The organism is Galactobacillus timonensis, assembly GCF_900240265.1.
Taxonomy (GTDB): domain Bacteria; phylum Bacillota_I; class Bacilli_A; order Erysipelotrichales; family Erysipelotrichaceae; genus Bulleidia; species Bulleidia timonensis.
Genome location: NZ_LT964739.1, coordinates 1,337,784 through 1,395,454 on the forward strand (window position 1 = coordinate 1,337,784; position 57,671 = coordinate 1,395,454).

Annotated in this window: 53 protein-coding genes, 1 tRNA gene and 1 riboswitch (1 of these 55 only partly in view); of the genes, 31 read left to right on the forward strand and 23 right to left on the reverse strand. The window is 51.2% G+C overall.

The features are described from left to right. The 3 genes from C1714_RS06315 to C1714_RS06325 form a co-directional block, all read right to left on the reverse strand. Window positions 1-310, reverse strand: the 5' end (the start) of a protein-coding gene (locus C1714_RS06315; protein WP_245305064.1) for a nitroreductase family protein. The gene continues 338 nt to the left of window position 1, outside the view; only the first 310 of its 648 coding nucleotides appear in the window; it begins with the start codon at window positions 308-310; its stop codon lies beyond the left edge, outside the window. Window positions 311-419: 109 nt separating this feature from the next. Beyond that, entirely contained in the window at window positions 420-992 is a 573-nt protein-coding gene (locus C1714_RS06320; protein ID WP_102342389.1) for a ferritin family protein, read from the reverse strand. A 1-nt stretch (window position 993) separates the two neighbouring features. Then, complete coding sequence (locus tag C1714_RS06325) at window positions 994-1,404, reverse strand: Fur family transcriptional regulator (RefSeq protein ID WP_102342390.1); 411 nt, start codon at window positions 1,402-1,404, stop codon at window positions 994-996. A gap of 212 nt (window positions 1,405-1,616) precedes the next feature. On the opposite strand from C1714_RS06325, the gene C1714_RS06330 reads away from it, so the two are divergent. The 3 genes from C1714_RS06330 to C1714_RS06340 are packed head-to-tail and all read left to right on the forward strand — an operon-like array spanning window position 1,617 to window position 6,720. Further along, window positions 1,617-3,227 (forward strand): spermidine synthase, encoded by a 1,611-nt coding sequence (locus C1714_RS06330; RefSeq protein WP_210115265.1) that lies wholly within the window; start codon window positions 1,617-1,619, stop codon window positions 3,225-3,227. Window positions 3,228-3,238: 11 nt separating this feature from the next. Continuing rightward, a complete protein-coding gene (locus tag C1714_RS06335; protein ID WP_245305065.1) occupies window positions 3,239-4,582 on the forward strand; it encodes an MATE family efflux transporter in 1,344 nt (447 codons plus the stop codon). 17 nt (window positions 4,583-4,599) lie between these two features. Beyond that, complete coding sequence (locus tag C1714_RS06340; RefSeq protein WP_102342391.1) at window positions 4,600-6,720, forward strand: DEAD/DEAH box helicase; 2,121 nt, start codon at window positions 4,600-4,602, stop codon at window positions 6,718-6,720. 126 nt (window positions 6,721-6,846) lie between these two features. Here the strand turns inward: C1714_RS06340 and C1714_RS06345 are convergent, their stop codons facing one another. From C1714_RS06345 to C1714_RS06360, 4 genes are read right to left on the reverse strand one after another with little or no spacing between them, the layout of a single operon-like run. Continuing rightward, entirely contained in the window at window positions 6,847-8,403 is a 1,557-nt protein-coding gene (locus C1714_RS06345; protein ID WP_102342392.1) for a glycosyltransferase family protein, read from the reverse strand. Next, on the reverse strand, window positions 8,400-10,661 hold the full coding sequence (locus tag C1714_RS06350; protein WP_102342393.1) for a YfhO family protein: 2,262 nt from the start codon (window positions 10,659-10,661) through the stop codon (window positions 8,400-8,402). The genes C1714_RS06345 and C1714_RS06350 overlap by 4 nt, the downstream gene beginning before the upstream one ends. After that, window positions 10,658-12,970, reverse strand: coding sequence for a YfhO family protein (locus tag C1714_RS06355; protein WP_102342394.1), 2,313 nt, complete (start codon window positions 12,968-12,970; stop codon window positions 10,658-10,660). Before C1714_RS06355 ends, C1714_RS06350 begins: the two co-directional genes overlap by 4 nt. Before the next feature lie 2 nt (window positions 12,971-12,972). Then, complete coding sequence (locus C1714_RS06360) at window positions 12,973-13,566, reverse strand: TetR/AcrR family transcriptional regulator (protein WP_102342395.1); 594 nt, start codon at window positions 13,564-13,566, stop codon at window positions 12,973-12,975. Between the two features lie 156 nt (window positions 13,567-13,722). On the opposite strand from C1714_RS06360, the gene C1714_RS06365 reads away from it, so the two are divergent. From C1714_RS06365 to C1714_RS06390, 6 genes are all read left to right on the forward strand, one after another. Next, on the forward strand, window positions 13,723-15,441 hold the full coding sequence (locus C1714_RS06365) for an NAD(P)/FAD-dependent oxidoreductase (RefSeq protein WP_102342396.1): 1,719 nt from the start codon (window positions 13,723-13,725) through the stop codon (window positions 15,439-15,441). Beyond that, window positions 15,438-16,709: an NAD(P)/FAD-dependent oxidoreductase gene (locus tag C1714_RS06370; RefSeq protein WP_102342397.1), complete on the forward strand. Its 1,272-nt coding sequence runs from the start codon at window positions 15,438-15,440 to the stop codon at window positions 16,707-16,709. Before C1714_RS06365 ends, C1714_RS06370 begins: the two co-directional genes overlap by 4 nt. Next, window positions 16,706-17,068, forward strand: coding sequence for a DUF1667 domain-containing protein (locus C1714_RS06375; RefSeq protein ID WP_102342398.1), 363 nt, complete (start codon window positions 16,706-16,708; stop codon window positions 17,066-17,068). The genes C1714_RS06370 and C1714_RS06375 overlap by 4 nt, the downstream gene beginning before the upstream one ends. 3 nt (window positions 17,069-17,071) lie before the next feature. Then, complete coding sequence (locus C1714_RS06380) at window positions 17,072-18,832, forward strand: FAD-binding oxidoreductase (RefSeq protein ID WP_102342399.1); 1,761 nt, start codon at window positions 17,072-17,074, stop codon at window positions 18,830-18,832. Next, window positions 18,816-20,384 carry an FGGY-family carbohydrate kinase gene (locus tag C1714_RS06385; protein WP_102342400.1) on the forward strand — a complete coding sequence of 523 codons (1,569 nt, stop codon included), beginning with the start codon at window positions 18,816-18,818 and terminating at the stop codon, window positions 20,382-20,384. Before C1714_RS06380 ends, C1714_RS06385 begins: the two co-directional genes overlap by 17 nt. Window positions 20,385-20,583: 199 nt before the next feature. Then, window positions 20,584-21,084: a hypothetical protein gene (locus C1714_RS06390; RefSeq protein ID WP_102342401.1), complete on the forward strand. Its 501-nt coding sequence runs from the start codon at window positions 20,584-20,586 to the stop codon at window positions 21,082-21,084. On the opposite strand, the gene C1714_RS06395 is transcribed toward C1714_RS06390, so the two are convergent. Genes C1714_RS06395 through C1714_RS06405 form a run of 3 tightly spaced genes read right to left on the reverse strand, consistent with a single transcriptional unit; the run spans window position 21,016 to window position 23,274 of the window. Beyond that, entirely contained in the window at window positions 21,016-21,876 is an 861-nt protein-coding gene (locus C1714_RS06395) for a DMT family transporter (RefSeq protein WP_102342402.1), read from the reverse strand. The two genes, C1714_RS06390 and C1714_RS06395, sit on opposite strands and share 69 nt — an antisense overlap. Window positions 21,877-21,880: 4 nt before the next feature. Then, window positions 21,881-22,456 (reverse strand): DNA-3-methyladenine glycosylase I, encoded by a 576-nt coding sequence (locus C1714_RS06400; RefSeq protein WP_102342403.1) that lies wholly within the window; start codon window positions 22,454-22,456, stop codon window positions 21,881-21,883. Then, window positions 22,453-23,274, reverse strand: a complete 822-nt coding sequence (locus C1714_RS06405; protein ID WP_102342404.1) for a SagB/ThcOx family dehydrogenase — start codon at window positions 23,272-23,274, stop codon at window positions 22,453-22,455. Before C1714_RS06405 ends, C1714_RS06400 begins: the two co-directional genes overlap by 4 nt. A 185-nt stretch (window positions 23,275-23,459) precedes the next feature. Between C1714_RS06405 and C1714_RS06410 the strand changes: the two genes are divergently transcribed. Beyond that, window positions 23,460-23,993, forward strand: coding sequence for a YgjV family protein (locus C1714_RS06410; RefSeq protein ID WP_102342405.1), 534 nt, complete (start codon window positions 23,460-23,462; stop codon window positions 23,991-23,993). Here C1714_RS06410 and C1714_RS06415 read toward each other — a convergent pair. The 3 genes from C1714_RS06415 to C1714_RS06425 form a co-directional block, all read right to left on the reverse strand. Continuing rightward, window positions 23,987-24,400, reverse strand: coding sequence for a DUF3842 family protein (locus tag C1714_RS06415; protein ID WP_102342406.1), 414 nt, complete (start codon window positions 24,398-24,400; stop codon window positions 23,987-23,989). The two genes, C1714_RS06410 and C1714_RS06415, sit on opposite strands and share 7 nt — an antisense overlap. Window positions 24,401-24,492: 92 nt before the next feature. Beyond that, window positions 24,493-26,268, reverse strand: a complete 1,776-nt coding sequence (ade, locus tag C1714_RS06420; RefSeq protein WP_102342407.1) for an adenine deaminase — start codon at window positions 26,266-26,268, stop codon at window positions 24,493-24,495. Between the two features lie 22 nt (window positions 26,269-26,290). Continuing rightward, window positions 26,291-27,565: an NCS2 family permease gene (locus C1714_RS06425; protein WP_245305066.1), complete on the reverse strand. Its 1,275-nt coding sequence runs from the start codon at window positions 27,563-27,565 to the stop codon at window positions 26,291-26,293. A gap of 105 nt (window positions 27,566-27,670) precedes the next feature. Continuing rightward, window positions 27,671-27,768, reverse strand: a riboswitch (purine riboswitch). 128 nt (window positions 27,769-27,896) lie between these two features. Between C1714_RS06425 and C1714_RS06430 the strand changes: the two genes are divergently transcribed. Beyond that, entirely contained in the window at window positions 27,897-28,769 is an 873-nt protein-coding gene (locus C1714_RS06430) for a YitT family protein (RefSeq protein ID WP_102342409.1), read from the forward strand. 45 nt (window positions 28,770-28,814) lie between these two features. Here C1714_RS06430 and C1714_RS06435 read toward each other — a convergent pair whose 3' ends face one another. Genes C1714_RS06435 through C1714_RS06445 form a run of 3 tightly spaced genes read right to left on the reverse strand, consistent with a single transcriptional unit; the run spans window position 28,815 to window position 32,840 of the window. Further along, window positions 28,815-30,653 carry an ABC transporter ATP-binding protein gene (locus C1714_RS06435; RefSeq protein ID WP_102342410.1) on the reverse strand — a complete coding sequence of 613 codons (1,839 nt, stop codon included), beginning with the start codon at window positions 30,651-30,653 and terminating at the stop codon, window positions 28,815-28,817. A gap of 1 nt (window position 30,654) precedes the next feature. Further along, window positions 30,655-32,391 carry an ABC transporter ATP-binding protein gene (locus tag C1714_RS06440; RefSeq protein WP_102342411.1) on the reverse strand — a complete coding sequence of 579 codons (1,737 nt, stop codon included), beginning with the start codon at window positions 32,389-32,391 and terminating at the stop codon, window positions 30,655-30,657. 2 nt (window positions 32,392-32,393) lie between these two features. Next, window positions 32,394-32,840, reverse strand: a complete 447-nt coding sequence (locus C1714_RS06445; RefSeq protein WP_167849952.1) for a MarR family winged helix-turn-helix transcriptional regulator — start codon at window positions 32,838-32,840, stop codon at window positions 32,394-32,396. 189 nt (window positions 32,841-33,029) lie between these two features. On the opposite strand from C1714_RS06445, the gene C1714_RS06450 reads away from it, so the two are divergent. The 4 genes from C1714_RS06450 to C1714_RS06465 all read left to right on the forward strand — a co-directional run bounded on the left by C1714_RS06450 (window position 33,030) and on the right by C1714_RS06465 (window position 38,174). Beyond that, entirely contained in the window at window positions 33,030-34,136 is a 1,107-nt protein-coding gene (locus C1714_RS06450) for an MBL fold metallo-hydrolase (protein WP_102342413.1), read from the forward strand. A 67-nt stretch (window positions 34,137-34,203) separates the two neighbouring features. Next, window positions 34,204-34,911 (forward strand): hypothetical protein, encoded by a 708-nt coding sequence (locus C1714_RS06455; RefSeq protein ID WP_102342414.1) that lies wholly within the window; start codon window positions 34,204-34,206, stop codon window positions 34,909-34,911. A gap of 139 nt (window positions 34,912-35,050) precedes the next feature. Then, window positions 35,051-35,356: a metal-sensing transcriptional repressor gene (locus C1714_RS06460; RefSeq protein ID WP_245305067.1), complete on the forward strand. Its 306-nt coding sequence runs from the start codon at window positions 35,051-35,053 to the stop codon at window positions 35,354-35,356. Between the two features lie 13 nt (window positions 35,357-35,369). Further along, on the forward strand, window positions 35,370-38,174 hold the full coding sequence (locus C1714_RS06465) for a heavy metal translocating P-type ATPase (RefSeq protein ID WP_102342415.1): 2,805 nt from the start codon (window positions 35,370-35,372) through the stop codon (window positions 38,172-38,174). A 160-nt stretch (window positions 38,175-38,334) separates the two neighbouring features. Here C1714_RS06465 and C1714_RS06470 read toward each other — a convergent pair whose 3' ends face one another. Continuing rightward, a complete protein-coding gene (locus C1714_RS06470; RefSeq protein WP_102341307.1) occupies window positions 38,335-39,726 on the reverse strand; it encodes an ISL3 family transposase in 1,392 nt (463 codons plus the stop codon). 218 nt (window positions 39,727-39,944) lie between these two features. Continuing rightward, window positions 39,945-40,487, reverse strand: a complete 543-nt coding sequence (locus C1714_RS06475; protein WP_102341306.1) for a hypothetical protein — start codon at window positions 40,485-40,487, stop codon at window positions 39,945-39,947. Between the two features lie 494 nt (window positions 40,488-40,981). On the opposite strand from C1714_RS06475, the gene C1714_RS06480 reads away from it, so the two are divergent. From C1714_RS06480 to C1714_RS06530, 11 genes are all read left to right on the forward strand, one after another. Further along, on the forward strand, window positions 40,982-41,602 hold the full coding sequence (locus tag C1714_RS06480) for a thioredoxin family protein (RefSeq protein WP_135567902.1): 621 nt from the start codon (window positions 40,982-40,984) through the stop codon (window positions 41,600-41,602). Between the two features lie 63 nt (window positions 41,603-41,665). Then, window positions 41,666-42,595 carry an SPFH domain-containing protein gene (locus tag C1714_RS06485; protein ID WP_102342417.1) on the forward strand — a complete coding sequence of 310 codons (930 nt, stop codon included), beginning with the start codon at window positions 41,666-41,668 and terminating at the stop codon, window positions 42,593-42,595. Between the two features lie 15 nt (window positions 42,596-42,610). Further along, window positions 42,611-42,925: a hypothetical protein gene (locus tag C1714_RS06490; protein ID WP_210115266.1), complete on the forward strand. Its 315-nt coding sequence runs from the start codon at window positions 42,611-42,613 to the stop codon at window positions 42,923-42,925. 58 nt (window positions 42,926-42,983) lie between these two features. After that, the gene (locus tag C1714_RS06495; protein WP_102342419.1) at window positions 42,984-43,805 is read left to right on the forward strand and encodes an HAD family hydrolase; all 822 of its coding nucleotides are present in this window, start codon (window positions 42,984-42,986) and stop codon (window positions 43,803-43,805) included. Between the two features lie 14 nt (window positions 43,806-43,819). Further along, a tRNA-Gln gene (locus C1714_RS06500) sits at window positions 43,820-43,894 on the forward strand. 112 nt (window positions 43,895-44,006) lie between these two features. Then, the gene (locus C1714_RS06505; protein WP_135567903.1) at window positions 44,007-44,354 is read left to right on the forward strand and encodes a hypothetical protein; all 348 of its coding nucleotides are present in this window, start codon (window positions 44,007-44,009) and stop codon (window positions 44,352-44,354) included. A 299-nt stretch (window positions 44,355-44,653) separates the two neighbouring features. Then, entirely contained in the window at window positions 44,654-45,844 is a 1,191-nt protein-coding gene (locus C1714_RS06510) for a replication initiator protein A (RefSeq protein ID WP_167849953.1), read from the forward strand. An 82-nt stretch (window positions 45,845-45,926) separates the two neighbouring features. Further along, window positions 45,927-46,688, forward strand: coding sequence for a ParA family protein (locus C1714_RS06515; protein WP_102342422.1), 762 nt, complete (start codon window positions 45,927-45,929; stop codon window positions 46,686-46,688). Window position 46,689: 1 nt separating this feature from the next. Further along, complete coding sequence (locus tag C1714_RS06520; RefSeq protein ID WP_102342423.1) at window positions 46,690-47,499, forward strand: ParB N-terminal domain-containing protein; 810 nt, start codon at window positions 46,690-46,692, stop codon at window positions 47,497-47,499. A gap of 64 nt (window positions 47,500-47,563) precedes the next feature. Continuing rightward, window positions 47,564-47,947: a hypothetical protein gene (locus C1714_RS06525; protein ID WP_102342424.1), complete on the forward strand. Its 384-nt coding sequence runs from the start codon at window positions 47,564-47,566 to the stop codon at window positions 47,945-47,947. Further along, on the forward strand, window positions 47,944-48,525 hold the full coding sequence (locus C1714_RS06530; RefSeq protein ID WP_102342425.1) for a hypothetical protein: 582 nt from the start codon (window positions 47,944-47,946) through the stop codon (window positions 48,523-48,525). The genes C1714_RS06525 and C1714_RS06530 overlap by 4 nt, the downstream gene beginning before the upstream one ends. 490 nt (window positions 48,526-49,015) lie before the next feature. On the opposite strand, the gene C1714_RS14000 is transcribed toward C1714_RS06530, so the two are convergent. The 5 genes from C1714_RS14000 to C1714_RS06550 form a co-directional block, all read right to left on the reverse strand. After that, complete coding sequence (locus tag C1714_RS14000) at window positions 49,016-49,186, reverse strand: hypothetical protein (RefSeq protein ID WP_167849954.1); 171 nt, start codon at window positions 49,184-49,186, stop codon at window positions 49,016-49,018. Then, window positions 49,152-49,991 carry an ExeA family protein gene (locus C1714_RS06535; RefSeq protein ID WP_167849955.1) on the reverse strand — a complete coding sequence of 280 codons (840 nt, stop codon included), beginning with the start codon at window positions 49,989-49,991 and terminating at the stop codon, window positions 49,152-49,154. The genes C1714_RS14000 and C1714_RS06535 overlap by 35 nt, the downstream gene beginning before the upstream one ends. Beyond that, a complete protein-coding gene (locus C1714_RS06540) occupies window positions 49,984-51,591 on the reverse strand; it encodes an ISL3 family transposase (protein WP_102342427.1) in 1,608 nt (535 codons plus the stop codon). The genes C1714_RS06535 and C1714_RS06540 overlap by 8 nt, the downstream gene beginning before the upstream one ends. Before the next feature lie 164 nt (window positions 51,592-51,755). Next, the gene (locus tag C1714_RS06545; protein WP_102342428.1) at window positions 51,756-52,340 is read right to left on the reverse strand and encodes a hypothetical protein; all 585 of its coding nucleotides are present in this window, start codon (window positions 52,338-52,340) and stop codon (window positions 51,756-51,758) included. A 329-nt stretch (window positions 52,341-52,669) separates the two neighbouring features. After that, window positions 52,670-53,395: a GntR family transcriptional regulator gene (locus tag C1714_RS06550; protein WP_167849956.1), complete on the reverse strand. Its 726-nt coding sequence runs from the start codon at window positions 53,393-53,395 to the stop codon at window positions 52,670-52,672. 252 nt (window positions 53,396-53,647) lie between these two features. Between C1714_RS06550 and C1714_RS06555 the strand changes: the two genes are divergently transcribed. The 5 genes from C1714_RS06555 to C1714_RS06575 are packed head-to-tail and all read left to right on the forward strand — an operon-like array spanning window position 53,648 to window position 57,250. Further along, a complete protein-coding gene (locus C1714_RS06555; protein ID WP_102342430.1) occupies window positions 53,648-54,106 on the forward strand; it encodes a PTS sugar transporter subunit IIA in 459 nt (152 codons plus the stop codon). Window positions 54,107-54,117: 11 nt separating this feature from the next. After that, window positions 54,118-54,582, forward strand: a complete 465-nt coding sequence (locus C1714_RS06560; RefSeq protein ID WP_102342431.1) for a PTS sugar transporter subunit IIB — start codon at window positions 54,118-54,120, stop codon at window positions 54,580-54,582. Window positions 54,583-54,595: 13 nt separating this feature from the next. Next, window positions 54,596-55,369, forward strand: a complete 774-nt coding sequence (locus C1714_RS06565) for a PTS mannose/fructose/sorbose/N-acetylgalactosamine transporter subunit IIC (protein WP_245305068.1) — start codon at window positions 54,596-54,598, stop codon at window positions 55,367-55,369. Next, on the forward strand, window positions 55,359-56,177 hold the full coding sequence (locus C1714_RS06570) for a PTS system mannose/fructose/sorbose family transporter subunit IID (protein ID WP_102343167.1): 819 nt from the start codon (window positions 55,359-55,361) through the stop codon (window positions 56,175-56,177). The genes C1714_RS06565 and C1714_RS06570 overlap by 11 nt, the downstream gene beginning before the upstream one ends. A gap of 11 nt (window positions 56,178-56,188) precedes the next feature. Continuing rightward, the gene (locus tag C1714_RS06575; RefSeq protein WP_167849957.1) at window positions 56,189-57,250 is read left to right on the forward strand and encodes an SIS domain-containing protein; all 1,062 of its coding nucleotides are present in this window, start codon (window positions 56,189-56,191) and stop codon (window positions 57,248-57,250) included. Window positions 57,251-57,671: the final 421 nt, after the last annotated feature.

The window sequence follows — 57,671 nt, forward strand, 5'->3', positions numbered from 1 at the left end:
CCCAGCAGGTGTTGAGACCGATTTCCTGCGCCTTGAGTACGAGCTGTTCGCCATAGTAGCCGCCCTGTTCTTCGGCTTCCTTGCCTTTGGGGCCGACGATGGCAATGTAATTGTTGACGTTGGTGAATTTGCCATAGTGGGCAAGTGCGGTATTGAAGCAGTCCGGTTCGTCATAGCAGATCTGAATATGGAGACCGGATTGTTCGTTGATTGATGCAGCAAGCTGATCAAGCACATCCCGCTTATAGGCTTCAATCGGCTTAATCAGATATTGGCGCACACTGTGGCGCAGTTCGATCAGAGCATTCATATACAGTATCCATCCTTTACCGCAGACTATACCATGCGTTAACGCAGAAGGACTAAACAAAAAGCAGGATCTGTTTTCAACAGACCCTGCATTCGGATGAAAGTACAGCTTACTCGCCGAAATAACGCTTCAGCAGGCCTTCAAATGCCTTGCCATGGCGTGCTTCGTCACGGGCCATCTCATGAACCGTGTCATGGATTGCATCGAGGTTGAGAGCCTTGGCACGCTTGGCAAGATCCGTCTTGCCTTCGGTAGCACCATATTCGGCTTCAACACGCATCTCAAGATTCTTCTTGGTCGAATCCGTTACAACTTCACCAAGCAGCTCAGCGAAGCGGGCAGCGTGGTTGGCCTCCTCGTAGGCGGCCTTCTCATAATACATGCCGATTTCAGCATAGCCTTCGCGGAAAGCGACGCGGCTCATAGCCAGATACATGCCGACTTCGGAGCACTCACCTTCAAAGTTTGCACGCAGATCATTCTTGATGTCTTCCGGAACGTCCTTCGCTACGCCCAGAACGTGTTCAGCAGCCCATTCCTTCTTGGATTCATCAACCGGAACGAACTTGGACTTCGGCTGCTTGCAGGTCGGGCATACCCATGTATCAGGCAGATCTGCAAACTTCACGCCTTCTTTTTCTTCATCGTAAATGTGACCGCAAACTGTGCATCTGTACTTCATATCAATTCTTCTCCTTTGACCCTTCAGGGTCTTCCTTCATGAGACAATCCTTGCATATTCCTTCGTAAGTCGTGGAATGGAACTCGATCTTTCCGCCGGTGAATTCCTCGGCAGCGCGATCCATCGCCGCATCATAGGGGGCTCTGTAATCAAAGATCCTCCCGCAGCAGCGGCAGTGCAGATGATCGTGGGGCTTGGGGTTGCCGTCATAGTAGCTCCAGCCTTCGCCCGAGATCTTCTGAATCCTTCCTTCCTGAACAAAGAGGTTCAGATTGCGATACACCGTTGCCAGACCGATGCCCCGGTCCGTCTTTTGAACTTCTGCCAGCACTTCGTCTGCGGTGCGATGGCAGCCCGGACCTTCAATGGCACTGAGTATTAAATCTTTCTGGTGCGTGTGTCTGCGTTTCATTTCCGCTCCTTACTGAGAACAAATATCATTATGGTCATTTTTTCCTGGAATGCAAGATAAATGAATCAATTTGATATTCTTTTTTCTTCTTTTTCGCTTTGCATTACGATTGCCCGGATTTGTTAGCGGAAGAGGGGAATTTCCTATCTTTGTGCCCCTCAATCAGAGTATCCTAAATAGATAGCGAAATTTCAACGAAACGAGGTGGGGCGATGAATCAATCGAACAGAAAGCTGCTGCAGAATCATTTGTTTCTGTATCTGACAGAGTTTTTCAGCGGTATGTCCGTGATGGCGGTAGAACTCGGGGCCAGCCGTCTGCTTGCACCGTATTTCAGTTCTTCCCAGATTGTGTGGACGATCATTATCGGAACCATCATGATTGCGATGGCGCTTGGAAATGTATACGGCGGAAAGAGCGCGGACAAGAATCCGGATCCGGACCGCCTCTATCGCCGCATTCTGATTGCGGCAGTCTGGATTGTGCTGATCCCTCTCTTTGGAAAGTATATCATTACGGCTCTTGCCGGCCTTGTGATCTTTACGATTTCCTCCAACTATCTCGTGTGGTCTGCCTTTGCGGCATGTCTGGTTCTGTTCGTGTTTCCGCTGTTTCTTCTGGGAACAGTGACGCCGTCGCTTGCCAAATATTCGGTTGATAGTCTGGAAGACAGCGGCCGCGTCGTCGGTACGCTTGGTGCCTTCAATACGATCGGCAGTATCATCGGCACCTTTACTCCGACCTTCATTACCATTCCTTCGGTTGGTACGTCGGTGACGTTTCTGATCTTCGGCGGTATTCTGCTGGCGCTTGCCCTTGTCTATTTCATTGCGGCACATACGCAGAAGGTGCTGTGCATTGTTTCCAGCATTCTCTTCGGCGTAAGCTGCGTCTTTGGTTCCTCCGACAGCTTTGCCTTCTGGGACAGGAGTCTCGCCTATGAGGGGGAATCGATCTACAACTATCTGCAGGTACGGGATACGGACAGTGCGGTCTACTTTTCGACCAATGTTCTGTTCGGCGTGCAGTCGGTCTATATGAAGGATGCGCAGCTGACAGGTCTTTACTATGACTATGCGATGGCGGCGCCGTTATTTACGGACAAGGACAGTCCCGGTGATGCCAGTACACTGATCCTGGGGATGGGGACAGGTACCTACGCGGTGCAGTGTGAGCGCTTCTATGGTTCAACGAACATTACCGGCGTTGAGATCGATCAGCGGATCACGGATCTTGCGCATCAGTACTTCGATCTTCCGCAGAACATTCCGGTCGTGACACAGGACGGCCGTGCATTCATCAACCAGGATCCAGCGTCCTATGACGTCATTCTCGTCGATGCCTATCAGGATATTACGATTCCGTTTTCGATGTCTTCAAGCGAGTTCTTTGAACGGGTGAAGAATCATCTGAACGACGGCGGTGTCATGGTCGTCAATATGAATATGCGCAGCGATGGCGAAGAGGGAATCAATCAGTATCTGGCCGATACGATCGCCTCCGTGTTTCCATACGTCTACACCGTTGACGTGCCCGGCAATACGAACCGTGAGCTGTTTGCCTTTACGGATCCGAAGGCGCTCGAGCATCTTTCCTCGAATGTGCAGAAACTTTCAAACGCGCAGCTCAAGACAATGATGCAGAGTGTTGAGACAAATCTGACACCGTACAGGACAGGCAATCACGTAATGACAGACGATCAGGCGCCGGTGGAGCTGCTTGGAATGCGGGCGCTCGATCAGATTATCGGCGATGAGACAGATTATTACCGTCAGGTGTTCCGGGAAAAGGGGATCAGAGGATTGATTGAAATGCTTGGCTGAAAGGGGACGGAATGAAGAAGCGGATGTTTTCCAATGCCCAGCTGCGGCGGCTGATTTTTCCGCTGCTGATTGAGCAGCTGCTGGCGATGCTTGTTGGAATGGTGGATACGGTAATGGTATCCAGTGCTGGTGAAGCGGCCATTTCCGGTGTCTCCATCGTCAACGATCTGAATAATCTTGTGATCGCGCTGCTGTCGGCGCTGGCGGGCGGCGGAGCGGTCATCGTTTCGCAGTATCTTGGCCATGGGGACAGGGAGCTGACACGCAAAGCGGCGAGTCAGCTGGTGATGATCGCCTTTGTGATTTCGACGGTGCTCGGTTTGTTCTGCGTCGCTTTTCATACGGGTATTCTGCAGGTGCTGTATGGCTCTGTAGAGGCAGACGTGATGACGTCGGCGAAGGAATACTTCTGGATTACGGCCCTTTCCTTTTCCTTCCTTGGTGTCTATAACAGTGCGGCGGCACTCTTTCGTTCCATGAATGAGACACGGTCAACGATGAATGTGTCGATCCTGATGAATGTGATCAATGTCATCGGCAACTACATCGGCGTCTATGTGCTGCATCTTGGGGCGGCAGGCGTCGCGTGGCCGACGCTGATTTCCCGAATCGTGGCGGCGGTCGTGATGGTGGGTATGGCGTTCAATCCCCGTCGCGCCATTTCCATTGCCTGGAATGATATTCTTGCATGGAACAGAGAGCTGATCCGGAAGATTCTTTCGATCGCAGTCCCTAATGGCATCGAGAATGGTCTGTTTCAGCTGGGAAAGGTCATTGTTTCGATCTTTGTGGCGACCTACGGTACGTCACAGATTGCGGCCAACGGCGTTTCCAACTCCCTGTCGACACTGTGCTATGTGAGTGAGATGGCGATCCAGCTGGCATCGGTAACGGTCATCGGTCAGTGTGTCGGTGCCAATGATTATGAGCAGGCGGAATACTATGTGCATAAGCTGATCAGGATTGCCTGGATCATGGCTGCCGTCAATAATCTGCTTGTCTATCTTGCCATGCCGTATGCTCTGTCGCTGTATTCTCTCTCCAGCGAGACGCTGAAAATTGCGGAGACAATTCTGACGATGGAATGCATCGCGGTTACGACGATTCATGCGCCGGCTTTCGTCCTTCCTACGTGCATACGTGCGGCAGGCGACGCAAAGTATACGATGTACGTCGGTGTTGGTTCGATGTTTGGTGCACGTGTTCTCAGCGCATATCTTCTTGGCACCGTGCTGGGGATGGGCGTTGTCGGTACACGGATCGGCATGTATATTGACTGGGGAGTACGTATTATTTTCTTTGTCTATCGCTGGCGCTCGGGAAAGTGGAAACTGTACCGTCTTGTCAGTGACTGAGCGGGACGGAGTTCACTATGAGTTATGATCGTGCGGAAGTAAAAAACCTTCTGTCTGCCTTTCAGCAGTACAGCGCTTTTGAACATGGCCTTGAAGAGGAACGGAAGTCACTTTCATCGAAGGTTAAAAGCGAGGCGGACCGGCTTCAGAAAACACAGCTTCTTGAGCTGCTGGAACAAGTGAAGATCGAGGATCTGGATCTAAGAAGTGCGCCGCTGCTGAAGGCGGGATACAGGACGCTGAAGGATCTGTATGGTGTTTCAGGTGCACAGCTGGCGGCCGTTGACGGCATTGGAACGGCGTCCGCCGGCGCAATCGTAAAGAGAGCCGATGAAGCAGTCAGCGATCTACGGCAGTCGGTGCCGCTTTTGCTTGGAAGCAGGGAATGTGCAGAACTTCTGGAGGCGGCCGTACGCTGCTGGAACGTATCCGCGATCCTGAGCAGGCTGAACGGTCTGATGGAAGATCCGAAGATGCAGGCGGACATGGAATGTCTTGAGCAGTCGCTTTCTTCTTCCTTTGTGAAGCGTTTTTTTATTTCCTCAAAGCAGAAACAGGAAGAAGAGGAGGCTGCCCAGTATCTTGCACGGAAAAAGCAGGAGCTTTCTGCCGGAATTGGAACGCTGAAAAACGAATATCAGGCACTGAAAACCGCAGACTGGAAAGCAGTCTACCGCAGTCATCCGTCAGAGATTGAACACGTTGTTGAAACGCTGGTGCCAGGTGCACTGAAGACAAAAGATACGAACGGGGATCTTGATCCGGAAACGGCGGAAGCCATCACGAAACAGGCCGCAACGCTTTCCGGCCTGCACTGTACCCTGCGGCCGTATCAGGAATATGCATTGAAATACATTCTGCATCAGAAGCGGGTGCTGCTTGGCGATGAGATGGGCCTGGGCAAGACCGTGGAAGCGATTGCGACGATGGTGGCACTGAAGGAGTCGGGTCAGACTCATTTTCTGGTCGTCTGCCCGGCCAGCGTCCTGGTCAACTGGTGCCGTGAGACAGAAAAGATGAGTGATCTTTCCGTGATCCGTCTTCATGGGAAAGACCTGCAGGCATGTTTCGAACGGTGGTACCGTGAGGGCGGCGTTGGCGTTACGACGTATGAGACAACGGGGCGGCTGTCGCTTCCTTCTTCGTTTCATTTCGGCGAACTGATCGTTGATGAGGCACATTACATCAAGCATGCCAGTGCGCAGCGCTCGAATAATGTGAAACGTCTGTGCGGCTATACGGACCGCATTCTGCTGATGACCGGAACAGCGCTGGAAAATAATGTTGAAGAGATGATTTCGCTTGTTCAGATTCTGAGCCCTGAGACGGCATTCCTGCTGAAAAGCCGGAAGTGGAAAGTGACAGCGGATGCCTTCTGCCGGACAGCTGCGTCGGTATACCTCAGGCGGAAGCGGGTTGATGTGCTGAGTGAACTGCCGGATCTTACGATCAAGAAAGAATGGTGTCAGCTGTCTGAGGAGGAGAAGAAAATCTACCGTCAGACGCTGCGTCAGCGCAATTATGCAGCGATCCGCAGAGTTTCCTGGAACGTGCCGGATCTTTCGAAGTCGACGAAAGCGAACCGGATGCTCGAACTGATTGATGAAGCTGCCAGTGAAGAACGGAAGGTAATTGTATTTTCATTTTTCCTTGATACTTTGAAAAGTGTTGTTGACCTTCTTGGCAGCAGGTGCATCGGACCGCTTGACGGTTCCGTGGCGGTGAATCAGCGGCAGAAGATGATCGACGCATTCACGCAGGCAGAAGCCGGTACGGTTCTGGCCGCCCAGATCCAGTCGGGCGGAACAGGTCTGAACATTCAGTCGGCATCAGTCATTATCCTTTGCGAACCGCAGCTGAAGCCGAGTACAGAAAATCAGGCGTTTTCCCGCGCCTACCGGATGGGGCAGAACCGCAATGTTCTTGTGTACCGTCTTCTGGCCGAGAATACGGTGGATGAGGAACTGATGAGCATCATCGAATCAAAGCAGGATGTCTTCGACACCTTTGCAGATCCTTCCAGAGCTGCGGAAGCAGGAGAGAAGGAGATTCGTCAGGAAGGCTTCCATGCCCTGGTCGAAAAGGAAATTGCCCGGATCGAAAAGCAGGATGGCGAAAACGATGAAGGAAAAGACTAAGGCCGCCGCACTGCGTGCCGCGGTAGGCAGGGGAATATGATGCGGTAACGGCTGTACAGAAAAAATGCGGGAGAATTTCTCCCGCAGAATAGTTAATACTGCCGCGCCGGACAGGACACGGAAATATCAGGATCTTTGAGCGTATCCTTCGATCCGCAGCGAAAGAAAGCGGAAGAAGGATTTCAGACCGATCGCTGCCAGCGGCAGACCGTAGATCAGATACGGCAGAATGTAGCGGGCTTTCGCTTCCCATAACATGCTGAAGAGAAAGCCGCCGAAGATCGTATATGCAAGGACGGACAGGATGCCGTCCTTTTTACGAAGCTGCCAGGTTCCGGATACCAGTGCCGCATAGTAGAACACCTGAAAACCCTTCATGAACGACTGCACCAGTCGACGCAGAACACCATTCTGCAGTGATGTGACAATCGCATTTTTTCCACCTGCTGTATAGAGAACCATCTCCAGACACTCATAGACAGGCGCATTCCATTGCGACTGGAACTTGAAGTCAACGAACGTGCGGAAGGTTTCAGGATCGGCTTTCCATGCGGCAATGGAACTTTCGATGGCCGTAACGCACTTTTCATGCATGACCGCAGCATCTGCGCCGCTTGACCAGTAGAGCTCGGCATTGAACCCGTTGAAGCCGCCTCCCCTTCCCTGCATGCCCATGGCAATATAGGCAAGGGAAGGAATTGAAGGAATGCCGCTCAGATACGCATGATACGGCAGCCGGGACAGAACGTTCATCCCATAGACGATACCGATCAGCAGCACGATCTGCAGCACCTTGTTCTTCCTGTTCCCGTTTCTTTGAAACAGGATCACAAGGATCATTGCAATCGCAGGGATCAGAGCGTTGCTGCGAAGGACGACCGCAAATCCGATGATCAGATCCGAAAGGACCACCCGTTTCCATGACTTCGCCATTCCTTTGCTGTCTCCTTCATCCACAGCGAACAGGCAGAAGGCAATCATTACCAGCGATGTTGAAATCAGATCGTTGTAAAGATAAGGAACGTAGATGATCAGCGGCAGACACGTCAGAATGAGACTTTCATACACTGGAAGCACCCGTTCATCCTCTGCGGCGTGCAGCGTCATCTTTGTTCCGCACCAGCAGATTCCGATGCATGCAAGCACAGCGTTGAAGATCTGAAAGGAAAGATAATTGTGATCGCCGAAGAGGGCGTAGAAGACCCGCAGCAGATTGACTAATCCGATCTGATTCTGATGCGCAATCAGATAGCCGTAATCACTGAGCAGCAGACTGGTGTCATTGCCTGCGTTCAATTGTGAAGCACAATCCGAGACCAGAATCTGATCCGCAACCGGAACATACTGAAACACAAACACAGCAGCTATCGCCAGCGCAAAGAATACAAGGCATACGGCAATCCGTGTCCGCTTTGCTCCGGTTTTCTTCTGCACAGCCTTCAGAATCAGATACACCACTGCAAAGCCGATCACAAACAGAGCCAGTGACTTAACAAAGGAACCGGGTGTTTCACTGATCAGCTCGACACCCTGCTCCTTCAGGTCACCGAAGTTGACCGCCGTCGATCGCAGCGCATTGAACAGACAGACAGCAAAGAAGACGGCAATCACGGTAAGAATGAAACGCACGATTCCGTAAGGACGATCGTTGTCCCTGTCACGCATGGTTTTCGTTTCTTTCATACAGATTCCTTTCCAGTACGTTTGTGATCCAGCCAGACCGTCACCACCAGCAGAACAAAACCGGCCAGCGAAGAGACGGTTGCGGCCTTCAGACCCTCCGGCATGAAGTGCATCGTAATCGTATGATCGCCAGGCTTCAGAACAATGCCCATCATGCCGCCCTGAACCTTCAGCGCTTCAACGGCTTCACCGTTGTCACGAATGGACCAGCCGCGATCGTAGGGGATGGACAGGAAGAGAATCTGTTCCCTGTCAACAGAGATGAAAAGAGAAAGATCATTGTCTTCCGCAAAGGATGTGACCTGTGCGTCAACCGATGCCCCGTCCTCGATTTCATTCTTCAGACGCTGATAGTCGTCGTCCGAAAGAATCAGTTCATTGTTCCAGTCGATGATCGCCTTGCCGTCACTGCCTGTTTGGACGGATGAGAGGGGACGAAGTCTGGAATAGGTAAAGGCAAGCGGCCGGCACGAATCGAGACGGTAGATCTGGTACTCGTTGTTGTTCAGAACATAGGTGAAGGAATAGCCGCCCGGAAGATCATCCGCCGAGCGCACGCACCAGTATTCCGCAGCCAGCATACGAAGCACCTCGGGGTCTTCAATCACCTTGAGGTTGCTGGTCTGCTGGATCCAGGTCAGAAATTGCGACAGACTTCCGGCGGTAGTCGTGTCATAGGCAGATACGCCGCGGTAATCATCGATGAGGCTTTCATTCAGATGCATCGGACTTGCCGGCTGCAGCTGCGAATTGTCAACGTAGATGCGATAGAACTTCTGCGAATCCGTATCCTGAAGATAGCGGAAGATCCCGGCATCCAGCGACGGCGTCGTAAAGTCATAATTCATGTTATGGACACAGGAATAAAGAACGCAGCCTGTCCATACTTCAATGACCGAAAGGACCAGCGCCGTCTTCTTTCTGCGGCTTTTGATCAACAAGCCATAGACAACCAGCCACCCCAGTCCCGTCGCCATCAGAATCACATGGAACGGATGATCGCTCCAGGTGATGATGCCGCTCAGGAAACAGACCGCTGCGGCCGCGGCGTAGAGCACCAGATACAGGCGCAATCCTGACCTGAGCATTGCATAGTTCTCTTCAAAGCGGCTGAAGACCATCGCAAAGATCAGGCAGTTGAAAAACATCAGAAGAAACGTGAAACGGAAGCTCGGCTCACTGAATCCATGCAGAATCGAATTGACTGAGGGCAGAAGCAGCACCGGAAGAAAGATCAGCTCTGCAATGAACATTGCCCTGATCCGACGGTCTTCCTTTGCCCGCCTGTACAGCCCGAACAGAGCAGGAACGACAAGTGCGCCGCAATAGATGATGACGCCAAGATGCGACGTTGATGTGTAGTGAAACGGATAGTTGAACGAAGATCCAACATCGGCCGGCTGAATGGCGAAGGACATCAGGAACGACAGATAGATCCGCGGATCAAAGAAGAGCGATACCGTATCGTGGCTGCCGACCCGTGGGTTCTGCACAATGTTGAGTGCCGCCGGCACCATCAGGATCCCTGCCAGCAGCAGACCGGAAAGATAGGTAACTACCAGCCGGCCAAGCAATTTCAGGAACGCTCTGCTTCTCAGCTTTGTTCCGTGATAGTAATAGGTAAAGGGAACATAGAGCAGAAGAAACTCGGACACCATGAAAGCATAGTAGTAAAGATTCAGAAACTGCACCGCACTGACCAGCAGAAACGGCGCCGCCTTTCCCCTGGTGCGGAAGTGCTCCACAGCAAGGAACACCAGCGGAACCAAAACATATGCACGCATGAACATGTACTGGCCGATGGAAAGGGCGCTTGTACCGGAGAATGCATAGAGAAGTGAGGCGCAGAGATATACCTTCGGATCCCCGTCCGGATCAAATGCATACAGAAACAGCCAGAAGAAATATCCCGCCAGAATGATCAGCAGCCAGCCTTCAATCCATAAAAGCCCTGTTTCAACATCCGGAAACAGTGCCACCAGCGGCATCAGTATGTCGCCGGTCACATAGTAGGCCTTGGAGGAAAACCAGTCATTGCCCAGAAAGCTGGAAAAGGAATAGAACGGCAGGATGCGGCGGTTCAGAAAATCGCTGAGCATCCGCTTCCAGGTCGTATAGAAGGCATTGTACTGATGAACCTGGTCGCCCAGAAGAATGAACGGCCGCCTGCCGCTGAGATAGGGAAACAGCAGCGCCGTCGCCAGCAGCGTCAGCAGGCCGAGAACGATCAGATGATCCCGCAGTGTGCGCCGTTTCATGCATGTACCTTCTTTCTGCGACGGTCCAGAACAATGATGCCAAGCACCAGCAGCACACCAATGCCGCTCACCACGATGCCTTTCTTCAGACCCTTCGGTGTAAATGTCATCTGGATTTCGGCACCACCGGCCGGGACGGCAATGCCGCTCAGGCCGCCATTGACCTCATAGATCCTGGCCGGCTGTCCGTTGACGGTCGCCGACCATCCTTCATCGTAAGGGACGGAAAGAACCGCAAAGCCGTTTTCCGTTGTCGAAAGCCATGCATAGACTTTGCGTCCGTCGGCCTCTGCCGTATCGCAGACAACCTCTTCCTTCCCCAGCAGACTGCGGATTTCTCCGGCATCTTCCGCGTGGCAGATAACCTTCGCTGTTACATCAGCGGACTTCGAGGGATCATAGTCATCCCACGTCTCAAGATCCGTAGAGGTCTTTCCAAGATTGATGTAATCAAGGTTTTCCCAGATGTTCCAGGTGTCCATATAGGTCGTAACGAGGCGGCCGTTCTTGAACGGGCAGGCGGTATTGAGACCGGTCACCCCGTATTTGACCGACACGAGATCAAGGACATCCTGGTTTTCAATGTCGAAGGACCAGGACCAGTGTCCATAGATATGATCCGGATCCAGCTGCACAAGTTCGTCGGAACTGGCAAGATAGGTGGAATCATAGGTGGTAACGCCGCGGATATTTCCATCCAAAGCGTGATTCATGCCGAGATTTTCCCAGAACACATCTTCCAGATTGATGTAGGTGCGATAGAACGAGGACCAGTTCTTCTCATCGAGACTGAGTGTAAAGCTGTTGTACGCATCCTTTTCGCCGAGCGCCGTATAAAGTGCCCTGGCTTCGGGAATGGTCAGGCTGCGCATGGCCGGATTGCCATAGAACGAGAAATAGCTGACCATGGCAAGCTCCGCAAGCGCCGCCGCAGCGACGGTTTTTCTTTTTCCTGCAAGCAGGGCCCATGCGATCAGGACAAACAGCACATCATCCACCAGCAGCCAGCGGTATTCCGTGACGATTTCCGAAAGCGCAACCCTGTTAACGGCGGCACAGACGAATGGTGATACGGCAATCAGAATCACAAATGCCACCGCTGACTTCTTCAGCAGATTCCGGTCGATTCTTCCAGCATCGTTCAACAGCGGCAGCACCATCGCCAGCAGAAGAAAGGTCAGATTTGAGGTCCAGCGGAACGACGGTTCCGAAAAGCCGTGCATCACGGAGCTGAAGATCGGAATGAACGACAACAGAGCACAGACGGCGAAGCACCACAGCGTCATTGGTCTCCGGTTCTTTTTTGTAAACAGCTGCGGAACCAGCAGCGTCATCAGCGCACCCGCCCAGATGTTGTACACCAGCGGCTCCTTCTCTCCGCGCAGCCACATGTACAGCGTTGACGCCGGCGTGCTGCGGTAGGCAAGCATGGAAGCCGGCGTATACAGTCCGTTGACTATATCAAGATACGGCGTCGGATTGCCATACGACCAGATCAGATCCCGGACTCCGAGGCGGCTGTTGCCGAGAATGTTGAGGATCTCCGGCACAACGAAGAAACCGGCACAGCTGAAGCCGACAAGGTAGAAGCCGATCAGACGGACGGCCGGTTTCATCACATCGTGCAGTGTTCCATATTCCTTCTCATGGCGCCACAGATAATACAGGATCGTAAACAGCGACGTCATGTAGAACAGGTAGTAATTGTTGAAGAACATGAAGAACACCATGAAGATGAAGAATCCGTGCTTTTTCTCAACGATGTAGCGATCGACCGAAAGGAAGTACAGCGGAAGAAAGGCGGTGAAGGTTGCGAAGAAGGGGTCGCGCATCACCTGCAGCATGTATGAGCTGAAGGCCCAGAACAGTGACGCAAGAATGGAGACACGGTGTCCTGCATGGTTGTAGCGGGCATAGGCATAGAAGCTGAAGGCGCCGGAAAGAAAGCGGAGATACGTCATCCAGAGAATGGCGGTCGTATAGGGAAGATCGCCCAGAGCGAACAGATATTCCCAGAGATCGTTGAAATAGAACAGCTTGCTCGAATAGAAGTCATTGCCCAGAAAATTGCTCCAGTTCCAGAAGGGGAGGGATCCGTTCTGCCGCCACTGCGCAAGCATGGTTCTCAGTCCTTCAAAGTTGCTGGAATAGATCGTACGCATGTCGAGGCCCAGGATGAAGGCCTGATCATTGACGATATAGGGAGTGAAGATGACGGCACAAAGAAGCGAGACGAGCGCGAAGAGAACGAGCAGATCCCGCCATGTTTTCTCATCCTTGAAGACAGGTTTGCATATTGCGTGTTTCATGATTATTTCTTTGCCTCGCTGTTCTGCTCTTCTTTGAAGATCTGACGGATGTACTGTTCGGTTTCAGCGATGAACCGGTCGGCGTCGAGCTGATCATTGCCCAGAGTCTTCTGAATGATCAAGCCGTCCGATACCATCAGCGCAAGCCAGCTGAGATAGTCGCTGTCGACGTTATCCTGGCGCTCCTGAATCTTTGCGGCAATTTCCTTTTCAAACTTCAGATAGCGTTCCATCAGCTTCTGGCGCAGTACTTCATTGCCATCGGCAGCTTCGAAGATGAAATGGAGACGGATGCCGGTCTTGTCGATGTCGCGGGCAAGCACATACTTGATCAGACGCGGCAGACGGGTATCCTTGGCGGTATTGGAGGTCCAGTCATTGAGCTGTTTCCACTGATCGGCAAGATAGTGGTCAAAGATCGCGAAGAGAATGTCCTCCTTGTTCTTGAAGTAGTAATAGACAGTTCCCTTGGCGACATTGGCGTGGTCAGCGATCTGAGCAAGGGTAACTTCCTTCAAAGACTTCTGCGCCAGCAGATCTTCTGCCGCATCGAGAATCATCTTCTGAACATCATCATTCATGCGTGGAGCAGCCATACGATTTTCTCCTGATTGACAAAGCTGACAGCCGAGAATAGACTGAATCTAGAGTCGGTTGATTGGCCGACATGGAAGGAACCTTCCATGTGCTGCCAAAATTTTATCAGCTAATTGCCATAACAGTATGTGTTCTGTACAAAGGAGAGAAGCAGTATGCGTGTTGAAGATCTGCAGAAGAAGCTTGATGCGCGCTTCGGCGAAGGTCTGACGGTGCGAAGAGAGGATCGCACCATCATTGTGTCGGGCGAAATGGACAACTGGCACGATATCGTCACTGCCTGTTCCATGTGCGTCAGCCGTGAAAAAGGTGTTCACGTCGTCAATGACATTCATCTGGCCGGTGTTGAGATGCCGAAGATGCGGATGCCCGGGATTCATGATCAGGCGATCGACGGAAAACATCCGGATGTTCTGATCATCGGCGGCGGTATTTCAGGCTGCAGTATTGCCAGAGAACTGATGCGCAGCCGCCTGAGCGTTCTTGTGATTGACAAGGAGGCGGATGTCGCCATCCAGGCTTCGGGTCGAAATGACGGCGAGGTGCACCCCGGCGTCGATCTCAACAAGGGTAGTCTGAAACAGAGCTACGTTGTCCGCGGAAACCGCATGTACGACCGCATCTGCAGGGAGCTCGATGTGCCGTTTGAACGCTGCGGCCAGTATGTCGGCTTCTTTGATCCAAAACTCCGTCCGATTGTTGAAGCCTACGCATGGCAGCGCAGGCACATCTGCGGCGTCGATGATACGCGTGTTATTTCACGGGATGAACTTGTCCATGGTGAGAAACACCTGAATCCGGAATTTGCCTTTGCCCTGTTCAATCCGATGGCCGGTGTCGTGTCGCCCTATCAGCTGACGATCGCCTATGCCGAAAATGCCATCGCCAACGGCGCGGAGTTTTCTCTGAACACGGCCGCCACTGCTATGGAAGTTAAGGACGGCCGTATCGTAAGCGTTACGACCAACCGAGGCACCGTTTATCCCAAGGTAGTCATCAATGCGGCAGGCGTCTTTGCGGATGATGTGGCAGGGATGGCGCGGGACCGCTTCTATTCGATCCATCCCCGGCGCGGGACAGATCTCATCATGGACCGCAAAGCCGGGGCCCTGGTTCGCTCGGTGGCCTCCTGGAAAGATCTGAAGAGATCAGCGTCCCATTCCAAAGGCGGCGGAATCATTCATACACCGAGCGGCAACCTTCTGATCGGACCGGACGCTGTTGAAACCTACGAAAAGGAAAACTACGCAACGAACCGTTCCTCTGTAGATGCGATCATGACCAAACAGAAGCGGACAGCTCCTGCCCTGGACGGCCGCGATATCATTACCTACTTCACGGGTGTACGGGCCGCGGACTTTGAAGAAGACTTCATCATCGAACCCGGCCGCAGGACGAACAATCTCATTCACGTCGCCGGGATCCAGTCACCTGGTCTTACCACGGCACCGGCGGTTGCGGAAGATGTGTCGGCGATGGCCGTGGATCTGCTGCAGAAAATGGGCAATCCGGTGGAACGCAATCTGTCCTTCAATCCCATCCGCAAAGGCATTCCGCGTCTCAAGGACATGGACCCGGTACAGCGCAATGCCATGATTCAGAACAATCCGGACTATGGCGTCATCGTGTGCCGCTGCGAAGAGGTGTCAAAGGGCGAGATCATCGATGCTATCCATAATCCGCTTGGCGTTGCGACGGTTGACTCCATCAAGCGCCGCGTACGGCCGGGCATGGGACGCTGTCAGGGAGGCTTCTGCAGTCCTCTGGTTGTGCAGCTCATAGCACAAGAGACCCGCATCCCGATGGAAGATGTCATGAAGAGCGGCGAAGGCTCCTGGATCAACTGCGGTGAAACAAAGGAGGCTGACGAATGAAAAACGCATACGATGTGATCGTCATCGGCGGCGGGCCGGGCGGACTGGCGGCTGCGATTGAAGCGAAGAAGGCCGGCGCAGACGTTCTGCTCATTGAGCGCGAAGCAAGGCTTGGCGGCATTCTGAAGCAGTGCATTCATGATGGCTTCGGTCTGGTGCGCTTCAAGGAGAAGCTTTCGGGTCCGGAGTATGTCGGCCGCTTCATTGATGAGTTTCATGCGCTGCAGATTGACAGCAGTCTGCTCACATTTGTTACAAAGATTGATCGCCATGGCGATGGAAGTTTCACTCTTTCCTGTGTGACACAGAAAGGCATTGAGAAAGTCACTTCACGTTCCATTGTTCTGGCAACCGGATGCCGCGAGCGTACCGCCAAGCAGGTAGCGATCCACGGCACCCGGCCGGCCGGCGTCTTCACGGCCGGCACGGCCCAGCACTTTGTCAATATTCTCGGTCTGATGCCGACGAAACGCTGTGTCATTCTTGGATCGGGCGATATCGGTCTCATCATGGCGCGGCGGCTGACGCTGGAAGGAGCGGAAGTGGTCGGGGTTTATGAAGCCAAGCCGACACCATCGGGTCTTACCCGCAATATTGTTCAGTGTCTCGAGGATTTCAACATTCCGCTGCACCTTTCTACAACCGTGACCCGGGTCTTCGGTCAGGAGCGTCTTGAGGCGGTTGAAATTTCCAGAGTCGATGAAACGATGAAGCCGATCAGCGGAACCGAGGAAATCATTGCCTGCGATGCGCTGATTCTCTCGGTCGGCCTGATTCCGGAAAATGAAGTGGCGCAAAGCCTTGGCAGCCTGATGGATCCGCATACCAAAGGCCCTGTCGCCGACAGTCGATTCATGACATCGGTGCCCGGCGTCTTCGTCTGCGGCAATGCGCTTCATGTCAATGATCTTGCCGATTATGTCAGCGAAAGCGGCGAACTTGCCGGCAGGGCGGCAGCCATGCACGCAAAGAACAGAGATTCTGACAGCGGGCAGGAGATCACAATAGCCACGGACCGCACGCTTCAATATCTTGTGCCGCAGAAAATCTGCCGCGAAGATGCCGGAGGTCTGATGACGGTTTATTTCCGTACCGCGAAGGAAAGGGCATCTGCCACGCTTGTGATCCGCAACGGGGATACGGTGGTCTACAGCCGCAGCTTCACGGACCTTCGTCCGCCGGAGATGCAGCGGATCGTTCTGCCGCTGATGAAGATGAATCTGCGTGATGCCGTGGAACTGAAGGCATCGCTGGAGGAGGGATCATGAAGAATCTGACCTGTATCGTCTGTCCGAATGGCTGTCATCTGCAGGTAGAAGAGGTGGATGGACAGTTGATCGTCCATGGCAACCGCTGCCCGCGGGGCGAAGCGTTTGGAAAACAGGAAATGATTTCGCCGATGCGCACCATCACTTCCACCGTACGTACTGTATTCCCTGATGTGCCGGTTGTGCCGGTACGTGTTTCCGGGGAAATACCGAAGGATCGCTTCTTCGATGTGATGCATGAAATCAACCGGGTACGTCTGGATCAGAGGCTTACAACCGGTGATCCTGTAATCAAAAATGTACTTGGACTTGGCGTCGATATCATTGTTACGAGCAATATCCTGAAGGAGGGAAACTGAATCATGGCCAACAAACCGTATCAGGGATTTGAACCCAAATGGGTCAAGGAACCGGCACCGAAAGACAGCTGGCGTTCCATCTTCCGCTGGGGCGATCCTGACTTTGTCAAATACCCCAAGGAATCTCTGTATAAACTGATCAAATCCACCTTCCATATGACCGATGAAGACTTCTCCCACTATGACGGCGACATCGGCATGGAGAAGGTCGTACTCAATGCGCCCTGCCATCTGGAAGAGAAACATCTTGAGGCACTGCGGCGGATCGTTGGCGACGACTATGTGACGACGGAAGATTATCCGCGCCTTGCGGTGGCCTATGGCAAGACGGGCTTTGATACGCTGCGTCTTCGTCAGCACACGGTTGATTCGCTTCCGGATGCGGTCGTCTATCCCGATACGACGAAGCAGGTGGAAGAGATCGTTGCCTACTGCTGTGCGAATAAGATTCCGCTCTATGTCTATGGCGGCGGCTCCTCGGTCACGATGGGCGTTGAACCGACTAAAGGCGGCATCTCCCTGGATATGCGCAAGCGCTTTAACAAGGTGCTCGATTTCAATGAAGTCGATCAGACGATCACGGTGCAGGCAGGCATGTCGGGGCCGGATCTGGAAAAGAACCTGAACGAGGCCGTCAAACGCTTCGGCGCAGCCCGTGCCTATACCTGCGGCCACTTCCCGCAGTCCTTTGAATACAGCAGCGTCGGTGGCTGGACCGTTACCCGTGGCGCCGGGCAGAACAGCACTTACTATGGCTGTATTACGGACATTGTGCTGTTACAGAAATATGCGACTCCGATCGGAACGGTGCAGACAAGCCATTATCCACGCCAGGCGACGGGACCGGATCTGAACCAGATCATGATGGGCAGCGAAGGAACGTTCGGCGTCCTGACCGAAGTGACGCTGAAGGTACATCGCTACATGCCCGAAAACCGCAAGCGCTTCTCCTACATCTTCAAAGACTGGCCGACGGCAATGGCGGCAGCCCGTGAGATGATGCAGTGCGAAGCGGGCTTTGCCAGCGTCTTCCGCCTCTCGGACCCGGAGGAAACCAACCTCATGTTAAGGCTGTACAACGTCGATGAGACGCCGCTGTGGAACCTGTTGAACCATCGCGGGTACAAGGACATGGAACGGTGTCTGTTTCTTGGCTATACGGACGGGGAAAAGGGATACAGCGAAAATGTCGCCAGGAATATTGCCCGCATCGCCCGCTCGTTCGGCGGTATGAGTCTGACATCGTTTGTGACCAAGAGCTGGGAAAAGGGTAGATTCAACGACCCGTATCTGCGTGATACTCTTTTGGATTTCGGTATCATGACCGACACGCTGGAATGCACTGTCAACTGGTCGAATATGGAAAAGGTGCACCGCGAAGTGCGCAAGGTGTGCCACGCTCTGCCCGATACAATTGTGACGACACATATGTCGCACTGCTATCCGCAGGGAGCCAATCTCTATTTCATCTTCATTACGCGCATGGACAATGCGCAGGAGTTCCGTCGCTACCATTCGAGCATCCTCGACGCGATTCAGAAGTCGGGTGCCGCCATGAGTCATCACCATGGCATCGGCAAGATGTTCGGACCGTGGCTCGAAGGCAGCCTCGGCCATACGGAATACGGCGTCATTCGTACGCTGCGCGATTACTTTGATCCGGATCATCTGATGAATCCGGGCGGTACGCTGGGCCTGGATACGCCGGAGAGCGAGAAGCACTATACGCGGGAGGATATTCGTCCCAATGACAGCAGCGAGTGATCCTCTGGTCCTGGTTTTCGATGTCGGCACCCAGTCGGCACGGACACTGATCATTGACAGCCATGGCGACATTCTCGCCAAAAAGAAACACCCCTATGAGAAACCCTATATTTCTCCGCAGACGGACTGGGCGGAGCAGGATCCGGATATGTATTACCGCACCATCTGTGATACCTGCCGCAGCGTAAAGGAGGCGTCGCCAGATCTGTTTGCCCGTGTACAGGCAGTCACCATTACAACGATCCGCGACACGGTCGTCTGTGTCGATCAGGAAGGAAAGCCATTGCGGCCGGCGATTCTATGGCTCGATAAGCGGATGGCAGACGGAAAGCCGCAAATGCCGGTAACGCGCAAAGCTGTATTCCGCGCTGCCGGAGCGTCGTCAATCGTTGATCTGCAGTATGCCAAGAGTCACTGTAACTGGATCCGGGAAAATGAGGCGGAAATATGGAAGAAGACGTACAAATATCTACTGCTGAGCGGGTATCTGCTGTACCGGATGACCGGCCGCATGGTCGATTCCAAGGCTTCTATGATCGGTCACATTCCTTTCGATAACAAGCACCGCAAGTGGTATTCTTCCTCTGCGCTGACGTATCCTGTTTATCCGGTTGAGCCTGAGAAGCTGTGCGAACTTGCGGAAGCCGGTGAAGTCTGCGGAAACATCAGTGCATCATTTTCCAAAGACAGCGGATTATCCGTTGGCTTGCCGGTATATGCGTCGGGATCGGACAAGGCATGCGAACTGATCGGTCTGGGCTGCGTCAGCAGTAACCGGGGAGCCATCGGCCTGGGAACAACGGCGACCTTTACCTATATGTCCGATGAATATACGGAACCGGAGCGCTTTGTGCCAGCATATGCGGCCCTGATTCCGGGAAAATACAATCCGGAGTTTGAAATCTACCGGGGATACTGGCTGATCTCCTGGTTCAAAAAAGAATTTGCCCAGAAGGAAGTACAGCAGGCAAAACAGCTGGGCATCTCGGCAGAGCAGCTGCTGGATGAGAAGCTCGCCGGTATTCCGGCGGGATGCGACGGCCTGTTTCTGCAGCCGTACTTTACGCCCAATGTGACGATGCCGTATGCCAAAGGCGCGATCGTCGGCTTCAGTGATGTGCATACGCGCATCCATATTTACCGCGCCATCGTGGAAGGGATCAACTTTGCGCTGATTGACGGGATCCGCGGGATTCAGAAGCGTTCGGGTCAGAATTTCGATGCGATTGCGGTCGGCGGCGGCGGATCCCAGAGTGATGAGATCTGTCAGATTTCTGCGGACATGTATGGTGTCCCGGTGATCCGTACCCAGTCCTATGAGGCGACCGGCATCGGGGCCGCTATCAGCACCTTTGTGGGCATGAAGGTTTTCCCTGATTTTGAAACGGCGGTTTCTGCCTGCGTACGTACGCAGAAACAGTTTGATCCACGGCCCCCGGTACATGCGATTTATCAGCGTCTGTACGAGGAAGTGTACCGAGATATTTTCCCGCGTCTCAAGCCGGTGTACCGCCATCTGGATCAGGTTTACAAAGACGTTCTGCTGCGCTGATCCGGCGATTTCTGCTATGATTTTTTTCAGATAAGCCCGTATGATGAACCTGAAGGATGATCCGCGCACGGAGCGCCCGGCTGATCTGCTTTACCAAGGGTTGCTGCGTGCTCTGCAGGAATAGGATTTTGACAGGATTACGGTAAGTGATATTTCCAAAAGGTCGACCTTTTACCATAACTTTGACGAAGTTGCGGATTTGCTGAGATGGAAGTGTGACCGGCAGTTCAAGGAGGTACTGTCGGGTTTCTGCGAAAGCAATCCGCCTTTGAAGCAGGACGGGGAATTCATTTGTTATGTGTTTCGCTACTGGATGGATCCGAAGAATCTGGAGGTGCTGGAAATCATATTCAAGGCTCATCGGGTTGATCTAGTGTATGCGGCCTTTACCAACTACGGACCGATCCTGGTTGCGTATATGAAGAGGCGCGGCCTGAATCTGCAGGATGCTGATTCGCGCAATGTGATTGCGATCCGTGCCGGCTATTTCCTGGGCATCATGGCCGCATGGATGGAAGGCGTAAAAAAGGAGACGCCGGAGGAAGCGACGGCTTACGTCGTTCGCCAGCATCCCGATACGTTTCATGCAAGAATGGTATTCCTGGCGTCGGAAGACAGCATCTTCCGGCGTTTATTTTGCGCTGAGCAGGACGCCGAGAATGACGATGACGCCGCCGGCTGCACTGGCGGGCGTGATTGATTCATTCAGGATGATTGCGGAAAGCAGTAATCCGAAGACCGGCATCAGATTCATGATGGCCGCGGCTGCCGAGGGTGAAATGCCGCGCAGAGAGAAGTTGTACAGCAGATAGGCAAGGACGGAGCAGCCAACCGCCAGATACAAGAGGGCCCAGATCGCAGAAGGGGTAATGGTCATCGATGCGTGTCCTTCCAGAAACAGGCCCGGAATCAGAAACGGCAGCGCCAGCAGTGTCTGGTAATAGGTGATGGAAAGAACGGAATAGGCGGGACGGATGTGCGGGATCAGAAAGTTATAGAACGCCCAGAGAAATCCGTCGAAGATTAAGATGGCATTACCCAGCCGTACGTTGGAGCCTGAAAAGCTGCCTCCGGACGTCAGAATGACGATGCCGGCCATTGCCAGTGCAATGCCTGCCGCCTGTTTTTTGGTTACGTGGACATGGTAGACCAGGGCACCGATCAAAGCGGTGATCGCCGGATAGGCGCCGGAAATCAGGGATGCGGCCGACGCCGATGTCAGCGTCAGCGCATAATTTTCGCAGGCGTAATAAACGGAAATGCCCAGCAGTCCGGTCGCCAGCAGAACCGGTACATCTTGCTTTTCAAGCTTCTTGTTGTCTTTGCGGATGATCCGCACAAGTTTGAGAATCAGCAGCGACAGTGCGAAGCGCAGAAAGCACACGGTCAGAGGACCGAAGGAGGCGTAAGCCAGCTTTGTTGCGACAAAGGAGCTGCCCCAGAAGAAGATGGCCGCAACGGCACTGAGATAATAGCGGGATTTCGTATTCATGACTCTATTTTACCGGATGATCATGGAAGGGACAGGTGATCAGATGATCGTTGATGACGCCGATCGCCTGCAGATAAGAATAGGTGATTACGGGGCCTGTAAAGCGGAATCCGCGCCGCTTCAGATCTGTACTTACAGATTGGGAAAGGGCATCTTTGGCCGGCATATCCTGAGGATGAACCAGCCGGTGATCGATTACGTTTCCGTCTGTGAAGTGCCAGATGTAGGCGTCAAAGGAACCCCATTCTTTCCGGACACGAAGAAAGGCGATGGCATTGGTAACCATGGCGTGGATCTTTGCTTTGGAGCGGATCATGCGAGGATCTTTGCACAGGCGCTCCTCATCTTCCTGCGTGTAGCGGGCAATGGTTTCGGGATTCAGATTGTCCGTCAGGCTGCGGATTCCTTCTTCGCGCTTTAATATGAGCTGCCAGGACAATCCTGCCTGCAATCCTTCCAGAATAAGCATGGCAAACAGTTCCTGATCTTCATGAACAGGAACGCACCAGCGCTCATCATGGTAGGCAAGGGAATACGGGTCGGTTTCGGCCCAGGGGCAGCGTTCTGCTTTTTCTGTCATAGACCCTGTTCCTTTACGAAGGCATAGATATCATCTTCGTGGTATTCCGTTTCCCGGGAAATCCTTCCCATGGTAAAGCCGTAAATCGTAAATTCATCTTTCCCGTCGAGACCAAGAAGCCGATCGCAGAAACCACCGTCAACGGCACCGATCGCGCAGCCGCCAAGATGGATGCTTTCGGCGGCGAGATACATGTTTTCACTGATGTGTCCAACGTCGGCCATGATCATGCGGGCGGCATCGATGCCATAGCGCCATTCGGCCCGATAGCAGACATAGCTGTAGAGAAAGACAACATTGGCTTTGGCTGCCCAGGTCTGCTCATCCAGCGCCGCTGCCATGACCGTACTGACAGGATCCTTTGTGCCAAGAAACTCCAGGGCGTGGTACCAGGGAAGATAGTGATAGAAACCGTCCTGCAGGCTTTCTACATTTCTCAAAATCATATAGCATTCGAATTCGTGGCGGGCGCCTCCGCACGGTACGGTGCGCATCGTTGCGTAGCTTTTGCCGCGGATGGACTGAATGCCCTGTGTACACCAGAGAAGATAGCTGAGCGACAGTAGTGACATGCTTTCTTCTGTATAGATACGATGGCTGCGGCGGCCGTTGATGATCTTCAGAAAGTCATGCTCTATGGGCAGTGCGTCAAAATTGTTCGGCAGTTCAATCCGCTCATTCCGCATGGGTGCTTTGACCAGGGGAGGCTGCGGTTTCTTCAGCTGCTGATCCGTTTCATAATCCTCGGGTGCAGTGTCACGTGGATGGAGAAAATCTCTTCCTGCTTCGATACGCTTTTGAATTTCCTGAATGTCCATGGCGTTTCCTCCTCTTTGTGTACCATTTCAAGTGTAATGCGGATCGATACAGTTTTGGGAAAAGGTAAAGAAAAGCACACCGGGGAAAAGTAAAAATGGGAAAGAGGCTGTCTTTTCCCATGTACATTGCTGTATAGTGATTACCTGGTTCGATCAGGAGCCTTCCGGAGAGGAGAAAAAAGCTGATGGTGTCTGAGGTGCTGTTTGGAAATCTGTTAAGCCTTGGTGCAATGGTTACCGATTCGCTCAGCAGCAAACAGGATTCGGTAAAAAAGATGTTATTTTTGCAATGCGTCAGTCAGGGCTTCTACAGCATCAGTTCCCTCATCCTGAAGGGGTATAGTGCCGTTGTGCAGAATGTGATCAGTATGCTTCGGAATATCATTGCGATCCGGGGAATCCGCTCCAATGTTCTGCAATGGACGATCACGGTACTGGCTGTTGTTCTTGGTATCTGGTTCAATAACCGCGGTTTGCTTGGCTTACTTCCGGTTGTAGCAAACGGCATGTATACGGTTGTCGTCTTTACGGTCGGGGATAATCAGACTGCACTGCGCTGGGCCTTTTTGATCGATATGCTCATGTTCGTTGTATTCAATTTTGCGATCATGAACTATGTTGGCTGTCTTGCCTCCGTGATTACAGCAGTCGTGACTGCCCGCGCGATCTATGAAAGCCGCTCTGGCCAAGCAGAGCACTCTGGAGAAGTCAATCAGTGAGGGGAAGCCAGGGAGACGATGGTGCGGATGGCTGCCTCTGCCAGGTGACTGATCGCATAATCTTCCACGCCGACAACGGTCGTGTCACAATGATGGACAGGGATCAGGATGCGCTGCGCTGAGCTGGAACCGATGGCAGATGCCATGGCGGCAGTAATCTCTCCGTACATGGAATCAGCGATCACAATACCGATCGGGCCGATGATATAGTCGGCTTTTTTTGCGCATACTACAACGGCATTTTCTCCGGCTGCGACATGGTCTGCTCCGGCTTTGAGCATCGCTTCAGCGGCCCGGCTGTTAGTGCCGACGGCGATGATCTCCGCCTGAGGCAGTTTCTGCTTTGCGGCAGTAACAAGTGCTTTTCCAATGCCTCCGCCCTGACCGTCGATGATTACGATTTTCATAACTGTTCCCCTCGCTTCAATGCAGTGGAATTATAGCAAAAATCCGCTCAGATCATTGCCTGAGCGGATTTTGTCAATATCAGTCCGGGAGTTCAGTCGACGAAGACAGGAACCACTTCCTGCGTAGCGACATCGATCATGCCGATATCGGACATCTTGATTTCCGGCGCAACCGGAAGGGCAAGCGTCGCGATCCTCAGCAGCGGATTTTCAAGCTCCGTGAGGCCGACTTCGCGATCGGCTTCCTTCATCTTTCTGGCAAGAGCTGCGGTACCTTCGGCATCGAGCTTTGAAAGAAGGCCGGCAATCGGCAGCGGCAGAAGGGCAAGAACTTTTCCGTCCTTGACCGTCACAAGGCCGCCTCTGCACTCCTTGAGGGTATTGGCGCAAAGCAGGGCATCCTCTGGCGTATCGTAGACGATCGTCAGGTTATGGGAGTCGTGCGATACGGTCGAAGCCAGGGCGCCGGTCGTGTTGCCTGTTCCCTTGACGATGGCCAGGGCAATGTGATCGAGGCCGAAGCGGTTGACGACGGCGACGAACTTGGTGTCAGCATCGGGAAGAATGATGCGGCCGTTTTCGACCTTGACCTTCATGACAGCCTTCTTCGTGATGGCGGAATAGGGTGCCGTATATTCGATGTAGTTGACAGTAACTTCGCCGTTTTCAATCGGTGTCTTAAGGACGAAATCGTCGGCGGTCAGCGGCCTGAAGTTCATCGAGTCGCGCTCTTCGATCGGATAGGTCCTGTCTTCGATGTCGGCCAGCAGCTTTCCATCTTCTGCCGTCAGCTTTCCGCCGAAGTATACCTGATGCATGTCCATTGCCTTCAGATCAGGCAGAACACAGAGATCAGCGACATAGCCAGGAGCGATGGCGCCGAGGTGTTCCATATGAATTTCGCGGGCATTGTTTATGGTGGCAGACTTGACGGCATCGATCGGATCCATGCCCTCTTTGATCGCCAGACGCAGCACATCGTTGATATGGCCGACTGTCAGGATATCTTCCGATTCGCGATCGTCGGTGCAGACATCCAGCGTATCGAAGTAGCGGGAATTCTTGAGACCTTTCCAGATCTCCTTGACGTTCTTGGTCAGGGAAGATTCACGCATATCGATGCGCAGGCCGAGTCTGTATTTTTCAAGGGCTTCAGAAGCCATGGAGGATTCATGGTCGCTCTCCGGTCCGCCGCACAGATAGGCCGACAGCATGCGGCCGGAAACCATCGGCGCATGTCCCTGCAGATAGAGGCCGTGGGCGCGGGCAACGGCAATTTCCGACAGCATACGCTCGTCGCCATGGATGACGCCGAGGAAGTCCATGATTTCGGCCAGACCAATGACGCGCTCGAGGGATGAAAGTTCTTCAACTTCTTTCGAGGTGAAGACGGCGCCTGTAAATTCTTTGCCGGGAACGGAGGGGATGCAGGATGGGATGTCGATCAGCTGACGCATCGGCAGCCCTTCGGAGCTTTCATGCATATATTTGACGCCTTCGACGCCGAAGACGTTGCCGATCTCATGAGGATCGGTGACGACGGTTGTTGTTCCCTTGGGGATGACGGCCTTGGCAAAGTTGCGCGGCGTCAGCATCGTGGACTCAATGTGCATGTGGGCATCAATGAGTCCGGGAATCAGGTACATGCCCCGGCAGTCGACCTTCTCCTTGACGGGGACGTCGATGACGCCGGGATTCTTATATTCGACATGGGCGATGAAGCCGTCGTAGACATAGACGTCGCCAAGCAGCACTTCGCCGGTGAAGACGTTGACGATGCGGGCGTTAGTGAAGACAGTGTCGCTTTCAATTTCGCCGAGAGCTGCCCTGAGCAGTGCACGTGTATCTTTCGGAAGCAGTTTGAGCATGGTTTTCTTTCTCCCCTGTGCGTCACATTACAAAATAGAGAGCCAGCGGGATGCAGAGAATATACATTGCGGGATGAATTTCCTTTGCATGTCCGGTGCATACCTTGATGAAGACATGAGCCAGGATGCCGGCTGCGATGCCGGTAGCCATGGATCCCATGAATACCGTGAACATGATCATGACAAACGGTCCGAAGGCTTCGGTGAAGTCGGAGAAGTCAATGTCCTTGAAGCCCTTGACCATGATGAAGCCGACGAAGATGAGAGCCGGGCCCGTTGCGGCATCCGGAATCATCAGAACTGCCGGCGCAAAGAACATGGCGATGAGGAAGAGGATACCGGTCGTGACAGCGGTCAGACCAGTCCGTCCGCCGGCCTCGACGCCGGCCGAAGATTCGACATAGGTTGTGACCGTGGTGCAGCCGAAGATGGCGCCGACACAGGTGCCGATGGCATCGATGAGGAAGGGCTTCTCGATGCCGGGCAGGTTGCCGTTTTCATCGAGCCAGCCGCAGCGCTGACCCAGGCCCAGCACTGTTCCCAGAGTAGAGAAGAAGTCGCCAAAGAAGGCAATGAAGATGAGGACGATGCCTTCGGCTGTCCAGATATGGGTGACATCGAGCTTCATGACGACGTTGCCGACCTCTGTGAAGTCCGGAAGAGCAGCGAAGGTGGAAGGAACGGTGGTGACGCCCATCGGGATGCCGATGATGGTTGTGACGATGATGCCGATGAGGATGGCACCCTTGACTTTATACGCAGTCAGCAGCGCGATGATGGCAAGGCCGATCAGAGCCAGGATGACAGCGGGACTTGTGAAGTCGCCCATGCCCAGGCCGCCGTTGAACGTTGCCAGGCCGGTGTTTTTGAAACCGAGATAGGCGATGAAGAAGCCGATCGCGGTGGAAATGGAAATTTTGATGTTTTTCGGAATGATGCGGACGATCAGATCCCGGACTCCCAGGATGGAGAGAACGAGGAAGATGACGCCTTCAACGAGGATGATGCCCATCGCCTGCGAGAAGGTGATGGTACCTGCCTGAATCATGCCGCCGAGCAGGAAGTTGCTGCCCATGCCGGTGGAGAGGGCGAACGGCATGTTGGAGTAGAGCCCCATCAGTATCGTGATCAGGCCCGAAATCAGTGAAACGACGACGACGAACGACTGTTTGGTGAGCACCAGGCCGCTGGCGTCAGTGAGTGCCGCTTCTGTTCCGACCATTGCCGTCGGCTGTACGATCAGTACATAGGCCATGGTCATGAAGGTGGTAAGGCCGGCGATCAGCTCTACTTTCATAGAGGTTCCGCGGTCGGAAAAATGAAAAAAATCCGCAAGTTTAGACATCTTGTTTCCCCTTTCTGTAAACGGACTGCCCACGTGCATCCGCGCTGCAGACGGGAAAAAGGTGCTTGTCTGCGCCATAGTCTGACATTTACGGTGTCAGGTAGAGACTGCCGCCCGTATCGCGGCATTATACGGCTGCTTGTGGACAATAGATATTCTAAAAGGATTTCTGAAAAAGAACAGTCTCGCTTTTTTCATAGATGTGATATAGCATTAGCGTTTCTGTATGTCTTTGGACGGTATGGAATGGTATAGTCATGGAGGCAAAGGGGCGGCATATTGTATGCAGGCATATCAAAGCGGTGACACGATTCAAACCTGGCTGATTATTGCGGGTGCGGACTTTATTGTTGCGGCAGCTGTATTTTTCTTTCTGGAGCCTTCACGCTGTGCGATTGCGAGCATTTCGGGTCTTGCGATTGTGCTTCAGAATTTCATTCCATTACCGGTTTCGACGCTGGTCATGATCATGAATGTGATTCTGCTGATTCTGGGATTCCTGTTGATCGGAAGGGAATTCGGCGTCAAGACAGTCTATACGTCGCTTCTACTGCCGGTGTTTCTTGGCGTGCTGGAGCAGCTGTTTCCGGGATACAGCTCCCTGACGGGGGATCAGATGCTGGATGCGCTCTGCTATATTCTGGTTGTTGCGGTCGGGCAGACGATTCTGTTTCATTACAATGCGTCGTCCGGCGGCACGGATATTCTGGCCAAGATCATCAACAAGTTTTTCCATCTTGAGCTTGGCAGCGCAAGTGCGGCGGCAGGCATGGTCATCGCCCTTTCTTCCGCGGCTGCCTATGATTCCAAGACGGTTGTGATCTCGGTCCTCGGTACGTATTTCAGCGGCGTGATCCTGGATAATTTCATCTTCGGCTTCGGTCTGAAGCGAAGAGTCACAATTGTGACACATCATGAACAGGAGCTGATTCAGTTCATTCTCGATGACCTTCACAGTGGCGCTTCGGTGTATGAGTTCTATGGCGCCTATAAAGGTGAAAAGCACCGGGAGGTCGTATGCATCGTGGACCGGGCTTCCTATCAGAAGCTGATGAACTATGTGCAGCAGACGGATCCGACCGCATTTGTAACGGTCTACAATATTTCCAGCATTCGCTTTGTTCCGTTGAATGACAGGCATGCGGGCATCCAGTAGAGGATGCCCGCATGTTTTCATAAGGCTGGTTGTTGTTTGTTGGTGCTAAATGGTCTCGGCATTGACGAACTGGCTGTTCCACAGGCTTGCATAGAAGCCGTTGGCCTTGATCAGATCATCATGTTTACCCTGTTCGACGATCTGGCCGTCCTTCATGACGAGGATGAGGTCGGCGTTGCGGATCGTGGAAAGACGGTGGGCGATGGTGAAGCTCGTCTTGCCGTGCATCAGGTGGTCGATGGCGTTCTGTACCAGCTGCTCCGTACGCGTGTCGACCGAGGAGGTCGCTTCATCCAGAATGAGAAGCGATTTTCTGGCTACGAGAGCACGGGCAATGGTCAGCAGCTGTTTCTGACCGGCAGAGAGGTTTGTATCATCCTTCAGTACGGTGTCATAGCCCTGCGGCAGGGAGCGGATGAAGTGATCAATGCCCACAACCCTGCAGGCTTCTTCTATTTCTTCCTCACTGACGCCGGGGCTGGCATAGGCTATGTTGTTGCGGATGGTGTCTTCAAAGGTCCATGTGTCCTGAAGAACCATCGAAAACATGCGATGAACGTTGGCACGAGTCATGTCCTTTGTGTTCATGCCGTCGATGGAAATGGTACCGTCATCGATTTCATAGAAGCGCATGAGCAGGTTGACCAGTGTCGTCTTTCCGGCCCCGGTGGGGCCGACTATGGCCACATTCTGCCCGGGGCGAATGTGGATGGAGAAATCCTTGATGATCGGCTTGCCGGGTACATAGCTGAAATCAACATGGTCGAAGCTGACGGCGCCGGCGGTCGGGATAAAGTTATTGACCTTGTTGGTTTCCGGATCCATTTCCGGTGTTTCCAGGAAATTGAAGATACGCTCAGCAGCGGCTGCGCAGCTCTGCATGTTCGTGATGGCCTGGGCCAACTGAGCCAGCGGCTGTGTAAACAGTTTGACATAGGCGATGAAGGCGACAATGACACCGAACGTAATCTGCCCGCGCTGTACAAGGAGGGCGCCGACGACGCATACCAGCAGATAGCCGAGATTGGATACAAACTGCATCAGGGGCATCAGGATGCCGCCAAAGAACTGGCTCTTCCAGCTGTTTTCATACAGTGAATTGTTGAGATGCGTGAATTCGGCTTCATTTTCCTGTTCTGCGCCGCTGGTCTTCACAAGCAGATGGGCGGCATAGATTTCTTCGATATGGCCGTCAATGGCACCGAGGTAATAGGAAGTGCCCTGGAAGTATTTTTGCGAAGAAGCGATGATGCGCCGGATCAGAAGGAAGCCGGCAAGACTCGTGATGATGGCCGTCAGGGCAAGGGTCACGTTGGTCTGGAACATGAAGATGGATGATCCGATGAAAAGGACAATGGCACTGACAATGTCCGGGAGCGCCATCTGCAGAGCATCGACAATGGTTTCGACGTCGTTGGTGGTGCGCGAGATCAGGTCGCCGAAGCTTGACGAACCAAAGGCGGACAGAGGGATGCGGTTGACCTTGCTCGAAATGTCATTGCGCATTTGACGCCCCATGGCCTGGGCAGCGGAAACCATGAGGAAGCTCTGGCCGTAGGTCAATGCGAAACTGAGCAGATAGCAGGCGGTCAGGAAGATACCGGCGCTGCGGATGGCATCAAAGTTGAACGCGCCCGTCTGCATGCCTTCGCTGATGAGATCGGTGATGGAACTGAGACTCCCCGGACCGAGAAGTGAAAAGATGGCGCCGGCAATGGCTGCGACAGCAGAGCCGATGATCATCCGGCGGCAGCGCTTGGCATAGTGCACCAGACGCAGGAAGGCGCCTTTGAAGTCTTTCGGCTTTTCGACGGCTTTGTTGCGCATTCCTCCGAGGTTGTTTTTGAAGTTGATTGAACCGAGCTGATAGGGATCTTTTGCCATGTTATGCCTCCGTATACTGGGTTGCGGCAATCTGCTGGTAGAGGGAGCAGTTCTTCAGCAGCTGGCTGTGTGTTCCCTGGCCGACGATTCTGCCCTCATCGAGGACGATGATGTCGTCAGCGTCGCGGATTGTTTCGATGCGCTGTGAAACGAGAACGGTTGTGATGCCTGCCGTTTCCTTCTTCAGGGCTGCGCGCAGGGCGCGGTCCGTCTTGTAGTCAAGGGCGGAGAAGGCGTCATCGAAGATATAGAACTCGGGCGTGCGCAGAATGGCACGAGCGATGGAGATGCGCTGTTTCTGGCCGCCGGACACATTGGATCCGCCGCGGGCAATCGGGGCATCATCCTTTCCTTCCATGCGGTCGGTAAACTCGGCAGCCTGCGCGATTTCCAGCGCCTGGTGGGTGTCCATCTTTGATTCATGCTTTCCGTAATGGACGTTGGAAGCGACGGTTCCCGAAAGCAGCGTCGCTTTCTGGGCGGCATAGCCGATGCGGCTGCGCAGTTCCTTCTGGGCGATGTTTTTCACATCTACGCCGTCAACGAGGATTTCACCTTCATCGGCGTCATACAGGCGGGGAATGAGGTTGACGAGAGTCGTCTTTCCGGATCCGGTGGAGCCGATGATGGCGAGCGTCTTTCCTTTTTCGACCTTGAAGCAGATATCATCGAGCGCCTTGCGGCGGGTGCCAGGATAGGTGAAGCTGACGTGACGGAATTCGAGGCAGCCTTCCGGGGCAGGTGAAACGGGATCTGCAGCATCCTTGATGGAAGGCGAATGGCTCAGCACTTCCTTGATACGGTCCGCCGAGATCGCTGCCCGCGGGTACATGTTCAATGCGCCGTTGAGGTTCATGAAGGACTGAATGAGGCTGGCCGTATACGAGGAGAAAACGACCATGGAGGAGAAGACCGTAAGCTGTTCGGCGGCTCCGGCGGCGGCAATCATGGAGGCGCCGGTGAGATAGATGCCCGCCATCAGCATGTTGGAGGTGAACTTGATCGCCGGCCGCATGAGGCTCATGGCATGGTGGGCTTTGCGTTCACTTTCGGCCAGAACGTCATTTTCGTGTTCAAACTTCTGTTCCTGATAGTCTTCGGCGTTGTTGGCGCGGATGACATAGATGCCGGTCAGATTTTCGCGAAGTACGCGGCTGAGACGGTCGGTGTATTCCTGACGCTTGCGCAGACGGGGATGGGCATAATTGATCAGAAAAATGATGATCAGCCACATGAACACCATGGCGATGACTGTGAGCTTGGTCCAGGCGGGATAGTGGTTGGCAATCTTGACCATTGCCCATACGGCATAGGTAACAGCCATGATGGCAAAGCGCAGGCCCCTGGAAAGGAAGTTCTGTATCTGGGTCACATCGTTGGTGGAACGGGTAATGAGCGAGGCCGTGGAGAAGCTGTCCATCTCTGCCAGCGAAAAGGCTTCGATGTGTTCATAGATCTTTTTACGCAGATCTCTGGAAAAGGAGGCGGACAGTTTCTCGGAAAACAGCTGGGCAAGGATTGCGCTGGCGGCAGCCGCCAGGGCACATCCAAGCATCAGTAGTCCGCTGTGTACGATGTCAGACGATGTTCCGCTGCCGGTTTCGACGAGTTCCGTGATCATCTCCATGTAATCGGGCATGCGAAGGGTATAACCAACCTGCCCCAGGACAAAGATAACCGTCAGAACCAGAAGGAAATACTGGTGACGGGTCATAATCTGTTTCATTAAACGGAACATAGTCAGTCTTCCGCTTCCTTTTCTATACTGCGACAGTACGCTGACACTTTGCTGAGAAGGGCATAGAGCTGTTTCTTCTCTTCTTCATTCAGACAGCCAAAACATTTTTCGGCGGTCTTACTGCGCTTGTTATGGAGCTTGATGGCGGCTTCTATACCTGCTTGCGTGAGATACAGTTCCTTCTGGCGCTGGTCTTTGGGACTGTTTTTCTTTTCAAGCAACTCCATCTTTTCAAGTTTCTTGATGGCGACGGTCAAAGACTGGGGCCTGATCTCCAGTGTTTCGGCCAGCTGTTTCTGTGTGATGCCCGGATGATGGCGCAGTACATTGAGCATGCGGCCGTAGCCGTGCAGTTCTTCGGGGTCATCGGCCGGGTCTGAGAAGCGGATTCTTCGGACGGATCCGTGGATGATGCCCAGCTGATGGAGCAGATCTTCATCGATTTTCATAAGTCCTCCTCGCATTCTATTTAATAAGGTATCTTATAATAAGATATATTAATAAATGGGATGTGCAACTGTTTTTTTTACCTGCTGCGGATGGAAATTCAGAATTTTCATCCGGGAGGGTGCGGATTCTGGTCTTCAAACGGTCAGGTTTTTGTTTAGCATAATGAAAAGAAAAGTGAGGGATTGGATATGCCGGGAAGTTTTCGGAAGTCGCCGTTGTACTACGGGATGCCGCGTCCGATTCATAGTGATCTGAAGGACAGGCGCATTGTTCAGGAGGCGGAACATCCGGTTCGCTGGAGCTTCATGAAGATTCTGCGGGAGTTCAGCACGCTGAAGCAGTTCTATCCCGACATCAATCCCTATACGGAGGTCTATCAGGTACGTGACAATACATGGGCACTGTACAATGACAGCTTTGACGGTGCCGGCGATGTGTGGATGTATCTGGTCAACGGGCCGAAGAAGGCGCTGCTTGTGGACACGAGCTTCGGCGTCGGCGATCTGAAAGGGCTGATTCATAAGCTTGTCGGTGACAAGGAACTGATCGTGGTCAATACGCATGCACACTTTGATCATGCCTATGGCAATGCACAGTTTAATCGGGTGTACTGCCATGAATATGAGGCGGCAGATCTAAAGACAAAGAATAATCCGGACATTTGGGACTATCTTTTCAATCAGACGGGACATGATCTCGATGTCTGGGGAGAGACGGTTCATCCGGGTGAGCCGGTGTATACGAAGTTTGATCGGAAGGATATCATTGTGGATCTGGACCATAAGGAAAGCTACCGGCCGTATGAGATTGTCGGTGTTCCGGATGGATATCTGTTTGATCTTGGTGATGGGTATGAGGTGGAACTGGTACATCTTCCGCATCATACGCTTGGCATGAGCGGCTATTACGACCATGTGACGCATTGTCTTTTTGCGGGTGATCTTACCGGTGGAAGAGGTGTGAAAGCCGGTACTCCGCATGGTGAGTACGGTACGGTTGAGGCACTTCACGATGCGTTGAAGAAGCTGCAGCCGAGGTTCCCTGAGATCTCCGGTGTCTTCCCAGGACACGGGGCATGGGATGTTTCACCGGTATGTCTGCAGTATCTTCTGGATACGACGGAGAGGATCATGAAGGATCCGGAACATCCGGACAAGATTACGAAGTTTACGACGCCGGATGGTGTGAAGCACGTGAGTGCGGCACGTCTGATCGAGCAGTGGACAGCACTTCGCTACAATCCGGAGCGGATCTTTGAGAGGCAGTTTTTTGAGGATGTGCCGCAATCAGTCTGAACGGGAGTGAGCGATCATAGTGATCGCTTTTCTGCATTATGGAGACAGTTGCGGGTACAATCCTGTTATGAGTGATTTGTTGAGGACTTCGCTGCGTGTTCTGGAGGATTCGCTTCCGGCTTCGCTGGAAGCGATCTATGCCTGGAATCTCAAGCATGGGTACGATGTGGAACGGATCGGGAAGTATTCGTATATTTCCTTCGCCATTCCGCTGTATGAGGATACGGAGCGTCTGATCGTTTTCGTGTATGCGGATGGTCAGCTGATTGCGGATTTTTCGGGCTTTCATGGTCCGGTCGGGACGATCCTGTCGGATACGGAATTCATTGAGGTGTGCCGGCGGGAGTCGGACTGGATGGATCTGGAGCAGCTTGTGTTCATGAACTTCGCCTTTGACGCAAAAGCGGATGATGAGGTGATGCTCGTGGGAAGCTCCTATGTGTCGCTGGCATGGCGCAGGCAGGGGATCTTCCGGGAGATGGAACGCTGTGCACAGAGATTTGCGCTTCGTACACATATGGAAGAATGCAGATATATCTGTGTATTTTCTCTGGACCCGGATGTGCCGTGCTACGGGCCGGATGCGGTGGATGAGCCGTATGTATATTCCTTTGAGCGTGATGAGCCGCTGCGCAATCGCAACATGCAGATCCTGGAGAAACTCGGCTATCAGGAATATGATGTGGATTTTGGTGAAATCGGAGCGGATGGTGCGAAGCATCGCTTCGCCTGGAAGTCAGAGATGGTTGCGGCAGAGGAAGCGGGACAGGCTTAGCAGTAAAGCAGACCGGGGGACGCGATGGTTGAATCCTTTGTACCGGCCTGCTTTTTTAGTGCGTCACTTGACATATACGGCACGGGGGTATATAAAAGATTCCGGAAGATACCGGCCGGGGGTATCTTGGAGAACAAGTATGGCAAAAGAAAGAACGATGAAGGAAATGCACCACATGCCGCGTACAGAGGAAGAAAAAAAGAATCTTCTGGTTCGTCTGCGGCGGGCGGAAGGTCAGATCCGGGGCATTGAGAAGATGGTTGAGAATGACATGTACTGTCCCGATATTCTGATTCAGGTCAGTGCGGTGCAGAGTGCTTTGAACAGTTTCAACAAGGAACTGCTGACATGCCACCTGAAGGGGTGCGTTGCCCAGGATGTGCGCAATGGCAACGATGCCAGCCTGGATGAGCTGGCGGAACTGATGAAGAAGCTGATGAAATAGAAAAGAGGGGCTTATGAAGCAGTACATTATCGGAGGTATGTCCTGTGCCTCCTGCCAGGCGCGTGTGGAAAAGGCTGCGGGTGCGGTTGCCGGAGTTGATTCGGCTGTCGTTTCGCTGCTTACAAATACGCTGACGGTGGAAGGTGATCCTCGGGACGCTGACATTATCAAGGCAGTAGAAAATGCCGGTTACACGGCAAAGGTAAAAGGCGCCCAGGCCAAATCCGCTCAGGGTGAGTCGGCCAAGCTTGCGGCCGAAGAGGATGCCCTCAAGGATACGACGACGCCGAAGCTGAAGAGGCGGCTGTGGCTGTCGATCGGCTTTGTGCTGGCGCTCATGTACATTACGATGGGCTACAACATGTGGGACTGGCCGCTGCCGTCGTATTTTACGCATAATCATCTCGGTCTGACGCTGACGCAGATGCTGCTGGCGATCGCGGTGATGCTGATCAACAAGGATTTCTTTGTTTCGGGATTCAAGAGTCTGTTCCATGGCAGTCCGAATATGGATACGCTGGTGGCTCTTGGTTCTTCGGTATCCTTTGGCTGGAGTACGTTTGTGTTCTTCAAGATGTGCGGCATGATCACAAACGATGCTTCGAACATGGAACTGATGGAGCTGTATCATAACGATCTCTACTTCGAGAGTGCGGCGATGATTCCTGCCTTCATTACCATCGGAAAGATGCTGGAGTCGATGTCCAAGGGACGTACGACGGATGCTCTGAAGAATCTGATGAAGATGGCACCGAAGACGGCGACTATCCTCAAGGATGGCAAGGAGACGGTCGTCAGTGTCGACGAAGTGAAGGCGGGCGATATCTTCGCGGTCAAGCCCGGGGAAGCAGTTCCGGTTGACGGCATCGTGGAAGAAGGAACCAGCGCCATTGATGAAAGTGTTCTGACCGGTGAATCTCTTCCGGTAGATAAGGGCCCTGGTGATAAGGTGTCGGCTGCGACAATCAACAGCTCCGGCTATCTAAAGGTCAGAGCGACCCGGGTTGGTGAAGATACAACCTTTGCGCAGATTATTCAGATGGTATCGGATGCGGCCGGAACCAAGGCTCCGATTGCGCGGATTGCAGATCAGGTTTCAGCAGTATTTGTGCCGGCTGTTATTGCCATCAGTGCCGTTGTACTTGTGATCTGGCTGATTGTCGGAGCGCCATTGGCAACGGCTTTGAGCCACGCGATTGCGGTACTTGTCATTTCCTGCCCGTGTGCACTTGGACTTGCGACACCGGTTGCGATCATGGTCGCTAACGGAATGGGTGCGAAGAACGGCATCCTCTTCAAGACTTCGGAAGCGATGGAAAATGCCGGCAAGGTACAGATCATCGCCTTTGATAAGACCGGAACGATCACGAAGGGGAAACCGACAGTTACGGATATTCTTCCTGCGGAAGGAACCAGCGAAACACAGCTTCTGCAGTCTGCACTGAATCTTGAGGCCAGGAGTGAACATCCTCTGGCGCAGGCTGTCGTTCAAAAGGCGGAAGAAGAACATCTCAGTGCACAGGATGTCACAGACTTCCAGGCGCTGAGTGGACATGGCGTTCAGGCCCGGCAGAATGGAAAAACTCTGTATGGCGGGTCGATGAAGTCGGTACAGGGCCGGATGAAGCTGGATGATTCCTGGATACAGAAGGCCGATGCACTTGCTTCGCAGGGCAAGACGCCGCTGTTCTTTGTGGAAGACGGCAGGCTTGCCGGCGTCATTGCCGTGGCGGATGTGATCAAGGAAGACTCTCGCAGCGCAATTCAGCAGCTGCAGGCAATGGGCATTGAAACCGTGATGCTGACGGGCGACAATCAGCGGACGGCGGAAGCGATCGGAAAGCAGGCCGGTGTTCAGAAGGTAATTGCCGGTGTGCTTCCGGATGAGAAGGAGGCTGTGATCCGTAAGCTTCAGCAGCGTGGTAAGACGGCGATGGTCGGCGACGGCATCAATGATGCGCCGGCATTGACCCGCGCGGATATCGGCATTGCGATCGGCAGTGGAACAGATGTTGCGATCGACAGCGGCGATATCGTTCTGATGAACTCAAAGCTGTCGGATGTTGCGGCGGCGGTTCGTCTGTCACGGCAGGCGCTGCGTACGATTCATGAAAACCTGGTGTGGGCGTTTGCGTATAACGTGGCTTTGATCCCGATGGCTGCAGGTCTGTACCGTGGCATCTCGATTTCACCGATGTGGGGTGCGGCGGCAATGTCGCTGTCCAGCTTTACGGTATGCATGAATGCGCTGCGCCTGAACCTGTTTGATGTTCATTCATCGAAGCATGATAAGCCTTTGAAACATCAGGCACTGCCGGAAACGGAGCAGCCTGTGACAGCCTGCCCGCTTCCCGCAGAACCGGCTAAGGAAGAGGCATCGATGACCATCGGTGTTGATGGAATGATGTGCGAGCACTGCGAGAAGGCGGTTGCGGATTCACTGAAGAAGATTGACGGCGTTGTGGACGTGCATGCGGATCATGAGGCGAAGAAGGCGGTCGTATCATTTACGAAGCAGCCTCGTGAAGAAGAAATGAAAAAGGCAGTCGAAACTGCCGGGTATACATATACGGGAATCATCGAAGAAAACAAGGAGGATACGAAGATGACCAAGACAGTGGATATTGAAGGAATGATGTGCGAGCATTGCGAGAAGCGTGTCAAGACGGCGCTGGAGGACGTTGACGGCGTTGTTTCGGCGGACGTTTCCAAGGACCGCAAAAATGCGATCGTAACCCTGAGCAGGGACGTCAAGGATGAGGATCTGAAGAAGGCTGTCGAAGCACAGGATTACAAGGTGCTCGGCGTACATGCCTGAATGAAAAAATTGGCGCTTTTGAAATGTGTGGGGTTAGAGTCAAACCGGAGCGATAAATCTCTGGGGTAACTGGCGCCCCATAATCATGAACTCAGCGCCCGAGTCATCTGAAGTAAGACATGACCTTACAACTGGTTTGAACAGCTGTGAGGCCAAGTTTTTATTTCGCCGTTTTTGTGACATTCGAGTGTATCGGGTTCAATGAGTAGGTCGCATCCTTGTCCAGAACGTACATGAGGCGGTTGCGGAATCTGTCCCAGTTGTGATAGCCGTTCGCATTCTTCTTGATGCACTTACAGATTGAGTTTCGGTTTTCAATGATCGCATTGGTCATCCGCTTATGATAGGCATTGGGTTTGCCGGTCTTGGAATCGACCTTGTAGATGTAGCCGTAGGTAGTAAGAGAATTGATGATTTCGGTCCGCCATTTGGTCAGTGTGCTGGCGAAGTGACGCATTTCCGGTACCTGAGACTTCCTGAACTCCGTAATCAGTTCGTTCAGTTTCTGCTCCCTATCGTTGGGCGTGGCGGTCTCATAGTAGTCGTATACTTTTTCTTTCAGATTCCATGACTCCATCAGCTCAGGGCTTATTTTCAGGAGCTTCTCGCGGAGATCATAGTAGTTAATCGGAAATTTGAAATGATTGTTATATCTTCTCTGTCCGTTTGGATCGAACAGCTTCTTACCATCTTTTGTGCTGCTGTCGGAATGCCTGTAGAGAATCCAGTTGAACTTCTTGAGAAGATAGTATTCATCGGAACCTTTTGTGGTTCCTTTCATGGCACGGATTCGAACACTGTCGGTCTGGCGTCCCAGTTCCTGGCAGAGATGGAATCTGTCCACGATACCGATACTGTTCGGGAAACACTTCTTCATGACCGTTCGATAGGTATCGTACATATCGAAGGAACAGGCTTTGACTTTCTTCCGCTCTTCCAGCGGGATCTTCATAAAGTAGCTGAGCAGCCGATCTTCCCGTCTGGAGTTCAGGAAATCAATGGGCGTCTGTCTCTGGAAATCCATAAGAACACAGACGAATTTCTCGCTGTAGTTGCGGAAGGCATAGACTTCATCAAAGCTGATCATCTCCGGCAGAGGTTTCCTGGGAAGACTGACGTGATCATCAAACAGATAGGCAGCTGTGGCAGGAGAGAGATGATACCTGCGCGCAACGGAAGAGAATGTCTCGTTATAGTTCTTCAGATCCGTGAGCACTCTCTGAACCGTGAATGCGGAGATACTCATACTGCCAAAGGAGAATGGATTCTTCTCTGCATAGGTTCGATGACATACCGGACAGACATATCGTCTGGCCCGGTAAAGCAGCGTACATTTACGATCAGAAAGAACACTGTGCGTAATCTTCTTCCAGTAATAATCTTTGATCCTTGGAGTTTTACAGCCGCATTCCGGGCAGGGCTCATAGTGCGGAACGAGCCGGACTGAGATCTGTGCATTTCCATTCAAGTTCTGATACTGGAAGTCCTCCACATCACTGTCTTCCAGGCCGAAGAGCTCCATGATGTCCTCTTTATTCGTGTTAAGAGACATACCGATGACCTCTGATTCTGCAGGGAATCGATTGAATACCGTATACCATGCATGAATTCCTTTCCGGAAAGCCGAATCAAAATGATGAACGAAGGGCTTTTCTTCAAAATGATGAGGTGAAACGTTCCTTCGTTCGGTATTGATCGGCTTTCATCCCTTCTGCCCTCAGAATAGGAACGCAGAGGCTTCTTTGATATTCCTGCTGTGAGAAAAAGAGGTCATGTGAAAACGAGCTGGCAGCGCAGCTTTCTGTTCTGCAGGAACTGCCTGCCAAGCAGGGTAATACAATTCGTGGTTATATCCGTATTGAGGTAAATGCGCCTGGTATTGAGAATACTCTGCCAGTACCGGTTGAACTTCCAGCGGATCAGCCGTACAGCGTCATAGTCAAAGGAATTACCGCTTTCTTCAACGGTAAAGGAACGATCCCCGCATGAAGTAAGAACAGCGGTAAAATCGTCCGCGGTGCGGCTGCTGTAGGGGATCATGAAAGACAGCAGAACTGCATCTGCAGACGAGCCTTTCCGGTAAACACGCTTAATGATCAGTGGCACAGTATGATCAAGAATGGTAAATCTTCTGCTGTACTTTGCGTAATACAGATAGCCATTATTCACAATCAGTTCGGAAACCGACTGATCATAAAAGACCTGAACAGCTCTTGTAATGATTTCCTGTGTGGAAGAATCGTTTGAGGAATGAATCAGGCGATTCTTAACAAACTCCACGAGCTTGTGCAAATGACAATGAATCATGATCATCAGACAGGTCTATAATGGAGTCGCTGGCATATGCTGGACTGCGAAGGGTTTGGGGATGCCAGCTTTTATTATTGCCAGGAGCTCAACATTCCTCCTTTACCTGAAGGATAGTCTTTTTCATCCAATTCGAACAATACCTGTACAAAAAAAGCAAACCCCAGAGTCTTAAACTTTCACAGACATACATAAAAGATGGCAACCCCATCACCTTGAAATGCAGGTCACCATCCCCTCAAATTTTTAAATATCCAAAAAATTTCCGGAGGCACGCCTCCGGATTTTTTTTCGGCAGATGATGAATCCCTCTATCATGGCCTTCCTGTACCTTCATGTTTCAAATTGTGTCTCAGATGTAACAAATGGTCGAAGCAGGAACAGATATGAAGGATACGGCATATAGTGACAAAAGAAAAAAATATAGTATATTTAGGCTGCCTGGAGCACTGACATTCCGGATTTTCGTTTTCTAAATATCTATGAAAGGCAGAACTAACGTGAAGAAGATATTCGGTTCAATACTAACAGTATTCTTATTGCTGCTGAGTGGATGCGGTGGCGAAGCGGCAGAGAATAGCGCTGTGGAAGCCGAAGTTCCCTCTTTGCCGCCAACGGCATTTGCTCCTGTTGTACTGGCTGAAGGTACTCCCAATCCTTCATTTGTTGAAATTTCACTGGAAGAGTCTGCCGTATTTATTGAACAGGACGGGACCGGAATTCTGTATTACGGAAGAGAAGGCTGTCCCTTCTGCAAGCTGGCGCTTCCGATCATAACCAAAGCTGCTGAAGATGAAGGGGTTCTTATCTATTACATCGATGCGGGACGGTCAACGATTGATAATGATGATTCCGTCACGCTTAACAGCGGGGAAGGAATGAAGATATACCAGCGTCTGTTCAACCTGCTGGTGAGCACGTTCGACATCCGGAACGAAGCAGGAGAGCCCACATTTTCGATTCCTCTTGTCGCAGGAATTAAGAATGGAGAGATTGTCGGACATCGCGTCGGACTTCCCGACAGTTTTAAAATGGTCGATGAATCAAGCAGGCTGAGCGACAGCGAATACAACGCCATGTATCAATCGTATGTTGATATTATTTCTGCGGTTGAAAACTGAGCTTTCCAGGAAAAGCGGGGGACAGCTGTTCTCTGCTATACTTGGTTTAGGAGGATTCATTTTATGCTTGGATGGTTGATTCTTATTGCCGTTATCATCATTATTCTTGGCCTGAGCATCCGCATTGTTCCGCAGGGGAGTGCGTATGTCGTGGAGCGTCTTGGCCGCTATCAGGCAACCTGGAACTCGGGTCCGCATCTGCTGGTTCCGTTCATTGATACGGTACGCCGCCGTGTTCTGGTGAAGGAACAGGTCGCTGACTTTGCGCCGCAGCCGGTGATTACCAAGGATAATGTCACGATGCAGATTGATTCGGTTGTGTACTTTAAGGTCATTGATCCGGAACTGTATGCCTATGGCGTCGAGAATCCGATTATGGCCATGGAAAATCTGACGGCGACTACGCTGCGTAACATTATCGGTGACATGGAACTGGATGAGACACTGACTTCGCGTGAAAGAATCAACGGAATCATGCTGTCGACAGTGGATGCGGCAACGGATCCGTGGGGCATTCGCTGCACACGTGTCGAAGTAAAGTCGATCACGCCGCCGGCTGCGATCCGCGATGCGATGGAAAAGCAGATGAAGGCGGAACGTGAGAAGCGTGCAGCCATTCTGACGGCAGAAGGTCAGAAACAGTCGATGATTCTTACGGCGGAAGGTAAGAAGGAAAGTGCGGTTCTGAACGCCGAAGCTGAGAAGCAGGCAACGATTCTTGCGGCAGAAGCACGCAAGGAAGCCGAGATCCGTGAAGCTGAAGGTAAGGCGGAAGCGATCCGTCAGGTGCAGCAGGCAACAGCCGATGGCATCAAAATGATCAAAGATGCCGGAGCGGATGAGACCGTGATTCGTCTTCGTTCTCTGGAGGCACTTGAAAAGGTTGGCGATGGCAATGCGACCAAGATCATTGTGCCTTCCGATATTGCCAATCTGACCGGGACACTGACGGCCCTCAAGGAATCCGTCAGCGATCAGCCGGCGCAGAACTAAGCCGATATTATGAACATGGGTTTCGGTGTATTTTTCACCTTCATCGTCATTTTCCTGGTCCTGATTGTTATCTCCTCGGCGGCCAACGCGGCGAAACGTAATGGTGCGGGGAAAAATACAAATATGCGCCGGACGGTATCGAGCGATGGACATGCTGTTCCGCGTCGTGAAGATCTGACCTGCGACACAAATGAGGGTCATCATCATCCTGAGGAATCGGCAATGGCTAAGGAATTCGGCCCCCGCTATATCGTTCACGATGAGCCGGAAGAGGGTTATGTAATTCTCAACGGCGTGAAGCGCAAGCTGACGGACTGCAGTAAATACTGAGGACAGAGGAAGAAATTCTTCTGTCCTTTTTTCATCCCATTGAAGATAATGGACAGGCATGAAGAAGAAATACATCTTTCTTGACTACGATCAGACACTGTTTTCGCACCATACCTTTACGATGCCGGAGTCAACGTATCATGCTCTGGCAGCGGCGAAGGCAAACGGGCATCATCTGATTCTCGATACGGGCCGCGTGTACCATACGGCGCGTCCCGAACATCAGGAGCTCTTTGACAGCATCCTTTTTTCAAACGGTGTGGGACTGATCAAGAATCATGCGATCGTTTTTGCCCACTTTTTTGCGGCGGCGGATATTGCGCGTCTCATTCATATCATGATTCCGGCAGGTGCGGGTCTTTCGCTGCATGGCATCGATGCGTCCTGGAACGATCCGATCGCTCTTGCGGCATGGGGCATTGATCCACCGGATCCGGTGCGTCTGTTCTTTCCGGCAGACCATATGCGCCGGCTGGATGAGTACAAAGGAGAACCCATCAATAAGATCGATTTCTTCTATACGCCGAATACAGACCGGAAACTGGCAGAAACGGCACTTGGCAAAGACTGGGAAATTGCCCGCATCGTATCGGCGGCGGGGGCGGAAGCACTTGGCGGCGAAGTGACGCTGCCGGGGATTACCAAGGGAAGCGGCCTGATTGAATATCTGCAGAAGGAAGGCATTGCGCAGGGGGATTCGATTGCGGTCGGAGACTCGGCCAATGACATTCCGATGCTCAGGGCGGCAGGTATTGGCGTCGCCATGGGCAATGCGTCGGTAGCAGTGAAGAAGGCGGCGGACTATGTGACTTCCGGGATCGAGGAAGATGGAATTTACCGTGCCTTTGAGCACCTTGGACTGATTGGAGATATGCGGTAGAATAATACCGCTGTTGGGACATAGCCAAGCGGTAAGGCAGGGGACTTTGACTCCCCAATGCGCGAGTTCGAACCTCGCTGTCCCAGCCAAATTTTCACAACTAGGTCATTATGCAGATAAAACTACCTGCGTAATGGCCTTTTTTCGTCATTACGTTGGTTTGTGTAGAAGGTTCGTTTTCCAGAAAAGGAGGTGATGCGGGTGACGGCAAAGAATCGTACGTCACGAAAAAATCCAAAACCAACGGCCAAAAGTAGCTCGTGTGATCTTGCATATGTGAACACAGCCACAAGGAAGGTTCTGAAAGAAATAGTTGGAGATGAACCCCTTAATACCTTTGGGAAACGAATGAGTTTTTCTTACGAAAACTTAAGGAGGGTAGTTAATAACCCTGACAAGTCTTGTAATCCAACTGTCTTGTTCCTGACTGATTTTGCGGGAGCGACGGGCCGTTCTGTTGAAGAGGTGTTCCAAAGAATCGGGAAAGAAATCGATGAGGAAAAGGAACGCCAAAGGAAGGAGAAGGAAGAAACTGAGAAGAATACATAAGAAAGCAAAAAAAAGAGGATGATTGCTCATCCAGGTAATGCTCTATGGTCCCCGACGGATTATTAGATCATTGCTTCCAAACGGGAGAAGTTCTGAGGGTGTTGGCGCACCGCATCAGTTTCTGATCCGAATGGTCCTGGGATTCAAACCTTCAAAAAAGAATGGCCAAATCCAAGGTGTTTTAAGCGCGGCCTTTTGGCTCTGCTTACGTAATGAAATTTATCACGCATCACAAATGTTTTCAACCCTACAGTAGTTCACAAATTTTTGGGACGAAACGTCCCATCTTGGAGAAATCTATGACAAACACGTATTTCAGCCGTTCGGATGCAGAAACACTCAGCTTCTTTAAGCTTCCGAAAGCACTGTTTACCGAAGAAAAATATATTCCCATGTCCGCAGAAGCCAAGGTTCTCTATGCCTTCCTGCTGGATCGTCTCTCTCTGTCTCTTGCCAATGAATGGTTCGACAAAAATGGAAATGCTTTCATTATCTACACATTGAAGGAAATCCAGGAAGCGTTCCATATTTCAAGGCCAAGCGCCATCAAGCGTCTTGATGAGCTGGAAGCTGCGGATCTTCTGAGACGCAGCCAGAGCGGAATTGGCAGGGCATCCAAAATTTACCTGAAGAAGCTTGTGATTGAACCGAAGGAAGAAGACACCGATCCGTCTGATGATACCGAAGAATCCGGTCCAGAAGATGAGAAAACTGCCCGTGTAAAAAATTTTGACACGGACGAAAATGACGCTCCTGAGGCCGAAAATGCCGTGTTAAATAACTTTACACGCCGTGTAAAAAAATTTGACACTATCAAGACTGATATTAGTAAGACTGATTATTCTAAGGAATCTATCTATCTATCCGAAAACGCAGAACCGATGGATGGAGCGATCCTCCAGGAATCCGAGTCTTCCGAAGATACTCCTTCCGCTTTCGCAACTGTTCAGGAACAGCCCGCTGATTACAACACCTACTACACCAGACAATTCAACATCGACAAGCTGATGAACAAACCGGAACACGCTTCCGATAAGCCATTACTTCAGGAAATTGTCCGCTTATGCGCAGATATGACTTCTGCCTGTGACAGATCCGCATCCGTGACCATCGGCAAACGCAACTACTCCAGCCAGGAGGCCAGGGAACGTTTCATGCGGCTGTCCGGTGATGACATCGAATATTTCCTGGACTGCTTCAGCAGCGTACGTACAGATGTCCACAACCCCAAGGCATATATTCTCACATCCCTCTACAATGCGCCGGAAACAATCGAAACCTATAGGTTCCGTAAGCGTCGGCGGCGGACAGAAGTGCTGCCAGCGTACTACTACGAGAAAGATAAGCCCATTGCGACACCATCGGACGAGGATTCAAAACCAGTGGATCGTAAGGCTTTGGCTGAAGAATTGTCGAGGATGGACGAGGAAGAAGCTCCGGTAGACAGGGTAGCACTCTTAGCAGAAATGAGAGCAGCGGCGCAGGCATAAAGCATCAATACTCGCCGTGGGGCGAAACGCCCCCGCACAGGAAAAACAATTTGGGGACGAAACGTCCCGGAAAGGAAAACCCATGATCAGATCAATTCTCAACGTCAAAGGCGGCGTAGGCAAAACAACAACTTCCATTCAGCTTGCAGCGGGATTTGCAAAATCCGGACGCAAGACACTTCTCATCGATGCTGACGGACAGGCGAATGCGACTGCTTCACTGCTTCCGAATTACGATCCGACGGATCCGTGCATTGTCGAAGCCTTGAAGGGCCTGACGCCGATTGAGAACTGCATTTATCCGTCCAATACGGAAAACCTTTATGTTCTTCCGGCACGGCTGGATCTGTTCTCGACGATCTACGAATTGCAGAGTACGACGGTTTCCGGGTTCCCGCAGCTGATCCTGAAGAAGATCCTGAAGCCTTTAGACTTTGAAGAAATTTTCATCGACAACAATCCTTCCATCAACCTCATGAGTATCAATTCCGTTCTTTCTGCACGGCAGATCATCATTCCGACAAACATTGATGCGGGCGGAATTGCCGGAGTGAAGGCTACATGGGATCACTGCCGGAATGTAATCGGCAGCCTTGACCGTGAGGAGCCGTTAGACATCCGGATTCTGATCACGATGATCAACCGCAACAACACGGACAGAGACATCATTGAGCAGCTGCGAAACGCTTACGGCAATCGCGTATTCACATCCCAAATCCGTTACCAGAGCGCGCCAGTAAAGCGGGCAACATTCTCAAACCGTCTTCTGATTGACGATCCGAAAAACGGGGTTGCGGAAGACTACAGGACTTTGATCAACGAAGTAATTGCGGAGGAAAACTGACATGACAACGAAAACACCCACGTTCAACATTTCCAGCATTATCGGCAACACGAAGGATGAAGCACTGGATCTGAATGCAAACCGCATCTTCCTGGTGGAACTGACGGATATTCAGCGCAATCCGGAGAATCCGTATGACTGCAACGAGATCGAGGAACTTGCCGAGAACATTGAGGATCAGGGCCTGATTTCACCACTGACTGCCTATGAAGACCCCAATGACGGCATTGTGCTTCTCTCCGGTCACCGCCGCAAGATGGCGCTGGAACTGCTCAATTCCCAAGGCAGAACCTACCGATTCCAGGGCAAGGACATCACAGGAAAGGCACCTGTTCTCTACACGCAGAAGCCGCTGACCTCACCGATGGAAATGCTGAACATCATTTCGGCAAATGCACAGCGGGACATGACGAATGACGAGAAGAACAACGTGATTCTGAAATGCCAGGCAGCAATCCATACGCTGATTCTTCAGGGCAAGATCACGAAGGAGAAGGGACAGAGGGAACGGCAGCTGATTGCCAGTTATACAGGTATTTCAGAACACTACATCAAAGATTTCTTCACGGAAAAGAACCGTAACGAGAAAGCAACGTTCGTTGACGATGATCCGCAGAAGGAGGCAAAAGACAAGCGGTCCCAGGAGATTACGGAGGAACAGAAGATATTCCGGAAACACAAGAAGACAGCTGAAACCTATCTCGACTGCCTGATCAAGACGAGATACAAGAGTCTGGATCCGGAACAGGTCGATGAGCTGAAGGCGATCTGGAAGCAGATCAACGAGGCCGTTAGCAAGCTGGAATGGTGAGTTCAGGGGGAATCATCCCCCCTGAAGAACCACCGAACAAAAGCACCAAAGGAGGGAGAGAACGATGGGAGCGAGAGAGCGACTTGATAAGATCCGGAAAGAACTATCCGACGGATTTGATAAGTATAACCGTGAAAATGATTTTGACGATCCTTCCTGGAGACGCGCTGTTCAAAACGGCTTGCTTGTCTTGAAAACCGACATTAAGGAGGATGAGCGGCGGCATCGGACCAATGAAGAAATTGCGAACGATTTTGTCCTGCACTATCTGCGGAATGCGCCGGAGGAAGTTCTTGAAGCGATCCATTCTATTTGCGCAGCGAAGGATTACAGCCTTGAAGCCTTCAAAGCTGATTGCCGCGCAGGGACGGTGCCGGACAGCATTCTGAGAATTGTCGTGTTGGCCCTGCCGACGCTTATTGACGATGAGAAAGGAGAGAATACATGAGACGCTGGGACAACATCATTACAGCTCCAATGACACAGTATGAACGCTTCTACTGCATGGTTCGGATGCTGAATGACCTGAATGATGATTATGGCGGAGACTTGATGATTCCGGACGAAAACGGGGTGATTTACATCAATAAGGAAGCAGACAACGGGAGAGCCACAACAGGCTTCTCCCGCTCCATCATAGCCGTTTCCAATGATCCGCATCATCAGCGCAATCGGATCAATGAAGAAGATCATCAGCACTATAACGATATACGGCTTGCAGAGCTTACCATGGATACGCATTTCAATCGTCTTAGCAGGAATGAACGACTAATTATGATTTCAAAACACATCCGGCTGAAAGGGAAAGAGAAGCTGCCAAATGTGAAACTATCAAAATCCCAGTACTTTTATGTTCAGCGGTTTGCTGAATTCCATCTGATCGTTGAATGGGGCCTGAATATCTTTGATAAAGGCGGGGCTCTTAGAGGCTATGCAGTGGAAAATGAAGATGATGCCTTCTTCTTTGAAAAGAAGATTACGAGTGATAAGGAACAGCTTGGCGAACCCCGAAGAATCCGGCGATAGGAATTCTGGGGGCGAAACGCCCCCAAATAAATGAAAGGAAATACAGGATGATTAAGGTAATGTTCAGACAAATTGGATATTCAGTTGCAGATATCCGGGATAACCGGGTTACTCTTGTTGATCTAAACAGGGTGCTCCAAAAATACGTATGGTCGGCTCTGATGCGCTCCAAGATTACTGGAGGTCAGGCCGACCATATTTTTGTGCGGAGCTTCTGAAGTCAGGCTGAATGCCTGCGGGCTCTGCAGATGTTACAGCACCGTCAGTTTTTCGTGCAGACAAGCTTCAGCGACAGCTGCAGGCATCCGGTTTCTCTGATATTTCTGATCTCGTCGATGGTATAGCCGGCACTGTNCAGGGTGCTCCAAAAATACGTATGGTCGGCTCTGATGCGCTCCAAGATTACTGGAGGTCAGGCCGACCATATTTTTGTGCGGAGCTTCTGAAGTCAGGCTGAATGCCTGCGGGCTCTGCAGATGTTACAGCACCGTCAGTTTTTCGTGCAGACAAGCTTCAGCGACAGCTGCAGGCATCCGGTTTCTCTGATATTTCTGATCTCGTCGATGGTATAGCCGGCACTGTACAGCGCTGCTTCAAGGTTCCGGCATTCTTTTCTCAGCTTCTCTTCATTCGCTGAGCAGGTTTCTGTCTTCTGTTTCATTTCTGTTCATGCAAAGCATCTCGTGCTGTTCGATATAGTGAATGGTGTTTCCGTCAATGGTATTCATATTGTTCTGTGCCGCATACATCAGGGCCGTTGTACAGATGCGGTTGATTCTCCGCATTCTTCCTCCGGTGTTGTTCTGAATGGCCTGATAAGCGTCCTCTGTAAACAGACTGCGCGTGCATCCGCAGCACTGAAGGCAATGCCTGATATATTCCTGTGTCTCGTTCAGGTTCAGCGGGTGAAGCGTGCAGCCGATCTGGAAGCGGTCCTCAATCGCATGATACTCATTCACGTCTGTCATCTTCTTCCAGAGTTTCGGCTGTCCGCACAGAACCATTGACAGATAGCTTTCTGAATCATAGGCCTCGTTCAGCAGGTACTGTGCTTCATGAAGAAGATTGATACGGAGCACATGCGCCTCATCAATGACCAGGCATACCTTCTTTCCTTCTCTGTGAAGGTGGGCAAGCTGTGATTTGGCCAGCTCCCTGGCATCGACACGGTAATAGCCGATATCAATTCCCATCTGCCTGAGAATGTCACAGTACAGCTTGCGGGTGTTTGTATTCAGCCCGTTGACATAGATGAAGAGCACATCTTCATTTTCTTTATACAGGCGCCTCAGCAGCGTCGTCTTTCCGCATCCTGGTTCACTGACCAGAATCATGAACTCATTGCCGGCAATGCCTGCCCGCAGCCTTTCCGCCATTTCCTTCAGCTCCGCTGATTCGTACATCTCACTGACCGGTACGTTCCTGGAAAACGGTTCTCCGGTCATTCCGAAATAGTCTTTATACATGTTTTCCTCCATCGTGGCTGTAGGAGACCGCATTCGATACCGGCACTTCTTCTCTGCTTTCAGCAGGCACCGGCTTGTTTTCCTTCTTCTTACCGATGGCATTCTCTGTCAGCGCCTTGTTGTATTCTTCGATCTCCTCCCGCCGTTTCTCTGCCGCCTGCAGGTATTGTTCTCTGCGCTTCTGATCACTGCGCCGTGCAGCTTCCATCGATGTGATGCGTTCGTCTGTGTCCGGCATAAGGATATACAGTCCGCGGTTGCGGAATCTTTCCCAGTTCGTATAGCCGCACGATGCTTTCTTGAGCAGTCCGTTTCTCCGTTCCAGCGGACCGGTTGTCGGACGGACGCCCTGAGTGCTGACCTCACCTGTAGCGGGGTCTATTTCATAACAGGCATCCACAATATCAAACGAATTGAGAATCTCGTTCCGCCAGCTGGTCAGCGTCACGCCGAAGCTGTTCATTTCGGGAACGGATGAATTCCTGAATTTCCTGATCAGTTCCGGGAACTGTTTCTCTGCTGTCTTTCTTGTATTTTCTTCATAGAACCTGATCAGTGATTCCTTCAGCTCCCAGGCTTCTTTCAGCTCGGGACTGAGAGAAAGAAGCTTTTCTCTGATCTGGTAGTAGTTCAATGTCTCCTTCAGTACGCTGTTGTATTTTCCCGGGGCGTTGGTCGCAAACAGAAGATGGCCGGCATCGTCAGTTTCATCATCACGCCGCCACAATACCCAGTTCCATGTCTTGTACAGATAGTAATCCGGGTTCTTTCCGTGTCCATCCGGGTTGCGGCGGGGACAGTTCTTCATCAGACGCCGCCTTACTCTGTCTGCCTGGTCATTGATTTCTTTTGAAATGTGGAATCGATCCACCGCGTGACAGGCATGTCTGAGGAAGGTTCTGCTTGCCCAGCGATAGTCTTCCCACATGTCTGAGCATACAAGCTTCACGTTGTCCCGTTCTGCCTGCGGGATAGATTCAAAGAAGCTCCGCAGGCATCTCTTCTGACGTGAAGGAAGAAGATCCACCGGTGTCTTTCCGGTGAAGTCATACAGTACACAGACATACTTGGAGTCCAGTTCCTTATGCCTGAAACTGTATACCTCATCAATATCAAGGTATTCAGGAAGCTTCTGACGGGGAATGTTCACGTGTGTGTCGAAGATCGATGCCGCACTGGTCGGTGAGATATGGTTTCTTTCCGCTGTCGATGTGAATGTCACGGCAGGATCTTTCAGATCTTCCAGTACGTTATTGACTGTCAGAACTGATATCTTCTGCTTTTTGAACGTAAGCGGATTTTTCTCGTAGTATGTATGACCGCAGCACCGGCATTCATACCGCCTTGCATGATAGATGACAATGCATTCTCTGCCGGAGAGCGCCGAGTGCCGGATCCTTTTCGTCACGTATTTGTTTACCTTTGGCGGCGGATCCTTACATCCGCAGGACGGGCAGGGCTCATACCTTGGGATCAGTGTCAGTTCAACGAAGAGTGTTTCTCCTTTCTCTCTGACATTGATGTCTTCTACATCTTCCGCTTCCAGCTGGAACACAGCACACAGACTTCTCTGCTTCTCATCAAGCTGTTCAATTTTCATACAGTCTTCCCATGCCGAAACAGACCGGATTGTCCGGTCCTGTGATAAAGCGTTCCTTTTCCATGCCTGAAGCGGCTGTTCCGCTGTGAATTGCGCAGGTTTGCATAAGATTCGTCTCCTTACGCATCGAAAATACTTCACACCAGCGGAATATTCAGTCTGAGTTATGTTGCAATGTTCTCGTAAAGCAGTACCTTCAGGCGGCTGTTCTGGAAAAATTGACGTGAGAAATTCTGTACAAAAGCGGTGCAGACTTCGAACCTGTCGCTTCTTACTGTCAGATCAAGAGTCTTCAGTTTCTTCCGCTCTTCTTCCATCTTCCTTTTCAGCCACTGAAACCATGAGCAGTCTCTGTCACAGAGATCCGGGTTTTCCTCGGGTTTGTGCTTCTCAGCGGCTTCCATCACATCAAGAAAGAAATCCGCTGTATTCTCCAGATACGGAACGGCATTCCGGAACAGTATGGCATGTGTCTCATACCCGCCGTCCGGTTTCCTTCGCCCGACTCTCTGGACACGCAGTAGCGCTCTGCCCTGGCCTTTAATGAACACCCAGCGGAAATAGGAGCCCCACATTCTCCATCCTGCAGGCAGGGTGACCGCCTCAAGCATCATTTCATACGCAAGCTGTATGACATGATCCGGATTCCACTCTTCCGGATCGCCTTTCTGCTTTTTCCATTTTCTCTTTCTGTTTTTTCTGATGATCAGCTCAGCAGGCTTGAAAGAAAGCCCTTTGCCAAGTACCATTGATATTGCCTTTCTAGGTGGCTGTAAACAGACTTGTGGAAGAGGGTGTTTACAGTCTTTTATTTATTCACGGAACAAGAAAAACACAGGTACGGTTTCCCGTCAACCGGTGAACAGCCGGTTTATCACTTTCGGGAAGAGAACCTGTGTTTTATGTTTGCGCTGCCATGGGCTGTCCTGCTGAACAAACCATATTTTCATTTTGAAGCGTTTCAGCTCAGCAGAAGTACATCACCATACGTTGCCGGGGAGGACACCCTCGATCATATGTAAACGGGGATATTCCAGAAATATTTCGGCTGAATTCAAAATATCCACAGGAGAATGAGTCACGGCTCGCTTACATAAGTTTCATTTGTATAGGAATACATCGTCCCATTGTAAAAGGTCTGTGTGTATTCATAAGGAATTTCTTCACCGTTTTTGCGCAGAAACATAATACTTGCATTGCAAAGCAATGCTGTGTTATTGATCCGAAGCAGCTGCTTTTGTTTTTCCGTGGGATTGACAGCTGATAGTGTTGTCAGCATTCTTATGGGAGTGATGCCGATGGAATCAAGATAATTCTGAAATGATGCATTCAAAGAGTTGATATCTATTGCAGGCACAAGCTTGGCTGAGATATAGGAATAACTCATGGCAATAGGCTTATTATCTCCTGTCCGAAGACGTTCGAAAAAGTGTATCATGTCATTATCATGAACCCGAAGTTTAGCCGCAATTTCCGGGACTTCGGCAGCGGATACAATCCTGTACTGGATCAGGGACGATCCAGCACGTAGACCGATAGATGCCATATCCTCTGTAAAGCTTGATATAGACCGAGTTGACTTAGTAATAGAGGGCCTTGTGACAAAGCTGCCCTTTCCCGGAATCTGCTGGATCAGTCCCTGATTGCTCAGGTTTTCCAATGCTTTGCTGACAGTCATCCTTGAAAAATGAAATGTGTCGCACAGTTCATTCTCGGTAGGTATCTGATCACCTACCTGCAGTTCACCGTTAGTAATTTTCTTGACAATATAATCTTCTATCTTTTGATATTTAGCTAATTTCATACGAATAATATATATAAAAATGTATACAAAATCAATTAATGAATAGCCATTTATATGAAACTGACTGTTTTTTTTTTTTAGCCGGTACACGTAATAAATCATGACTTTCCGTATTTATGCCGTTTTTCTTCGCTGAAAATAGTTTTAAGGACATTCGACAAGGAAAATAATACCCGTATTTGACTTGCCTACAGCAATTTTTGTAAAAATATTATGCTAGCTATTGACATTTAACTAGTCAAATATTAAATTATGACTAGTCATATAAAAGCCGGCAAATATGAGGAAAGAGAGATGGGAATGATCAGGATAGTACTTGCGTCTCACGGGAAACTTGCAGACGGTATGAAGGACTCGGTTGGAATTATTGCGGGAAGCACAGAACGGATACAGACGCTCTGCGCATATACAGAAGGGGCATCTTCTGTAGATGTACTGATTGACAGACTTTTCTCCTCCGCAGATCCAGGGGATACGTACGTAGTGATTACAGATGTTCTTGGAGGCTCAGTAAATACCGAATTTGCAAAGAAACAGAGACAGTATGGGTATAGTCTTGTATTCGGCATGAATCTGGCATTGGTTCTGGAAATTCTGCAGATTAACGATGCTGAAGATATCCAGGCCCGACTTTCAGAAATAGTCGAAAACAATAAAAATTTCATCGGCTGCTTTGTACAGTCAGCTGAGGAAGAAACAGAGGACTTTTGAGGAAAATCATTATGATTCTAATGATGAGAGTGGATTACCGCCTTCTTCACGGGCAGATCGTATATAGCTGGGTAAGACATCTGAATGCTGACTGCATATTGATTGCGAATGATGCGATCGTCAACGACAGTGTCAATAAAATGGCTATGCGGGCTGCCAAACCGGAAGGAACCAAACTGGTAATTAAGGACATTCAGAATTCAATTACAGCAATTAACAGCGGAGTTACAGATAAGTACCGATTATTTGTGATCGTAGGGTGCGTTGCCGATGCATATAAACTTGCAAAGGCATGCCCTGCAATTAAAAAAATCAATCTGGGCAATGTTATCGGACAGCCTGATTACCGTCAGATCAACAAGACATTCAGTGTTTCAGGTGAAGAAGAAGGAATGCTGAATGAACTTCTTGACGCAGGGGATGAGATCTTTGCCCAAAGCGTACCATCGATGAAACAAACGGATTACACAAAATAAAGAGGAAAAGATAATGAAAATTGCATTGTTACTTGGCCTGATGACATTTCTGATTTATGTCATCGAAAATGCCGGCGGAAGAAACTTCATCTCACAGCCGATTATGGTCGGCATGGTTACAGGCATTGTCCTTGGAGACGTAAAAGCAGGCGTTATGATCGGCGGGACGCTTGAACTTGCTTTCCTAGGCGCAACATCCATCGGCGCAGTCATTCCTCCGGATGCCATGACAGGAACGATTCTCGGCACAGCATTTGCAATTAAGTCCGGAGCTTCCGCAGAGAGCGCTCTGGTTCTGGCACTGCCGATTTCATCACTGGCACTGATTCTGAAAAACTTCTATTACGGTTATGTAGTTTCTCTGTTTGAGAGAAAAGCAGACAAGTATGCGGCAGAAGGAAGTACTGCAGGAATCGAAAGAGTTCACTGGATGACAGGATTCGGCATGGCACTGATGCTGTCTCTTGTTGTGACGATATCCTACGCTGTAGGATCCGATGCAGTCAGCAGTTTCCTGAACTCAATCCCTTCATTCATAACAACCGGAATGAACATCGCCATTGGCTTGATCCCTGCAATTGGATTCAGCCTGCTGGCAAAGACAATGCTGACGAAGGCCAACTGGTATTACTTCCTGTGTGGATTTGCAATGGTTGCTTATCTGAATATGCCGATTCTTGGTGTCGCAATATTTGGCTTGATTCTTGCCATGATCGTTTGTCAGACTGCAGCCAGAAATTCCGCTGCTGAAGTAAACAAAGAGGGAGATGAAGAAGATGACTTCTGAAAATACAGCTGTGACTCGTAAGGATCTTGACCGCACAATGTGGAGATCCTGCGGATGCTCCTTTTCCTGGGGATATGAAAAGCAGGGAAATATCGCGTTTGCATATGCAATGATACCAGTACTTAAGAAGCTGTATCCAGACAAGGAAAAAATGAAGGCGGCGCTGCAGAGACATCTTGCATTCTACAACGTCACCAATCAGTGCATGACTCTGAATCTTGGCATTGCTGCGGCAATGGAAGAAGAAGCTGCCAAAAATAAGGATTTCGATATTTCTGCAATCAACAAAACAAAAATTGCACTGATGGGCCCGATATCCGGCATTGGCGATTCTATCTTCTGGGGCATTCTGAAAATCATCGCTACGGCTATCGGAACAACGTTTGCGGTACAGGGCAACATTCTTGGCCCGATTCTGTTCTTCCTGATCTATAACATTCCGGCATTCGCCGTCAGAATAGGCTTGATGAATGCCGGCTATAAGATGGGAACGTCATTCCTTTCCGATGTCCAGTCAAACGGCCGCCTCGCAAAATTACTGGAAGGAGCAACCATCCTCGGATTGGTTGTTGTAGGTGCAATGTCCGCAAGCCTTGTGAATCTGAATATCGTCGCTTCATTCTCTGATGGTGCCAACACAATGACCATTTCAGACCTGCTTAATCAGATCATGCCGTGCCTTGCATCCCTGCTAGTCTTCGTTGCCACATACTACGGCATTGTCAAAAAGAATATTTCGCCAATCGTCATGATTGTTATTATGACAGTTGTCGGCATCGTCGGTGCATACTTTGGAATTCTTGGTTAATGGTGGACAGAATGGGAACAATAGAAGAGAATGTCCGTGAAACCTCAGTCTATCTGGATAAGATCTTGGCAGGCAGAAAGGAACTGTTCAGGGAAGCGGTCAAGAAGCCATACACACATATCATTATTACCGGCAGCGGATCCAGTTACTTTGCTTCACTTTCTGCAGCGGATTACATGCAGAAATATATGCAGATTCCGGTCACAGCCCTGTATCCATATCAGCTGGAAGAAATGATTCCTGCAGATCCTGCCGGAACATTGTTGATCGGTGTTTCCCAGAGCGGAACAAGTCTGAGCACAGCACGCGTCATGGAAGAGGGAAAGAAAAAAGGCTGTCTGACGGCATCCATGTCAGGTGTTGATGATTCGGGGACCATCATCAATAAATATGCGGATTATATCCTGACTGTAAACTGCGGAGAAGAGGCTGACCTGCAGTCAAAGACCAAAGGCGTTATCTGTACAACAGCCAATCTGATGCTCTTTGCGCTGGAGTGGGCTGCTGCACACGAAAAGGTATCAAAAGCAGAATATGAAAATGCTGTAAATGCATATAAAGATACTGTCGAGAACATGCATGTGATTATTGATGATGCAGCACAGTGGATCGAAGTCCACGGGTCAGTATTTGCAAATTCACAGGATATCAAGCTTGTCGGGACGCCGAATCTGGCAGGCGTTGTCGGCGAAGGAAGCCTTAAGCTGAGTGAAACACTCCGCTGCCCGGTTTTTGGTGGAGTGTTTGAGGAATTCATCCACGGGTACTATAATGCGGTAAATACAGGAACGCTTCTTGTTCTGATTGATGACGGAACAGAAAAGAAGATGCCTGTATTCGCTGACGTACTTTCCGAGTATGCCGGTAATGTCGTTGTAGAGGGTGCAGATGTCACTGGTGCTCTAGATTTCAAGGTGAGAACCAAAGGACATCGGGATTACGAGATGTTTGAGTACATGCTTTGGATTTATATGATCTGCTACAGAGTTGCATGTATGAAAGGAGTCGATATTTCTCAGCCCCTGGATCCATTGTTCCATGCGAAGCTTGGAAGCAAGATATTACGGTCTTGATCAGAACAGAAGTCATATTCTTTCATCCCTGATTTAGGAAACATCTTTCAACTCATAGTTTTATTCGCCCGTTTCCTTAGTGAAGCGGGCTTTTTAGCATTCTGTGAATTCGGATACGATTCTGTTCTTCTCAGCAGGTATGAAGAAACAGCAACCTGTTATAATTGTTGATAGAAAGTAACTGCATCGTGGATGAGGGCACACAGATGAGAACGAATTTTGACTTTCTGAAAAAGGAAAAGCTGTTTGACAGTTTTTCTGACGTTGCAGCCAATGCGGCATAGTCATATTCCATATCACCGGATCAGATATAGTCTTACGATCACTGGACAGGAGAATCTGCAGACAAGGATAAAACATGAGATAAGTACGATATAACGGTTGTACTTATTTTATGGATATGGTTGGAGTTTAACCTCAA

Bases quoted from the DNA above. Each gene is read 5' to 3' on its own strand.
- C1714_RS06575 (WP_167849957.1), top strand. From the start codon at position 56,189: ATGGGAACAATAGAAGAGAATGTCCGTGAAACCTCAGTCTATCTGGAT.
- C1714_RS06385 (WP_102342400.1), top strand. From the start codon at position 18,816: ATGACAGCAGCGAGTGATCCTCTGGTCCTGGTTTTCGATGTCGGCACC.
- C1714_RS06400 (WP_102342403.1), bottom strand. From the start codon at position 22,456: ATGACAGAAAAAGCAGAACGCTGCCCCTGGGCCGAAACCGACCCGTAT.
- C1714_RS06375 (WP_102342398.1), top strand. From the start codon at position 16,706: ATGAAGAATCTGACCTGTATCGTCTGTCCGAATGGCTGTCATCTGCAG.
- C1714_RS06555 (WP_102342430.1), top strand. From the start codon at position 53,648: ATGACTAGTCATATAAAAGCCGGCAAATATGAGGAAAGAGAGATGGGA.
- C1714_RS06495 (WP_102342419.1), top strand. From the start codon at position 42,984: ATGAAGAAGAAATACATCTTTCTTGACTACGATCAGACACTGTTTTCG.
- C1714_RS06350 (WP_102342393.1), bottom strand. From the start codon at position 10,661: ATGAAACGGCGCACACTGCGGGATCATCTGATCGTTCTCGGCCTGCTG.
- C1714_RS06320 (WP_102342389.1), bottom strand. From the start codon at position 992: ATGAAGTACAGATGCACAGTTTGCGGTCACATTTACGATGAAGAAAAA.
- C1714_RS06510 (WP_167849953.1), top strand. From the start codon at position 44,654: ATGACAAACACGTATTTCAGCCGTTCGGATGCAGAAACACTCAGCTTC.
- C1714_RS06380 (WP_102342399.1), top strand. From the start codon at position 17,072: ATGGCCAACAAACCGTATCAGGGATTTGAACCCAAATGGGTCAAGGAA.
- C1714_RS06370 (WP_102342397.1), top strand. From the start codon at position 15,438: ATGAAAAACGCATACGATGTGATCGTCATCGGCGGCGGGCCGGGCGGA.
- C1714_RS06570 (WP_102343167.1), top strand. From the start codon at position 55,359: ATGACTTCTGAAAATACAGCTGTGACTCGTAAGGATCTTGACCGCACA.
- C1714_RS06450 (WP_102342413.1), top strand. From the start codon at position 33,030: ATGCCGGGAAGTTTTCGGAAGTCGCCGTTGTACTACGGGATGCCGCGT.
- C1714_RS06455 (WP_102342414.1), top strand. From the start codon at position 34,204: ATGAGTGATTTGTTGAGGACTTCGCTGCGTGTTCTGGAGGATTCGCTT.
- C1714_RS06365 (WP_102342396.1), top strand. From the start codon at position 13,723: ATGCGTGTTGAAGATCTGCAGAAGAAGCTTGATGCGCGCTTCGGCGAA.
- C1714_RS06515 (WP_102342422.1), top strand. From the start codon at position 45,927: ATGATCAGATCAATTCTCAACGTCAAAGGCGGCGTAGGCAAAACAACA.
- C1714_RS06445 (WP_167849952.1), bottom strand. From the start codon at position 32,840: ATGAAAATCGATGAAGATCTGCTCCATCAGCTGGGCATCATCCACGGA.
- C1714_RS06405 (WP_102342404.1), bottom strand. From the start codon at position 23,274: ATGGACATTCAGGAAATTCAAAAGCGTATCGAAGCAGGAAGAGATTTT.
- C1714_RS14000 (WP_167849954.1), bottom strand. From the start codon at position 49,186: ATGAAACAGAAGACAGAAACCTGCTCAGCGAATGAAGAGAAGCTGAGA.
- C1714_RS06475 (WP_102341306.1), bottom strand. From the start codon at position 40,487: ATGATCATGATTCATTGTCATTTGCACAAGCTCGTGGAGTTTGTTAAG.
- C1714_RS06425 (WP_245305066.1), bottom strand. From the start codon at position 27,565: ATGAAAGTAGAGCTGATCGCCGGCCTTACCACCTTCATGACCATGGCC.
- C1714_RS06440 (WP_102342411.1), bottom strand. From the start codon at position 32,391: ATGTTCCGTTTAATGAAACAGATTATGACCCGTCACCAGTATTTCCTT.
- C1714_RS06485 (WP_102342417.1), top strand. From the start codon at position 41,666: ATGCTTGGATGGTTGATTCTTATTGCCGTTATCATCATTATTCTTGGC.
- C1714_RS06335 (WP_245305065.1), top strand. From the start codon at position 3,239: ATGAAGAAGCGGATGTTTTCCAATGCCCAGCTGCGGCGGCTGATTTTT.
- C1714_RS06565 (WP_245305068.1), top strand. From the start codon at position 54,596: ATGAAAATTGCATTGTTACTTGGCCTGATGACATTTCTGATTTATGTC.
- C1714_RS06355 (WP_102342394.1), bottom strand. From the start codon at position 12,970: ATGAAACACGCAATATGCAAACCTGTCTTCAAGGATGAGAAAACATGG.
- C1714_RS06470 (WP_102341307.1), bottom strand. From the start codon at position 39,726: ATGTCTCTTAACACGAATAAAGAGGACATCATGGAGCTCTTCGGCCTG.
- C1714_RS06520 (WP_102342423.1), top strand. From the start codon at position 46,690: ATGACAACGAAAACACCCACGTTCAACATTTCCAGCATTATCGGCAAC.
- C1714_RS06330 (WP_210115265.1), top strand. From the start codon at position 1,617: ATGAATCAATCGAACAGAAAGCTGCTGCAGAATCATTTGTTTCTGTAT.
- C1714_RS06535 (WP_167849955.1), bottom strand. From the start codon at position 49,991: ATGTATAAAGACTATTTCGGAATGACCGGAGAACCGTTTTCCAGGAAC.
- C1714_RS06360 (WP_102342395.1), bottom strand. From the start codon at position 13,566: ATGGCTGCTCCACGCATGAATGATGATGTTCAGAAGATGATTCTCGAT.
- C1714_RS06465 (WP_102342415.1), top strand. From the start codon at position 35,370: ATGAAGCAGTACATTATCGGAGGTATGTCCTGTGCCTCCTGCCAGGCG.
- C1714_RS06560 (WP_102342431.1), top strand. From the start codon at position 54,118: ATGATTCTAATGATGAGAGTGGATTACCGCCTTCTTCACGGGCAGATC.
- C1714_RS06410 (WP_102342405.1), top strand. From the start codon at position 23,460: ATGGTGTCTGAGGTGCTGTTTGGAAATCTGTTAAGCCTTGGTGCAATG.
- C1714_RS06325 (WP_102342390.1), bottom strand. From the start codon at position 1,404: ATGAAACGCAGACACACGCACCAGAAAGATTTAATACTCAGTGCCATT.
- C1714_RS06530 (WP_102342425.1), top strand. From the start codon at position 47,944: ATGAGACGCTGGGACAACATCATTACAGCTCCAATGACACAGTATGAA.
- C1714_RS06415 (WP_102342406.1), bottom strand. From the start codon at position 24,400: ATGAAAATCGTAATCATCGACGGTCAGGGCGGAGGCATTGGAAAAGCA.
- C1714_RS06340 (WP_102342391.1), top strand. From the start codon at position 4,600: ATGAGTTATGATCGTGCGGAAGTAAAAAACCTTCTGTCTGCCTTTCAG.
- C1714_RS06430 (WP_102342409.1), top strand. From the start codon at position 27,897: ATGCAGGCATATCAAAGCGGTGACACGATTCAAACCTGGCTGATTATT.
- C1714_RS06540 (WP_102342427.1), bottom strand. From the start codon at position 51,591: ATGAAAATTGAACAGCTTGATGAGAAGCAGAGAAGTCTGTGTGCTGTG.
- C1714_RS06395 (WP_102342402.1), bottom strand. From the start codon at position 21,876: ATGAATACGAAATCCCGCTATTATCTCAGTGCCGTTGCGGCCATCTTC.
- C1714_RS06435 (WP_102342410.1), bottom strand. From the start codon at position 30,653: ATGGCAAAAGATCCCTATCAGCTCGGTTCAATCAACTTCAAAAACAAC.
- C1714_RS06345 (WP_102342392.1), bottom strand. From the start codon at position 8,403: ATGAAAGAAACGAAAACCATGCGTGACAGGGACAACGATCGTCCTTAC.
- C1714_RS06545 (WP_102342428.1), bottom strand. From the start codon at position 52,340: ATGGTACTTGGCAAAGGGCTTTCTTTCAAGCCTGCTGAGCTGATCATC.
- ade (WP_102342407.1), bottom strand. From the start codon at position 26,268: ATGCTCAAACTGCTTCCGAAAGATACACGTGCACTGCTCAGGGCAGCT.
- C1714_RS06490 (WP_210115266.1), top strand. From the start codon at position 42,611: ATGGGTTTCGGTGTATTTTTCACCTTCATCGTCATTTTCCTGGTCCTG.
- C1714_RS06525 (WP_102342424.1), top strand. From the start codon at position 47,564: ATGGGAGCGAGAGAGCGACTTGATAAGATCCGGAAAGAACTATCCGAC.
- C1714_RS06550 (WP_167849956.1), bottom strand. From the start codon at position 53,395: ATGAAATTAGCTAAATATCAAAAGATAGAAGATTATATTGTCAAGAAA.
- C1714_RS06460 (WP_245305067.1), top strand. From the start codon at position 35,051: ATGGCAAAAGAAAGAACGATGAAGGAAATGCACCACATGCCGCGTACA.